A 55,987-nucleotide genomic window follows, 5' to 3' on the forward strand; every position below is an offset into this window, starting at 1 on the left:
GGCTGATCTACCGGGCGATGGGCTTCCCCACCCGCATGTTCACCGTGCTGTTCGCCCTGGGCCGGCTGCCCGGCTGGATCGCCCAGTGGCGGGAGCTGATGGACGACCCGGCCACCAAGATCGGCCGCCCCCGGCAGGTCTACACCGGCGCCACCGAACGGGCCTACACCCCCCTCGACCAGCGCTGACCGGGAGAGCGGCGCAGCACGTCACCACCCCCGACGACGGGACCCCGGTCCGCCCGGCAGCATGGGGCGGGCCGGATGCGACCGCCGCACCCCCCGGGAGGGAGTCCCATGGCCGAGCCACCCGTCGAGGACGACCTCGTGCTGCCCCCGCTGCCGCTCGCGACGGGCCGGACCGTCCGCCTCGGCGGGACCGGGCACCGGGTGTCCCGGGTGGAGCTGGTCGTCTCCACGGAGGACGGCGAGGAACTGCGCATCCCGCTGGAGCACCACCACGGCGGCTGGTGGCCCCCGCCCGCGCGCACCTCCGCGCCCGCCGGCGTCTCCGCCGATCGGGTGTCACCTGCCGATCACCTCCACCCGGAGGGGTGAGGTCGCCCCTCCCCGTCACACCCGCCACTTCAGCAACTCCTGCACCACGTCGTTAGCAGGTCCTGAGCGCACCGCGGACAGCGCGGAGCCGGCCACGCACGACGACACGCAGGGGGACCCGCAGTGCCCGCACCACGCACGCCGGCCCCCGCCCGGACCGCCGCCCGCGTCCCCGCAGCCCGCACCGCACCGGGCCGCGCGGCCGGCCGCCCCGCCGCTCCGCGTGCCACGGCTGTACGGACGACGGCCCGGACCTCACCCCGCACCGCCGCACCCCGCCCGGCGCTGACCGCCGAGGAGGCGCGCGCGCTGCGCGCCGCCCTGGCCGCGCGAGCCGCGACCGCCGACGGCGGTGCCGCGGGCACCACCCGCCGCCCCTCCCCCACCGGCCGCCCCGCGGCGCGCCGCACGCCGGCCGCCCGGAGGCGCCGGCGCCGCGCGGCCCGGGCGGCCGCCCGCCGTGCCGCCCTGCGCCGCTGGCTGCCCGCCGCCGGCGGCCGCCGCTGGCGGGTGCGGCTGTCGCTGGCCGCCCTCGGTCTGGCGCTGCCGGTCCTCGCCGGCCTGGTGCCCCCCGGCGCGCAGCCGGCCGGGACGGTCACCGGACCCACCGATGCCACCGGCCTGGCCCTGGCGGCCCAGGGCACCCTGCTCGACGCCGCGACCCGCTACCGCGGACTGCAGCAGGACCTCGCCGCCCGGGACGCCGAGCTGACGGCGGCGCGCACCGCCCAGCAGGTCGCCGAGCAGCAGCTCGCCGCCGCCCGCGCGACGGTCGGCACCGGGGCCGCCGCTCTGTACCGGTCGCCCGCCGAGGCACGCACCCCCGCGCTGGGCCTGGACCTGCGGGCCGCCTCGACCACCCCCGACGTCCTGCACCGGTCCGCGCTGGCCGAGCAGGTGGCGCGGGACCTCGCGGTCGACGTCGTCCGCGCCGAGCGGGCCGCGGCCGGCGTGGCGCGGGCCGCCCGGCGCGTGGCGGTCGCCGAGGCCGCCGCCGCGACCGTCGCCGAGCGGGCCGCTGCCGTCCTCGACGAGGTGCGCACCGAGGTCGGCGGGCTGCGCACCGACGTGGCCGCCCAGCTGGCCGCGCTCGGCACCGGCCGGGCCGCGGCGGCCCAGCAGGAGACCAACCAGCAGGCGCTGCGCCGCTGGCAGGACCACCTCGGCGCGCTGGCGCTCGCCGGCATCGTGTCACCGCCCGCGGCCGCCCTGGCCGACCCGGCCCGGCTGCCGGCCGGCCTGTCCCCCGCGCTCGACGGCGCCGGGCAGCCGGTCCCCGGCATCGCCCTGGGCGTCGCCGGCAACCGCCCGGTCACCGTGCTGCCCGCGGAGACGGTGGCCGCGGTGAGCTCCGCGCTGGCCCAGCTCGGCAAGCCCTACGCCCCGGGCGGGACCGGCCCGGACACCTACGACTGCGGCGGGCTGGCGGCCACCTCGTGGCTGCTCGCCGGCCACGCGATCCCGGCCACGCCGGGCGACCAGTGGGCGCGCGGCGCCGCCGTCCCCCTGGCCCAGCTGCAGGTCGGCGACCTGGTCTTCACCGACGGCGGCAGCGACGTGGGCCTCCACCTCGGCGAGGGGCAGGTGGTCGCCGCCTCGGCAGCGGGCTACCAGGTCGGCGTCCGGCCGCTCACCGGCGCGGCCGGCGCCGTGCGGGTCACCCTGCCCGCACCGGCGCAGGCCAACGCCGCGCTGCCGGCCGGCACCACCGGCCACGGGCCGTGCGGCGCGCCGCCCGCGCCGGCGGGCCCGGTCAGCCCCGCGTGGGGCGGCTGGTCCAACGGCGCCATCCCGGCGAGCGCGCTGTGCCCCGTCGCCCGGGGACACGCGCTGCGCTGCGACGCCGCCGCCGGCTACACGGCGATGGCCGACGCCTACCGGGCCGCGTTCGGCAGCCCGCTGTGCATCACCGACTCCTACCGCTCGCTGGCCGCGCAGGTCACCGCGTTCCGGACGAAGCCGCAGCTGGCCGCGGTGCCGGGGACGTCGAACCACGGGTGGGCGCTGGCCGTCGACCTTTGCGGGGGGATCCAGACCGGCGGCACCGCGCAGTGGGCCTGGATGGCGGCCAACGCGGGCCGCTTCGGGTTCGTGCAGCCGGACTGGGCCCGACCCGGCGGCGAGAAGCCCGAGCCCTGGCACTGGGAGTTCGGCCACCTCGCCTGAGCGCTTCCGGCTCGATGGCACGGGGGCACAGGAGGCTGTGCACCCGCTGGCGCCCCCTGGGACGGGGGCATCGCCTCCTGTGCCGGTGCAGCTAGGCCCAGCGCAGGCGGGCGAGCTGACGCCAGGGCATCCGCTGGCAGGCCTCACCGGTCTCCCCGGCGAGGCGGGCGGCCACCGCGGCGCCGGCGCAGGCCAGGGGCGAGGCGGGCGTCACGACGACGTGCGGGTCGCGCAGGTCCAGCCCAGCCGCGGCGATCCGGTCGAGCAGCACCTGCGGGGTCCTCAGCACGGCGGTGGCCAGCAGCGGCACCTCGGGGTGGGACCACAGCACCACCGGTCCCTCGACGCGCAGGCAGCCCCCGACGCCGGCGGCCCGGTCCCCCGCGGCCGACCGCACGCGGTCCACGACCTCGCGGTCCAGCCCGGCCGACGGCGACCAGCGCAGCGCGCGCTCCCCGCGGCGGACGACGACCCGCCAGCCGACCGAGGTCTCGGTGCGGTCGGTCCAGTCCAGGACCGCGATCCCGTCCTCGGCGGCCACCGCGTCGGGGACCGGCCGGCCGTCCACCCAGACCGCCAGCGCGGCCGCCAGCTCCTCCGGCGTCGACCCGACGCGGGCGTCGGTCATGTCCTCGGCCAGGTCGCGCAGCGGTGTGCGCACCCGCCGCTCGTCCTCCTCGAGCAGCACGACGGGACCGTCGGCCCGGTCGTCGACCAGCGAGAGCGCCAGCCGCCCGGCCGCCATCGCCGGCAGCACGTCCTCGGCCACCCGGCGCAGACCGTCCACCGACACGGGGACCGCGCGCAGCCGCGGCAGCAGTCCGGAGCCGCCGAACAGCCCGCCGCTCACGGGCGGTCCCGGCCCAGCGCGGCGCGCAGCGCGGGGGCCAGCCCGGCCAGCACCAACACGCTGCCGAGCTCGCGCACGGACAGCCGCACGGGCAGCACGTCGGCGCCCCAGCCGGTGACCCGGCGCACCCGGGCGGCGGAGGCCGGCCACACGGCGTCGCGGGCCGCGGCCACGTGCAGCTCGGTGAGCACGTCGGCCAGGTGGACGGCGGCCACCGGGTGCACCGCCGGGTCCTGCAGCTCGCGCCGCACCAGGGCCGCCAGCTCCTCCCGCTGGGCCGCGGTCAGCCAGTGCGGCACCAGGACGTCGGGCGCGGGCCCGCCCGCGGCGAGGGCGCTCACCGCGCGCCGCCCGCTGCCGGGCCGGGCCGGGCAGCGCTGCTGCGGCGGGCTCCCCTGCGCTCTGTCACGGAGGAGGTATCGGCAGGTCGACACGTCGATGGACCCGGGTTCGACTTGATGGCCGGCTCGCCGTCAGTCGGCGAGGTCGGCCAGCCGGGACCGCAGCGCCCGCTCGACGCGGTCGGCGTGCACGTTCATGTTGCGCACGGAGGTGCCCAGGTCCGCCGACAGCTGCGTCTTGGTCCGGCCGCCCCAGGTGGTCAGGTACCAGGTGGCCCAGCCCAGCACGTTGGGCTGACCGGCGCGCTGGTCGGGGCGGGCACCCGACTCGGGCGCGCACGCCGCGGTCAGCGCGTGCGACAGCAGCGTCTGGTCGGCCTCGCCCATGATCTCGTCGGGCGCCTCGGCGGTGTCGGGCAGCATGACCTCGGTGGCGTCCGGCCCGCCGTCCAGGGACTGCAGGTTGCGCAGCCCGTTGAGCGTGGCGACCGTCTGCGAGTTGCGCCGCAGCGTCGCGACGCTCTGCCCCATGTAGGCGGCCAGCTCCTTCTCGCTGGGCCGCCGCTGGTGCTCGACGAGGAAGGCCGCGACGGCCTTCTGCTGCCGGTGCTCGGTGTCGGCGGCGGTGCGGCCGTGGGCGTTGCGGCCCAGGTCGTGCACCCACTTGGACAGCTGGGTGGCCAGGAACGCCCCGAACGGGACGCCCTTGCCCTCGTCGAAGATCCCGACCGCCTTGAGGATCCACTCGCTGACCTGCTGGGTGAGGTCGTCGGGGTCGGGCACGTGCAGCCGCAGCGTGCTGGCGTTGCGCTGCAGCCGCTTGAGGCTCACCGGGAGGTAGTGCCGGCAGAGCTCGTCGAGGAACGCCGGCGGCAGGTCCCGCGGCGCGCGGCGGCGGACGTCGGTCTCCGCCCGGAGCCCGACGGTCCCGACGCCGTGCCCGGCGCACCAGGTGCGGACCCACTCGACGAGCACCTGCGCGGTGCCGGGGACCCCGTCGACGCGGTACAGGCCGTCGCCCTGGTCGTAGCTGACCGTCACGCCGTCGGGCAGGTCGCGGCGCAGCTCGCCGAGCGGCAGCTCGCGGTCGGTGCGGAAGTGCACCCGGTCCCGCGGCGTGATCGGCGCGAGAGCCCAGCCCTCGGCCTCGGGGATGCCGCCGAAGACCAGCGGGGCGCGGCCGCGCGGGTCGGTGGTGTCGTCGACAGGGGTGGCGGGACGGTGGTTCACCGGGGCTCCTCGGCGCTGTGGGGAAGACGGCGCGGCACGTGCGGTGGCGCAGTGGGGAGGGCGGGCGGCCTCAGGCGGGGACGGACTGGGTGGGCCGGCGGGGCGCCGGGACGCCGAGGTCGTCGGCCGGGCCGGACGCCAGGCGCGCCACCAGGTCGGCGGCCGCGGCGCGCTCGGCCGGGCCCGGCTCCACCGTGTAGACCGGCATGTGGTCGTACAGCGAGGTGAACAGCGAGCTGACGAACGCGTAGGCGGCCTGCGCCTGCGGCGAGAAGCGGGCCACGGCGGTGCGCGGGCCGAGCTCGACGCCGACGGTCACCCGCACGACCCGCTCGTCCTTGCCCAGGCCGGTGAGCGTGAAGGAGACCTCCGGGTGCGCGCCGCCGAGCTCGGCCAGCGCCGCCAGGCAGCGCCGCGCCGAGCCGCGGCGCGGCCGCAGCTGCACGTGCACGACGACGGTGTCGGAGTCCGTGGCGGGACCGACGGTCTCGGCGGCCTGGTTGCCGGACTCGGTGATAGCGGTGTGTTGCATCATGATCGCCCCCTGTTACGTGCTTGGGGCAACTCTGGCGCATCACCGACCGGGCGGCGGCCACAACTCTCGCTGTGCCATGCGCAACCTCAGGCCATCTCTTCGGCAGTTCTTGCCCGTGTCGATGCCCGGGATCGCGCCGGCCGTGCAGTGTTCGGCGGAAGTGCACAAGGGGCCGGGACGGTTCCCGGCCAGTGTGCTCACCCGGCGGAGCCGCCCGCGGCGCGTCGGCGGCCGGGCGGGCTGATGGACGCCGGCGCGGCAGCGGCCGGCGGCGCCGGGTCGGCCGCGGGCGCCGGCTCGCCGGCCGGTGCGGGGGCGAACGCCGCGAGCGCGCCCAGCGTGTCGGCGGTGACCTGCGCCGCGAGCAGGTTGGCCTCGGCGATCTGCCGGTAGACCTCCTCGCGGTGGATGGTCACCTCCCGGGGGGCGGTGAAGCCGAGCCGGACGGTGCCGCCGCGGACCTCGACGACGTGGACCTCGATGTCGTCGCCGATGCGGATGGTCTCGCCGACGTTGCGGGTGAGAGTGAGCACGTGGACCCCTCCGTGGGTGTGGTGTGGCCGTCCATGGCAGGTGGGCGGGGAACGGGGACGGCGCGCGGCCGTCCCGAGGGGGTTATCGGCGCAGGGGACGCCGGATCGGATGGGCGCCGTCGGGGAGGACGACCTGGGTGGCCCGCCAGGTGACCGGGTCGACCACCAGCGGGGCCCGCAGGTTCGCCGTGGCCGCGGCCGGGCCCTCCGCCGGCACCGTCACCAGGCAGTACAGCCGCGCCTGCGCGGGGTCCTCGAGGCCCAGGCCGGCGCACACCGGCGCGGGCAGCCGCGGGGCGTAGTCCGGGAAGTAGACCCCCGGGTCGACGGCGAGGAAGCGCGGGCCGTCCGGCGCCATCGACTGCAGCCAGAACAGCCGCCCGTCGCCGTCCGCGGTGACCAGCACGTAGTCGCGGTGGCCGGGGAACCCGGGCAGCGGCTCGGTCATCGACAGCAGGGGCAGGGTCGCCACGGCGGAGAGCGTCATCGCAGGAAGTCCACGAGCGTCGGCTGGATGACGTTGGCCGTGGCCTGCAGCGCGGCCTGGTAGCCCACCTGCCGCTGGTTGAGGTCCATGATCGTCTTCGCCAGGTCGATGTCCTCGACACCGGCGAGCTGGGAGCGCAGCGCCAGCTGCTGGTCGGCGTTGACCTGGCCGGCCGCCTCCAGGCGGGCCGAGCGGGCACCGACCGCGGTGCCGGCACCGAGCAGGCGGTCCAGCGCGGCGTCCAGGCCGGCGAGGTCGGCGGAGAGCTGGTCGGGGTCGGCGACCACGTCGTCGGCGATCTTGGCGACCAGGGCGAACAGGTCCTCGCCGTCCGGGTCCCCGAACGCCTCGGGACCGGTGACGTCGACCCGCGCGACCTCGTCCCGCGAGATCCGCCGGGTGGTCTCCACGACCTCACCACCGGCACCCCGGGCGCCGACGTAGTCGCCGGTCGCGGCGTCGTACGCCGTGGCGCCGGACGTCGGGCCGCCGAACAGCGGCCGGCCGTTGATGGACGAGTTGGCCATCGCCAGGAGGCTCTGCCGGAGGGCGCCGACCTCGATGCTGATCGCCTGCCGGGAGGTGGTGGACATGCTCCCGCTGTTGAGGCCCTGCACGGTGAGGTCGCGGACCCGGCGCACCTGGCCGGCCATGGTGGCCAGCGCGGTGTCGGCCGCGTCGAGCCGGCTCCGCCCGTCGGTGATGTTGCGGGCGTACTGCTGCGCGGCACTGCGGTCCTGGCGCACCTGCATCGCGCGGTTGGTGTCCGTCGGGGAGTCCGACGGCGCGCTGATCTGCTTGCCGGAGGTGAGCTGCTGCTGCAGCTTCGCGACGGCCGCGAGGTTGCCGTTGAGCCCGAGCAGCGCCGTCTGCGTCACGGCGCGGTGGGTGATCCGCATCAGGTCACCGCCCCACGAGGCCGGTGCGGGTGATCAGCGTGTCGATCGCCTCGTCGATCGCGGTCACCATGCGGGCGGCCGCGCCGTAGGCGTGCTGGAAGGACAGCATCGTCGTCATCTCCTCGTCCAGGTTCACACCCGACACGGACTCGCGGGCGGCGTCCACCTGGGTGGAGATCACCGTCTGCACCTCCAGGTCGCGCGAGGCCACGGCGGACTCCACGCCGAGCGCGACGACCAGCTGGCGGTACCCCGCGTCCACGCCGTCCGGCGCCAGGCTGAGCCGGAAGAAGGCGTCGGCGTTGTCGCCGTCGGCGGAGGGCTGCCCGCCCACCGCGGCCGGCGACGAGGCCGCGACGGCCAGCAGCGCGGGGTCGCTGACGCGCACCGTGATGTTGCCGGCGTGCACCGTCGCGGGGTCGACGGGCACGGTGCCCGACCCGTCATCGAGCAGCGGCTGGTCCGCGCCGGACGCCCCGGTGGCGTCGTAGCCCGCGGCCTGGACGGCGTTGAGCCGACCGACCAGGTCACGGGCCATCTGGTCGAGCCGACCGCGGTAGCCGGGGATGGTGTCCGTCAGGGCGGCCAGCTGCCCGCCGGCGGTGCCGCCGATCGCGATGGTCGTGCCGCCGGGGTCGGTGCGGACCCGCGGGTCGTCCCCGGTGCCCACCCCGTCGGGGGTGTCCGCGCCGGCGAGCTGCAGGCCCAGCGTTGCCCCGCCGGAGACCAGGGTGCTCCCGCCGACCAGGACGTCGACCATGCCATCGGCCGCCGGCCGGACCGTCGCACCGACCCGCTCGGCCAGCGACACCACCAGCAGGTCGCGGCGGTCGGCGAGCTCGTTGACCGGCAGGCCGGCCCGGCTGGCGGCCCCGATGGCCGTGTTGAGCTCGCCGATCGACGTCGCGGTGGCGTTGACGTCGGCCACGAGCGCCTGCAGGTCGTCCCGGGTCTGGGTCCACTGCTGGTCCAGCGTCGCCCGGGCGGTGTGCAGGCCGCCGGCCAGGATGTCCAGCCGCTCCAGCACCAGCCCGCGGGCCGCCGGCTCGGTGGGGTTGTTGGCCACCTCGCTGAAGCCGGTCCACACGTCGGCGAGCATGCTCTGCAGGCCGGTGTCACCGGGCTCGCGCAGGGCGGCCTCCACCCCGCCCAGCGCCTCGGCGGCGACGGTCAACTCGGCGGTCCGGGAGATCTCCGTGTGCGCCCGCTGCTCCAGGAAGACGTCCCGGATGCGGGTGACCCGGCCGGCGTCCACGCCCCCGCCCACGGGGCTGGACACCGAGTGCAGCGCCGGGACGGCGGTCCCGCCCACCGCCTGCAGGTCCACCCGCTGGCGCGAGTAGCCCTCGGTGTTGACGTTGGCGACGTTCTGGCCGGTGAGGTCCAGGCCCCGCTGGGCCGCCCAGAGCGCCGTCCGGGCCGTGTTGAGCCCGCCGAAGGTGGAGGTCACAGGGCGCCGTCCAGCGTCACGGCGCGGTGCGCGCCCTGGGTGCTGCGGCCGCTGGCCCCGTAGGTGCCGGCCGAGGGCGCCTGGGCCGACAGCAGCGCGTCGCCGATGGCGGTCAGGCCACCCTCGATCAGCCCGCGGTTGGCGTCGGAGAGCCCGCGCAGTTCCGTCACGAGCACCAACAGCGCCTCGTGGTGCTTGGCGTACAGGTCGTCCCACGGGGCCGGCGCGGCCTCCGCGAGCGTGCGCAGGGACGGGTTGCCCCCGACGCCCAGCCGGGTGGCGAGCACCTCGGTGACCGCCGCGCGTTCCACCTCGAGGCTGCGCAGCTGGTCGAGCACGACCTCGATCTCGTGCGCGATCCGCGCCAGCCAGCGGGTCTTGCCCGTGACGATCAGGTACTGCTTCTCCTCTGCCTTGAACAGCAGCAGGTCCAGCAGCTCCTGCTCGCGCCACAGCAACGTCGACAGGTGCTGGTGGTCCACGGCCCTCACCGTCCTCCCCTGTTCCCCGCGGCGGACGTCGGTGCTGCCGGCGGGTTCTCACGGGGAGCTTCGGCAGTCCGCAGGAGCCCTTGAGCCGAGGGCGCCACTGCGGGCGGCCCGCGGCCGGACCCGGCGGTGCCGTCCGGCCCGCACGCTGCCGAGAAGGAGCACGTGAGCCCATCGCGTGCCTCGGTGACCGTGCGGTCCGGTGTCCCTGCCCCGCGCTCCGCTCCTCCCGCACAGGGCGGCGCGGACGGCGCGCCCCGGGGGCAGGCGTCGCGCGACGTCGACGGCCTGGTGACCGACCACCTGCCGCTGGCCACCTTCGCCGTCAACGCGGTGGCCGCCCGCATCTCGCTGCCCTCACACGTCAGCCGGGAGGACCTGCTGTCCTGCGCGCGGGTGGCGCTGGTCGAGGTCGCGCGGCGGTTCGACCCGTCGGCGGGGGCGTCGTTCGCGACCTACGCCCTGCCCCGGCTGCAGGGCGCCGTCCTGGACGAGCTGCGCTCCGGCGACTGGGCCAGCCGGTCGGTGCGGGCGGCGGCCCGGCGCTCGGACGCGGCCGCCGACGCCCTCGCCATCCAGCTCGGGCGGCCGCCGACGCGGGGTGAGCTCGCCGCCAGCCTCGGCATGGCCACCAGCGACCTGGACTCCCTGCAGGTCGACGTCCACCGCGCCGTCATGGTGAGCATCGACGCCGAGACCGGTCCGGACGGCTCCTCCCTCGACCTGCCCGACACCGGGGAGTCGCCGGAGCGGGCGCTGCTGCGCACCGAGCGGTCCCGGTACCTGCACGAGGCGATCCGCCAGCTGCCCGACCGGCTCGACGAGGTCGTGGAGCGCAACTTCTTCGGGGGCGAGTCGCTGACCGACATCGCCGCCGACCTCGGCGTCACGCTGTCCCGGGTGTCCCAGATGCGCGCCCGGGCCCTGACGCTGCTGCACGCGGCGATGAGCGAGGTGTGGGAGGGCCGGGCGGTGCCGGCCGACGGCGGGGTGCGGGCGCGCAACCAGCAGCGCTCCTACGTCGACCGCGTGGCCGGGCGCAACGCGCCGCCGGCGGCGGCCCCCGCGCTGCCCCGCGCCGTGCCGGCCCAGCACCCCCACTCGGCGTGGGCGGCGGCCCGGCGGTACGGCGTCTCCCGACCCGCCTGAGTGAGGAATCGTCCAGAAGCGGTCCCGTTCGCCTCAAGTCCCCGGCAGGACCGGCCGAACCTCTCCACGCACCGCCCGCAGCACGGATGCAGCGGGAATCCCCCAAGTCCCGATTCCACGGAGGAACACCATGGGTCTCAGCGTCAACACCAACAGCGCGGCGATGAACGCCTACCGCAACCTGTCGGTGACCAACGACCAGATGAGCAAGTCGCTCGAGCGGCTCTCCTCCGGTTTCCGCATCAACCGTGCCGCCGACGACGCCGCGGGCCTGGCCATCTCCGAGGGCCTGCGCTCGCAGATCGGCGGCATGAAGCAGGCCGTCCGCAACACCCAGGACGGCATCAGCGTCGTCCAGGTCGCCGAGGGCGCCCTGGGCACGACCACCTCGATCCTGCAGCGCATGCGCGACCTGGGCGTCCAGGCGGGCAACGACTCCAACAACACCGAGGCCCGCGCGGCCATCGCCACCGAGGTCGAGGGCCTGCAGGCCGAGCTGGCCCGCATCGCCGAGTCCACCAACTTCAACGGCACCAAGCTGCTGAACGGCGACACCACGGTCCTGAACTTCCAGGTGGGTGCCAACGGTGACGCGGCCAGCCAGATCTCGGTGGACCTGACCGCGGCCAACGTCGAGGCGATCGCCGACGCGCTCGGCGTCAGCGGCGGCAGCCGGACGGCGTTCACGGTCGCCACGCCCACCGCCGTCACCGGGACGTACACCTTCAGCGACGGCCAGGGCGCCTCGGCCGCCGTCGACCTGGGCGCCGTCAACGACCACACCACGGTCGACTCGGTCGCGCTGAAGCTGAACCAGGACAGCAGCTTCGCGGCCAGCTTCCGCGCGACGGTGAACTCGGACAACGAGCTGGTCGTCAGCGCCAAGGACGGGGCGAGCACCGCGGTGACCGTGGCCGCCGGCGCCGGTGCCGCGGGCATCAACACCACCGGCACGGCGGTCACCGGCGGCATCAGCTTCGACACCGCCGCGGACGCCCAGAACGCCGTCGACGCCATCGACACCCAGCTCGCGCAGGTCTCGGAGGCCCGGGCCCAGCTCGGTGCCTACCAGAACCGGTTCGAGTACACGATCAACAACCTGAACGTGGCGATCGAGAACACGACGGCGTCGGAGTCGCGGATCCGCGACACCGACATGGCCCAGGAGATGACCAACTTCACCCGGACCCAGATCCTGACCCAGGCCGGCACCTCGATGCTGGCCCAGGCCAACCAGTCCTCGCAGGGCATCCTGCGGCTGCTGGGCTGACCCGTCCGCACCACCTGAGCACCACCCGGTGAGGGGGGAGGCCCGTCGGCCTCCCCCCTCACCGCTACCCCCCTGCTCCCGCCCCCGGAGGTCCGTCCATGGCAGGCATCAGCACCGGCATCGGCCTGGCTTCAGGCCTCGACTACACCTCGCTGGTCGGCCAGCTGATGCAGCTGGAGGCCAAGCCGCAGACGCTGCTGAAGGCACGCCTGTCGGAGACGCAGGTGGACGCCGCCGCCTACCGGGCCGTGAACACCTCCCTGTCGGCGCTCAAGTCGGCGGCCGACAAGCTGAGCGACACGGCGACGTGGACACCGGTCAAGGCCACCAGCTCCTCGGACGCGGTCACCGTCACCACGACCACCGGCGCGAAGCCGGGCTCGCTGACCTTCACCGTGGACTCCCTGGTCGCCACCCACTCGGTCGTCGCCAACGGCTCGTACGGAGCCGCCTCGGACCCCGCCGGCTTCACGCGGATCGATGTCACGGACTCCACCGGGACGGTGGTGGGCACCGTGAGCGTCGGAGGCAGCGGCACGCTCGCCGACGCGGTGTCGGCCATCACCGCCAGCCCCTACGGGTTGAGCGCCCGGACCGTCGATGTCGGCGGCGAGCTGCGGCTCGAGGTCAGCAGCACGGCTGCCGGCGCGGACGGGACCTTCTCGCTCACCGCCTACACCCCCTCGACCATCCCCCTGGGCAGCCCCACCCCGGGCCCGGCGTTCGCCGTGGTCACCCAGGGCACCGACGCGCAGCTGACCGTGGGCACCGGCCCGGGCAAGTACGCCGTGAGCGGCACCACCAACACCTTCAGCGACCTGCTGCCCGGCCTCACGCTCACCGCCACCCGGACCGGTGGACCGGTGACCGTCGACGTGGCCAGTGACCCCTCCGCCGTTGCCGCCGCCGTGCAGTCCCTGGTCACCGCGGCCAACAGTGCGCTGTCCACCGTCCGCGGCTACGGCTACAACGGCGCGGGCAGCACCGCCGCCCTCCGCGGGGACAGCACGCTGCGCCAGCTCGTGGGCGACGTCCTGGGCGCGGTGGCCTCGGCGGTCGGCACGGACGACTCACCCGCGGTGGCCGGGCTGCAACTCAACAGCAAGGGTGAGGTCGTCTTCGCGGCTGACGTCTTCACCGCGGCGCTGGCAGCCGACCCGGCGTCGGTCCGGGCGCTCGTCGACGGGTCCACGGTGGGCGGGTCCACCGTCCCCGGCGTGGCGCAGCGACTCGCGGCGGTGACCGCTGAGGCGACCGACGCGACCACGGGCACCCTGACCGTGCTGGCCCTCAACAAGGACCGTCAGGCGTCCGACCTGCAGGAGCGGATCGACGAGTGGGACCTGCGCCTGGAGCTCCGACAGCAGACCCTGACGCGACAGTTCAACGCCATGGAGACCGCTCTCGGCACGCTCAACAGCCAGGCCTCCTGGCTGTCGGCGCAACTCGGCCAGCTGCCGAGCTGGTCGTCGAGCAACTGACCAACCCGTACCCGGAGGAACCCTCGATGAGTGCTGCCACCCTGCGGACCCGATACCTCGGTGACACCGTCGCCACCGCCTCACCGCCGCAGCTGCTGGTGATGCTGTACGACCGCCTGGCCCTCGACCTGGACCGCGCGCACAGCGCCCTGACTGCCGGCGATCGTCAGGACGCCGGCCGCAACCTGCTGCACGCCCAGGACATCGTGGTCGAGTTGCGGGAGAGCCTCCGGGTGGACATGTGGGACGGCGGCCCTCGGCTGGCGGCCTTGTACAGCTGGCTGCTCGGCGAGTTGGTGCAGGCCAACGTCAAGGGCGACCGCAATCGTGTGGCGTCGTGCCAGCAGGTCGTCGAGCCGCTGCGCGATGCGTGGCGGCAGGCGGCCGCCACGCTCGCCGCCACACCCGCATGAGCCCCGGCCGGCCCGGGCCCGGGAACGGCGACCCCGCCCGCGAGTGGGCCACCGTGCTCGACGAGCTCGAGGGCGAGGTGCTCGCCGCGGAGGCGGTCCTGCGGGCCGACCGCGACGACGAGATCGCCGCCTGGGGCGGCCGCGCCGAGGACTGGATCCCGCCGGCCACCCTCGGCCCGGTCCCCGCGGACCTGCGCGAGCGCGCCGCCCACCTGCTGCAGCACCAGCTCGCCGTCGCCGAGGAGCTCGCCGAGCGGATCATCCGGTCCCGAAGGCAGCGCGACGTGGCCGCCCGGATGTCCTACGGCCCCACCCGGCCAGTTGCCTCGTTCGTCGACCGCAGTCTCTGACCCAGCGGCCCCCCGCGCGCGCGAACAGCCACTCCCCCGCCCCCCGTGGCGCCGACCCTCGGCGCTCCGGGGGGCGTCGTCGTCCCCGGGTCCGGCCGGGCCGGTCACGCACCGTGGGCCACAGCCGGCTCGTCCACCCCATCCGCGGACTCCGGCCACTCCCGTGGGCAGCACCCGTCCGGCGCGCACCACGGGGTGCCGATGACTGCAGAGCACGGACAGCGCACCCCTCGCCACGGATCGGCGGACCCCGCACTCGCTCGCGAGTGCCTCTCCTGCGTACCCGGAGGCCGATCGTGTCCCGCTGCCCCGCCCGAGGAACCGCCCCGTGATCGGCGACGTCACCTCGTCGGCCCTGCACACCGCGCTCAACGGGCTCGCCCAGCGGCAGCGGGTCACCGCCGACAACATCGCGAACCTGCAGACCCCGGGCTTCCTGGCCGGCCGGGTCGACTTCGAGGCCGGCCTGCGCGGCGCGCTGGCCGCCGGCGCGACGCCGACGGACTCCACCGGCACGGTCCGCCGCTCGGTGGAGCCCACCCGGCTGGACGGCAACAACGTCAACCTCGACGCCGAGACCGTCATCGCCACGGAGACCGGGCTGCGCTACCAGCTGGCTCTGGGCGCCCTGGACGGCAAGTACACCGTCATGCGCACCGCGCTGCGGACGCAGTGACATGAGCGAGCGCGCGAGCGGATCGATGGACGGAGCCACTGTGCGCATGCCTCTGACGAGCGCCGGCGAGGAGGAGGCATGAGCACGTTCGACTCGCTCGGCATCTCCGGGTCCGGGCTGCTGGTCCACCGCAGGTGGCTGGACGCCGTCTCGGACAACATCGCCAACATCAACAACGTCACCTCGACCGACGCCGACGCCTTCCAGGAGCGGCTGATCGTGGCGCAGGCCGTCGACTACGGCTCCGGCGAGGGCGGCGTCCGCGTGGCCAGGGCCGAGTACGGCAGCCCGGAGGGCCGGCTGGTGCACGAGCCGGACCACCCGCTGGCCGACGCCGACGGCTACGTCCGGTACCCCGACATCGACCTGGGTGACCAGATGACCCAGCTGATCATGGCCCAGCGCGGCTACCAGGCCAACCTGGCCGTGGTCGAGCGGGCCACCAGCGCGTACCAGGCCGCACTCCAGCTCGGGAAGGGCTGACCATGACCTCGCCCATCGGCGGCATCTCGTTCCCGTCCGCGGTCACCGGGCTCGCCGGTGTCACCGGGGCGGCACCGGCCCCCGACGCCGCCGCCGCGACCACCGCGGCCGGCGACGGCGGCTTCGCCTCCGTCCTCGCCTCGTCCCTGGACCGGCTGCAGGCCACCCAGTCGACGACCGACGGCCTGGCCGTGCAGGCCGCCACCGGCGACCTGCGTGACGTGCACGACTACATGATCGCGGCGAACGAGGCCAAGCTCGCCACCGAGATGGTCGTGACGCTCAAGAACAAGGCCGTCGAGGCCTTCACCGAGGTCATGAGGATGCCGGTCTGATGCCCACCGCCCTCGCCGGGCCGCTGGAGCGCGTGCGGTCCACGCTGTCCACGATCAGCCCCGGCCAGAAGGTCGTCATCGGCCTGCTCACCGCGGGGCTGGTCCTGGGCGGGTTCGTCTTCCTCCGCTGGATCACCGCGCCCACCTACGCGCCGCTGTTCTCGAACCTCGCCTCGGCCGACGCCTCGGCGATCGTCGACGAGCTCAACGCGACCGGCGTCGCCTACGAGCTGGCCGACGGCGGCGGCACGATCATGGTGCCGAACGAGCAGGTCTACGACCTGCGCCTGTCGATGAGCGGCAAGGGCCTGCCCGCCGGCGACGACACCGGCTACGCCCTGCTCGAGGAGCAGGGCATCACCACCAGCGAGTTCCAGCAGCAGAAGACCTACCAGCGGGCGCTGGAGGGCGAGCTCGCCGCGACGCTGGAGTCGCTGGAGGGCGTCCGGCAGGCCACCGTGCACCTGGCCCTGCCCGAGGAGGAGGTCTTCGCCTCCGACGAGGCCGAGCCCACCGCCTCGGTGCTGCTGGACCTGGCGGCGGGCACCTCGCTGGACAGCGGGCAGGTGCAGGCCGTCACCAACCTGGTCTCCTCCAGCATCGAGGGGATGGACGCCGAGCAGGTGACCGTCGCCGACTCCACCGGCGCGGTGCTCTCCGCACCCGGCCAGGGCGTCACGTCGGCCGCCGGCGACGCCCGCTCGCAGATGGAGCAGGACTACGAGGGCCGGCTGGCGTCCAACGCCCAGGCGATCCTCGACCGCGTGTTCGGCCCCGGCCGCGCGCAGGTCTCCGTCCGCGCCGACCTGGACCTCGACCAGCGCAGCACCACCTCGCGGACGCACACCTACGAGGAGGGCACGCCGCCGATCTCGGAGAGCACCACCACCGAGGACTACGCCGGCACCGGCGCCGCCGTCGGCGGGGTCCTCGGCCCGGAGAACCAGCCCGACGCGGGGGCCGGTGCCGGGGACTCCACGTACACCAAGGAGTCGACGACGGCGAACAACGCCGTCGGCGAGACGCTGGAGACCGTCGAGGCCGCGCCGGGCGCGGTCAACCGGCTGACCGTCTCCGTGGTCATGGACGAGGCCGTGGCCGGCAACGCCAACCAGGCGCAGATCCAGGACCTCATCGGCAACGCCGTCGGCCTGGACGTCGCCCGCGGCGACGACATCACCGTGGCCGCGATGGCCTTCGACACCACCGCCGCCGACCGCGCCGCCGAGGATCTCGCGGCGGCAGAGGAGGCCGAGCGGCAGGCGCAGCTGTGGTCGATGGTGCGCACCGGTGGCATCGCCCTCGGCATCGCGCTGCTCGTGCTCGTCGTCTGGCTGCGCAACCGCCGCCGGTCCGACGACGAGGTCGAGGAGGACTACGAGGCGATGGAGCTCACCGACGACGTGATGGCCGAGCTGGACCGCATCCGCGTCGCCAGCGCCCGGGCGGTGCCGGCGGTCGACGAGGCCGCCCTGGAGCTGGAGGCCGCCGAGCGGGCCCGGGTCCGCGGGGAGATCGCCACGATGGTCAGCGACAAGCCCGACGAGGTGGCCGCCATGCTGCGCGGCTGGCTCAACGAGAGTGGTGTGAAGTGACACTGGCATCCGTCGAGCAGATGGTCGGCGCGGCGCCGTCGCCCGCCGCACCGACCGCCGTCCTCCCGGTGGTCCGCCAGGGACAGCAGATGCCCGGCCTGCGCAAGGCCGCGGTCTTCATCGCCCAGCTGTCCAAGGAGGAGGCCGGCGCGCTGCTGTCGAAGATGCGCCCGCGCGAGGTCGAGGCGGTGACCCGCGAGCTGATGAAGCTCGGGACGGTCGAGTCCGACGACGTCGACGGCGTCCTCGAGGAGTTCCACCACCTCATGACCGCGCAGCGGTTCGTGGGCCGCGGCGGCGTGGAGTTCGCCCGCGAGATCCTGGCGGCCGGCCTCGGCGAGGACAAGGCCGACGGCATCCTGTCCCGGCTCAACGTCGTCTACACCGAGGTGCCCTTCGCCTCGCTGCGCAACGCCGACGTCCGCCAGCTGGTGACCTTCCTCAAGGAGGAGCACCCCCAGGTGATCGCCCTGGTGCTGGCGCACCTGACCGCCGCGCAGTCCGCCGAGGTGCTCTCCGGCTTCGCCCCCGAGCAGCAGGCCGCCGTCGCGCACCGCATCGCGACCATGGACCGCACCTCCCCGGAGATGGTCCGACTGGTCGAGGAGGAGCTCGGCCGGCGGATGGGCTCGCTGCTGGCGCACCAGGACATGAGCACCGTCGGCGGCGTGGAGACCCTCGTCGAGATCATCAACCGCTCCCCGCGGCCGACCGAGCGCTCCATCCTCGAGTGGCTGGACACCACCGACCCGGAGCTGGCCGACCAGGTGCGCGCCCAGATGTTCGTCTTCGAGGACATCGTCACGATCGACGACCGGTCGCTGCAGCTGGTGCTGCGGGAGGTGGAGGCCAACGACCTGGCGACGGCGCTCAAGGGGGTGCGCCCCGACGTCCGCGACAAGGTCGTCCGGAACCTGTCCGAGCGTGCCGCGGAGAACCTCGCCGAGGAGATCGAGCTGCTCGGCCCGGTCCGCAGCCGGACGGTCGAGGAGGCCCAGGCCAAGGTCGTCGGCGTCATCCGCACGCTCGAGGAGCAGGGCGTGCTGACCATCTCGCGGGGCGGTGAGGACGATTTCGTCGCCTGAGCGAGGACCCCTGGAGGGGCCCCCCGCCCCCCGGGCGCCGCGGGAGTCCGCGCTGCTGCGCGGCGGCACGGCGCAGGCCGCGCCGCGCGCGGCGTACACCCGCACGGTCCCGGTGCCGCCCCAGGCGACCGGCGAGCGGCGGACGACGGTGCGCCGCGCGGCCGACGCCCCGGTGCCCGGCGGCCGGCACGCCGTCCGGCTCGGCGACGTCTACGCCGAGGAGCTGGCCCGGCTGCGCGAGCACGCCCGCCAGGAGGGCTACGCCGCCGGCCACGCCGAGGGGGTGCTCGCCGCCGAGCCCGTGGTCGCGGAGGCCGAGCGGGCCGCGCAGGCCCGGCTCGCCGAGGTGCAGGCCCGCTGGGAGCGTCGGATGGTCTCGGCCACCGCCGCCCTCGGCGCCGCGGTGGCCCGGCTGGAGGCCGCCGCCGTGCCGGTCGCCGAGGACGTCCGGGACTCCGTCATCAGCGTCGTGCTGACCCTCGTCGAGGACCTGCTCTGCCGCGAACTCGCGCTCGCCGACGACCCGGTCATGGACGCCGTCCGCCGGGCGCTGACGCTGTGCCCGGCCGACGAGCCCACCGTCGTCCGGCTGCACCCCGACGACCTCGCCGAGCTGCCGGCCGAGGCGCTGGCCGAGCTGCCCGCCACGGTGCGGGTCGTCGGCGACCGCGCCGTCGAGCGCGCCGGCGCCGTCGCCGAGACCGGCCCCACCCGGGTCGACGCGCAGCTCGGCGCGGCGCTGGAGCGGGTCCGGGCGGTGCTCGCACCGTGAGCGCCGGCCTGCTCGACCGCGCCCGCGCGGCGGCCCGCCCCCAGCTCACCGGCTCGGTGGTCGGCGCGATGGGCCTGACCCTCACGGTCGAGGGCGTCGCGGCCGCAGTCGGCGACCTCGTCGAGATCGACCCGGCACCGGACGGCGGCCTGCTCGCCGAGGTGGTCGCCGTCGCCCGTGAGCGGCTGACCTGCATGCCGCTCGGCGAGCTGTCCGGCGTGCAGGCCGGTGCACGGGTGCGTGCCACCGGCATGCCGCTGCAGGTGCCGGTCGGCGAGGCGCTGCTCGGCCGGGTGCTCGACGGCCTGGGCCGGCCGGTGGACGGCGGCCCGCCGCTGGACGCCTCCGTGGAGTTCGTCGACCTGGCCAGCGAGACACCGCACGCCCTCACCCGCACCCGCGTCGAGGAGCCGCTGACCTCCGGCGTCCGGGTGCTGGACACCATGGTCCCGCTGGGCAGGGGCCAGCGGCTGGGCATCTTCGCCGGCTCCGGCGTCGGCAAGTCCACGCTGCTGGCGCAGATCACCCGCGGCACCGACGCCGACGTCCGCGTCATCGGGCTGATCGGCGAGCGTGGCCGCGAGGTGCGCGAGTTCCTCGAGGAGAACCTCGGCGCCGAGGGCATGGCGCGCACCGTCGTCGTCGTCGCCACCTCCGACGAGCCGCCGCTGGTGCGCCTCAAGGCCGCCTTCGTCGCCACCCGCATCGCCGAGGGCTTCCGCGACCAGGGCCGCGACGTGCTGCTGATGATGGACTCGATCACCCGCACCGCCATGGCCCAGCGCGAGGTCGGCCTGTCCGCCGGGGAGCCGCCGGCCACCCGCGGCTACCCGCCGAGCGTCTTCGCGATGATGCCCCGGCTGCTGGAGAAGGCCGGGACGGCGGCCGTCGGCTCGATCACCGGCCTCTACACCGTGCTGGTGGACGGCGACGACCACAACGAGCCGATCGCCGACACCGCCCGTTCCATCCTCGACGGGCACGTGGTGCTCACCCGCGCGCTGGCCACCCAGGGGCACTTCCCGGCCATCGACGTGCTGGAGTCGATCTCCCGGGTGGCCACCGCGGTCGTCGCGCCGCCGCAGATGGCCGACGCCCGTGAGGTGCGCCGGCTCCTGGGCGCGCTGCGCGACGTCAAGGAGCTCATCGAGATCGGCGCCTACTCCGCCGGCACGGACGCCCTCGTCGACCGCGCCCGGGCGCTGGCCCCGCAGATCGAGGCGTTCCTGCAGCAGCCGACCGGGGAGCTGACCCCCGCCGCTGAGTCGTGGGCGTGGCTCAACCGCATCGTGCGGTCGGCGTGAAGCGGGCCGCCTTCCGGCTGCAGTCGGTCCTGGAGGTCCGCCGCACCGAGGAGCGCGCGGCCGCGCTGGCCGCCGCCGACGCCGCCCGCGCCGCCGCCGAGGCCGACCGCCGCGCCACCGAGGCGGAGGCCGCCGCGTCCTCGGCCCTGCCCTCCGGCCCGCTCGACCCCGGTGCCTTCCGCGCGCGGATGGCACTGGGGCGGCTGGCCGCCGAGGACGCCGTCGCGGCCCGGTCGCTCGCGACCGCGTCGGCCGAGCAGGCCGACCTGGTGCGCGCCGCCTGGACCGCGGCCGCCCAGCGGGCCAAGGGGCTGGAGCGGCTGCGCGAACGTCACCTGCAGGCGGTGCGACTGGCCGAGCAGACTGCCGAGGAGAGGACCGTGGACGACCTCGTGACCGCCCGCTCCGGCCGCCGCGCCCGCACCGACGGGGAGGCGGCGTGGAGGGACTGACCGCGGTGCAGTCCCGGATCAGCGAGATCCAGGCCCGCTTCCTCACCGCGCCCCGCCCGGCCGCCGCCGGCTGGACCGCGGCCGCCGCCGCCGCCGGCCTCACCGGCACCGGCGCGACGCCCGCGGCCGGCGCCGGGGCGGCGGGCAGCGCGTCCGAGGGCGCCGTCGTCGCCGAGGCGCGCCGGTACCTCGGCGTCCCCTACCTGTGGGGCGGCACCGACCCGGCCAAGGGGCTGGACTGCTCGGGGTTCACCCAGCTGGTCTACGGCAACCTCGGCGTCGACCTGCCGCGCACCTCCTCCCAGCAGGCCACGGCCGGCCGGCCGGTGGCGGGCCTGGCCGACGCCCGCCCGGGCGACCTGGTCTTCTTCGACCACTCCTCCGGCCGCCCCGGCATCGACCACGTCGGCATCTACGTCGGTGACGGCAAGATGATCGCCGCCCCGCAGGCCGGTGAGGTCGTCGAGGTCCAGGACGTCGGGAGGCCCTCGGTCATCCGGCGGGTGCTGCCCGCGGAGCCGGCGGCCGCCGCGGCGGCGCCCGCCCCGGCCGCGTCGCTGTCCGGCGTCCCGTACGCCGACCTGTTCACCCGCGCCGCCGCCCGGCACGGCGTCGACCCCGCGCTGCTGGCCGCCGTCGCGCAGCAGGAGTCCGGCTTCGACGCCTCCGCGGTCTCCCCCGCCGGCGCCCAGGGCCTCATGCAGTTCATGCCCGCCACCGCCCGCGGCCTGGGCGTCGACCCGTTCGACCCGGCCTCGGCCGTCGACGGCGCGGCCCGCTACCTGGCCGACCTGACCGAGCAGTTCGGCTCCACCGAGCTCGGCCTGGCGGCCTACAACGCCGGGCCGGGCACCGTCCGCCGCCACGGCGGCATCCCGCCCTACGCCGAGACCCAGGCCTACGTCCGCGGCGTGCTGAGCAAGGCAGAGGCCCTCCGATGACCGCTCCCCTGGCACCGGCCGCGCCGGCGCCCGCCCCGGCCCTGTCCTCGCCCACCCACCCCGCGGCCACGGACTCCCCCGGCGGCGGCGAGCGCTTCGCCAGCGCCCTCGACGACGCCGTCGCCGGTCAGCAGGGTGCCCCCCGCGACGGCGAGCGCCCCGCCGACGGCGAGGACGCCGCGGCCGGGCCGACCGCCGAGGCCGTGCCCGCCGTCGCCGCACCCCCGGCCGTCCCCGGCGTCTCGCCGGCGGGCATGCCGCCGGCCCTGTGGGCGCTGCTCACCGGACTCGGGCCGGGCGCGGCCCCCGCCGCCGTGGTCCCGCCCGCCACCGGCGCGGTCCCGCCGTCCGTCCCGGCCGGTGCCCCCGCCGCCGTCCCCGCCGGCCCCGTCCCTGCCGGCCCCGTCCCGGCCGCGGTGCCGGCCGGCCTCCCCGTGACGGCCGCGGTCCCCGGCGCCCTCCCCGCCGGCGACGCGGCCACCGCCGTACCCGTGGCCACACCGGCGGCCGCGTCGACCGCGGCCACGCCGCCGGCCGCGCCGGTCCGCCCGGCCGGTGTCCCCGGCCCCGCCACCGCTGCGGCCGCCGGGCTGACCGTGGTGGTCGCCGGCCCGCAGGCCCCGGCCACCGCGGCCGCCGACGCCGCCCCGGCTGCGGGCGCACCGGCGCTGCCCCCCGCGGCCGCACCGGCACCCGGCGAGGGCACGGCCGCCGACACCGGCGCCGCCCCCGACCGGGAGCCCCCGGTGCCGGCCACCCCTGCGACCACCCCTGCGACCACCCCGGCCGCCGGGCCCGCCGCCCCGGCGGCGCCCGCGACGCCGGTGGCCGCCGCGGCGGCCGCGGCCGCTCCGGCCCCCCCGGTCTCCGGCCAGGTCGCCCAGCAGGTCGCCGTCCTGCGCACCGCCCCGGACGGCACGCACACGATGACCGTGGTGCTCACCCCGGAGACCCTCGGGCCGGTCGAGGTGCAGGTGACCCTGACCCAGGGCGCGGTCGACCTCAGCCTGCGCAGCGCCACCGAGGCCGGCCGGGCCGCGCTGACCGAGGCGCTGCCCGACCTGCGCCGCGACCTGGCCGGCGCCGGGCTGACCTGCACCAGCGCCTCGGTCGACCGCGAGACCGGCGGGTCCTGGTCCGCCGGCCAGCAGCAGCACGCGGCCGGCGACCGCCCCGGCCAGCACGGGCAGCCCGACGGCCGCGGCCGGCCGTGGCTGCGCGGCGGCGACGCCGACCCGGCCCGCACCACCCCGACCAGCACCGCCACCCCGTCGTCCGGCCTCGACGTCCGAGTCTGAGACGTCCGGGTCCGAGAGGAGGAACGCCCGATGCCCGATGCCGTCAGCGCCGTGGGGGGTACCGCCACCCCACCGGCCACCAGCACGGTCACCCGCAGCGACCAGATGGGCAAGGACGTGTTCCTCCAGCTGCTGGTCGCCCAGATGCGCTACCAGGACCCGAACAGCCCGACCAGCACCACCGAGTTCATGTCGCAGACCGCGACGTTCACCCAGGTGGAGAAGCTGGAGCAGATCGCCGCGCAGAACGCCTCCATGGTGGCCCTGCAGCGCTCGCTCGGCGCCGGCGCCCTCGTCGGCCGGACCGTCAGCTACACCGGCGACGACGGCGCGCCGGTCACCGGGACCGTCGGCTCGGTGAAGATCACCGGCGAGGAGCCCAGCGCCGTCGTGGACGGCGTGGACGTGCCGATCGGCCGGCTCACCGAGGTCTCGCTGCCCGCCTCGCGCTGAAGAAGGACCCCCTCGCCCCCCGCCGTTCGCACACTCACGGCGGGGCCCTGCGAGGAGGCCACCCCACCCACCCCGCACCCGATCCCGAGGAGCCCTCCCCGTGCTGCGTTCCATGAACTCCGCGATCTCCGGCCTGCGCGCCCACCAGACCAAGCTCGACGTCACCGGCAACAACATCGCCAACGTCAACACCGTCGGCTACAAGAGCAGCCAGACCGTCTTCCAGGACACGCTGTCCCAGATCGTCCGCAACGGCTCCGCCCCGCGGGCCGAGGCCGGTGGCACCAACCCGGCCCAGGTGGGCCTGGGCGTCAAGGTCGCCGGCATCACCACGAACTTCGAGCAGGGCTCGACCCAGAACACCGGCCGGGCGACCGACTTCATGATCAGCGGCGACGGGTTCTTCGTCACCCGCGCCGGCAACGAGCAGGTCTACACCCGCGCCGGCTCCTTCAGCTACGACGCCGTGGGCAACCTGGTGACCCCGGACGGCGCGCTGCTGCAGGGCTGGATGGCCGAGGACGGCGCCGTCGACACCAACGGCGCCATCGGCACGCTCACCGTGCCCTTCGGCTCGGTCATGCAGCCCACCGAGACCGACAACGGCGCGGTGGCCGGCAACCTGTCCAGCGCGTCGGCCGCCGGCGCCGGCGTGCAGACCCAGATGACCATGTACGACGCCCTCGGCGCGCCGCACCAGATCAGCCTGTCGTTCACGAAGTCGGCGACGGCGAACGAGTGGTCGGTCGTCGCCCGGGACGAGAACGGCACCACCCTGGCCAGCACCGCCGGCCCCCTGGCGTTCGACCCGGTGACCGGCGAGCTGCCGCCCGCGTCGCAGACCTTCCAGATCACGCCGGACGCCGCCATGTCCGGCAGCTGGCCGGGGCAGATCACCATCGACCTGGCCGAGCTGCGCCAGTTCGGCGGCCCGTCGTCGCTGGCACCCGCGCGGGTCGACGGCAACGCCATGGGCTCCCTGCAGTCGATCTCGCTCAGCGGCGACGGCACGGTCATGGGCGTCTACTCCAACAACCTGCGCGAGCCGATCGGCAAGCTGGCGCTGGCCACCTTCGCCAACCCCGGCGGCCTGGCCAAGGCCGGCAACAGCTCCTACCGGGTGGGCGACAACTCCGGCCAGCCGGCCATCGGCGAGCCCGGCGCGGGTGGGCGCGGCAGCCTCATCGCCGGCGCGCTGGAGATGTCCAACGTCGACCTGGCCGAGGAGTTCACCGGGCTGATCATCGCCCAGCGCGGGTTCCAGGCCAACAGCCGCGTCATCACCAGCTCCGACGAGGTGCTGCAGGACCTGGTCAACCTGAAGCGCTAGTCGACCCCCCGCCCCCAGGTCATCGCTCTTGCGGTCCTCCATGCGCTCTCGCGGTGCTGCGGGACCGCAAGAGCGCGGGAACGACCGCAGGAGCGCAGACGTCCGCGGGGCCGCCACGCCGGCGTCCGCGCAGGTCACGGGGCTTCCCCCGCACGGGTGAGGCGGCCCGTTCGGCTCAAGGCGCGCCCGCGCGGGGCCGATGACAACCGCAGACCGGCGGCCCCGCGCGGGTGCTGCCCCCCTCCCCGAGCGAGCGGAAGGACCGCCGTGATCCGTGTGACGCGCCTGAACGGAGAACGGTTCGCGCTGAACCCCGACCTCGTGGAACGCGTGGAGGGCCACCCCGACACCGTCGTGTTCCTCGTCGACGGCACCCGCTACATCGTCTCGGAGAGCGTGGAGGACGTGCTCGTGGAGATCCGCGAGTACCGCGCCAGCATCCTCGCCACCGCCTACGAGATGGACCGCGGCACCTACCGCTCGCCGTCCCGTGCCGACGGGGCCGACGCGAGCGCCTCCGTCGTCCCCTTCCCCGCTCGCGAGGAGCGCTGACCCGTGGACCCCGCCACCCTGATCGGCTTCGTCGTCTCGATGGTCGCCCTCCTGATCTTCATGGTCATGGAAGGGGCGGACCCGATGTCGCTGCTGTTCCTCCCGGCGATCATCCTCGTCCTCGTCGCCACCTTCGGCGCGGCCATGGCGCACCAGACCATGGACGACCTCAAGAAGATGCCCGGCTGGTTCACGATGGCCCTGATGCCGGCCAAGGTGCCGCCGGCCACCCAGCAGATCCAGACCCTGGTCAGCCTGGCGGAGAAGGCCCGCAAGGAGGGCCTGCTGGCGCTGGAGGCGCAGGTCAAGCAGATCGAGGACCCGTTCCTCAAGCGCGGCCTGCAGATGGGCATCGACGGCACCGACCCCGAGGAGCTGCGGGCGGTCCTGGAGAGCGAGATCGCCGCCCGCAAGGCCGAGGACAAGGTCGCCGCCAAGTTCATGACCGCGATGGGCGGCTACGCGCCCACCATCGGCATCGTCGGCTGCATCGTCGGCCTGATGAACGTGATGGCCAACCTCAGCAACCCCGAGTCGCTGGGCCCGATGATCGCCGCGGCGTTCGTCGCCACGCTGTGGGGCGTCATGGCCGCCAACTTCTGGTTCCTGCCCATGGGCGCCAAGATCCTGCGGGTCAGCGAGCTGCGGGCCGCCACCATGGAGCTGCTGGTCGAGGGCATCGCCGAGATCCAGGCCGGCACCAGCCCGCGCGCCGTCCGGCTGAAGCTGACCTCCCTCATCCCGCCCAGCGAGCTGGCCCGGGAGGCGGCGTGAGCCGGCCCGCCCGTCCACCCCGGGCGCAGCGGTGAGCGCCGGCCACGGCGGCCGGCGGCGCGGGAAGAAGCACGAGGAGGAGGAGCACGAGAACCACGAGCGGTGGCTGGTCTCCTACGCCGACATGGTGACCCTGCTGCTGGTGACCTTCGTGGTGCTCTACGCGATGAGCCAGGTGGACCAGTCGAAGTTCGCCGCGCTGGCCAAGGGCCTGTCCGCGAGCCTCGGCGGGCCGATCGCCGTGCAACCCGGCCCGGCGCCGGAGGGCTCGGTGCTCGACGGCCTGCCCGGCGCGATCGACATCGCCTCGGCCATCGCCCCGGAGGAGACCGTCGCCCAGGCGGAGGTGGACGCCGCCGCCGCGGCCGCTGCGCTCGCCGAGGCCCGGCAGGTCGCCGTCGAGGCCCAGGCCCAGTACGAGGACCTGGCCGCGATCCGCGACCGGATCGAGGCGTCGCTCGCCGCAGCCGGGTACGCCGGCGCCGCGCGCTACGAGATCGACGAGCGCGGCCTGGTGATGCACATCGTCGCCGACCAGGTGCTCTTCGACGCCGAGCAGGCCGTGCTGCGCCCCGAGGGCCGGGCCATCCTCGACGCCGTCGCCCCCATCCTGGGCGGGTTGCCCAACGCCCTGGGCGTCGAGGGCCACGCCAACCACCTGCCGGTCACCCCGGGCGGGATGTGGCCGTCCAACTGGGAGCTGTCGGCCTACCGGGCCACCACCGTCGTCCGCCACCTGACCGGGGTCGGCGTCGCCGGGACCCGGATGGTCGCCAACGGCTACTCCGACACCCGCCCGCTGGTGCCGGTCACCGACCCCGCGGCCGTCGGCACCAACCGCCGCGTCGACGTCGTCGTCCTGTCCACCGCCTCCGCCGAGGCCAACGAACTGCTCCCCGGCCTGGACGCCGGCCGAACCCAGGAAGGCACCGATGGCTGACAAGTCGCCCACCAAGGACGAGACCCCCGAGGACGGCGAGCCGACCGGCGGGAGGAAGAAGCTGCTGCTGATCGGCGTCGTGGCGCTGCTCGTGGTGGCCGGTGCGGCGTACTTCTTCCTGTTCGCCGGCAGCGGCGAGGCCGAGGCCGCCGAGCCCGAGCACGGCGGGTACGCCGCCCTCGAGCCGATCGCGGTCAACCTGGCCGGGGGCGGCTACCTCAAGATCGGCATCACCCTGGACTACACCGTCGCCGCCGCCGGCGACGGACACGGGGGTGGCGGCGTCGACGGCGCCAAGGCCCTCGACCTGGTGATCTCCACGTACTCCCAGGCCCAGCCCGCCGACGTGGTCGGCGCCCGGGACGCCCTCAAGGAGTCCCTGGAGAAGAAGATCGTCGAGGCCTACACCGAGGACGGCGTCCCTCACGTGAAGGGCATCTACCTCACCGAGTACGTCACCCAGTGAGCCGCCGGGGCGCCCCAGCGGCGCTCCCCCGCACCACCCGTCACACCCGCCCGCCCTGACCGGCAGCGCCCCGCGCGGCCGGTCAGGGCGGTCGCGTCCCCGGCCGATGTACCGCTCGTGACCCGCCCCGACAACGGACCCGCCCCCAGCGGGCGCAGCCGCCGCGGCGAACCCCGCACCTACGACTTCCGCCGCCCCACCAAGCTCTCCCGCGAGCACGTCCGGGTGCTGCAGATCGCCCAGGAGGCCTTCGCCCGGCAGGCGACGACGGTGCTGACGTCGATGCTGCGCGCCGGCGCGCGGCTGGAGCTGCTGGGCATCGAGCAGCACTCCTACGACGACTACGTCGCCGCCCTGCCCGACCCGTGCTTCATCGTGACCTTCACGATCGAGCCGCTGGCCGGCAAGGGCGTGCTGGCCTACCCGCTGGACGTGGCGATGGCCGCCGTCGACCACATGCTCGGCGGCTCCGGCGCCGCCGAGCAGCCCAGCCGGCCGATGACGGTGATGGAGACGTCGATCACCCGGCACCTGATCGGCCGGCTGCTGCAGGAGTTCACCGCCTCCTTCGCGCACATCCTCGAGCTGCAGCCCGAGCTCAGCGCGGTCGAGTACAACCCGCAGCTGGCCCAGGCCGCCTCCGGCTCGGACACCGTGATGGTGGCCTCGTTCACGATCGGCATCGGCCCCCGCAGCGGCGAGGCCACGCTGGTGCTGCCGTTCTCCTCCTTGCAGACCCCGCTGAACAACGCCGCCTCCCCGCAGCTGTCGGAGTCCGCGCAGGCCAAGCGGCGGCGTGCCCTCGAGGCGCTCACCGAGCGGCTCACCGCCGTGCCGGTGGACGTCGGCGTGCGGTTCGCCCCGCTGGAGGTGTCCTCGGAGGACCTGCTGTCCCTCGACGTGGGCGACGTGCTGCTGCTGCGTCACCCGCAGGACGCCCCGCTGGAGGTCACCACCAACGACGTGACCTTCGCCCACGCGATCGCCAGCAACCACCGCCGCCGGCTCGCCGCGGCCATCGTCCCCACGCCGGCCTCCGGCCAGCACCCTGCCCACGCCCCTGCCCAGAAGGACACCGCATGACCTCCGTGGAGCACTCGCAGGCCTCCGAGACCGTGATCGCCGTCGTGGCGTCGGCGGCCCGCGCCGCGGCCGCGCTGGTGCCGGCGCTGTCCGAGCTCGTCCCCGGCGCGCCGGTCAGCGACCCCGACGCCGTCCTCGCCCCCGCCACGGCCGCCACCGCGGTCGCGGCCCGGCTGTCCGGGGAGGTCAGCGGGGACGTCGTCCTGGTGGTGTCCGCAGAGGTCGTCGAGGCCCTGGCCAACTCCCCCGTCGGCCCGATGGACGTCGCCGCCGCGCTGCGCCCCGCCCTGGAGGCGGCCGCCGCCACGCTCGGCCGGGTCCGGGTGGACGCCGAGCGCACCGAGGAGCCCGACGCCGCGCTGGACGGCCTGCGGGACAAGGGCATGTTCGTCGCCGTCCCCCTGCTGGCCGGGGGGGCGACCGTCGAGGCGGTCCTCGCGCTGCAGGTGACGTTGCCCCGGCCGCGCGAGCAGCGCGGCAGCCTGGACCTGCTGCGGCACGTGGCCATGGAGGTCACCGTCGAGATCGGCCGCACCCGGATGACCGTCGGCGAGCTGCTGTCCCTCGCCCCCGGCGAGGTGGTCGAGCTGGACCGGGCCGCCAGCGCCCCGGCCGACCTGCTGGTCAACGGCACGCTCATCGCCCGCGGCGAGGTGGTCGTCGTCGACGAGGACTTCGGCCTGCGGATCAGCGAGATCGTCACCGACGCCGCCGCCTCCGAGATCGGGTCCCGGTCATGACGTGGATGGTGATCCGGCTGGTGCTCTCGCTGGCCCTCATCGCCGGCGTGCTGTGGTTCGCGGCCGGGATGGCGCGCAAGCGCGGCCTGGGCCAGGGCAACGGCCTGATCGAGGTGGTCGCCCGGCAGCGGATGGGCCGGGCCAGCACGGTCAGCGTCGTCCGCATCGCCGACCGCGTGCTGGTGGTCGGCGCCACCGAGGAGCAGGTCACCCTGCTGGCCGAGGTGGACGGCGACGTGGTGGCCGAGGCCGTCGCCGAGCGGCGGGCCGCGCTGCCGGCCGCGGCCGGGACGCCCGGCCCGCTGGCCGGCTCGGTGTTCGACCGCGACGGCTGGACGACGTTCGTCTCGCAGCTGCGGGAGCGGACGGTCCGCCGCTGATGGCCTCCTCCCCCGCCCCGGTCCGGGGCGTCCCGGTGGCCCGGCGCGTCGGGCTGGTCCTGCTGCTCGCGGCGCTGCTCGGCACCGTGCTCGCGCTGCTGGCCGGGCCGGCGTCCGCGGCCCCCACCGCGCCGGTCGCGCCGACGGCCCCGACCGCGCCCGTGGTCCCCGGCGTCGACGGCGGCGTGGACATCTCCATCGGCGGCGGCAGCCCCAGCACCTCGATCACGCTGATCCTGGCGATCACGGTGCTGTCGGTCGCCCCGGCGGTGCTGCTGCTCGCCACCTCGTTCACCAAGATCATCGTGGTGCTGTCGCTGACCCGGAACGCGCTGGGCATGCAGATGTCCCCGCCGAACACCGTGCTCACCGGCATCGCGCTGTTCCTGACCCTGTTCGTCATGGGCCCGGTGCTCACCGAGGTCAACGACACCGCCGTCCAGCCGTACCTCAACGGGCTGATGACGGTGTCGCAGGCCTACGACGTCGGCGTCGTCCCGCTGCGGGCCTTCCTGCTGGACAACACCCGCGAGGACGAGCTGGCTCTGATGGTCGGGCTGTCCGGCGAGGAGGCCCCGGCCGACGCCGCCGCGGTCAGCATGACCACCCTGGTGCCGGCGTTCGTGCTGTCGGAGCTCAAGAGCGCCTTCATCATCGGGCTGGTCGTGTTCATCCCGTTCCTGGTGCTGGACATGCTGGTCAGCGCCGCGCTGATGTCGATGGGCATGATGATGGTGCCGCCGGTGATCGTCTCCCTGCCGTTCAAGCTGCTGCTGTTCGTGGTGGTCGACGGCTGGGCGCTGATCACCACGGCGCTGGTGGGGAGCTACGGGTGAGCGCCACGAGGACGACGCGCGAGCGAGCATCGCTGCGTGCTGGGGGCACCTCCCGCGTGCGGGGGACAGCGATCGAGGAGCGGGACGAGCGCGGAGTCGAGTCATGAGCGACGCGGACGTCACCGAGATCGCCGTCGCGACGATGCTGGTGGGGGCCAAGGTCGCCGCCCCCGTGCTGCTGACCGCCCTGCTGGTCGGGTTCCTCATCTCGCTGTTCCAGGCGGCGACGCAGATCCAGGAGCCGACGCTGTCGTTCGTGCCGAAGATGATCGCGGTCGCCATCGCGCTGCTGGTCACGGGCAACTGGGTGCTCGCCGAGCTGGTCAGCTTCACCCAGAGCCTGTTCGACTCGCTGCCGCGCCTGCTCGACCGGACGTAGCGGCCGTGGACCTCGAGGTCCCCGCGGGCACCCTGGCGGCACTGCTGCTGGGGACCGCCCGCGCCACCGGCTTCGTGCTGCTGGCCCCGCCGTTCAACTCCAGGAGCATCCCGGCCCCGGTGAAGGGCGCGCTGGCGCTGGCCCTCTCGGTCGCGCTGATGACCCGCATCGCCACGGACCTGCCGGAGCCGACCACCGGCTTCCTGGTCGTCGGCGCGGTCACCGAGGTCGCCATCGGTGCGGCCCTGGGCCTCGTGGTGCACGTGCTGTTCGCCGCCGTCCAGTACGCCGGCGACCTCATCGACCTCACCGGCGGCTTCTCGCTGCAGCCGGCCTACGACCCGCTGTCGATGACGACCGCCTCCTCGGTCGGCCGGCTGCACCACATGCTGGCGACCACGCTGCTGTTCACCAGCGGCGGCCACCTGCTCGTCGTGCGCGGGTTCGCCACCTCCTACGAGGGGATGCCGGTCGGGGGGTCGGTGCCCACCGAGCAGCTGGCCCCGGTGCTCATCACCGCGCTGTCGCTGATGTTCCTCGCGGCCCTGCAGATCGCCGGGCCGATGGTGGCGGTGCTGCTGCTCGCCGACGTCGCGCTGGCGCTGCTGTCCCGCGCCGCGCCCGCGCTCAACATCTTCGCCTTCGGGTTCCCGGTCAAGATCATGCTGACGCTGACCCTGCTGGGTCTGACCTTCCCGCTGCTGCCCCCGGCCCTCGACGCGCTGCTCGAGCACGCGGTCCGGGCCATGGTCTCCCTGCGGAGCGGGTGAGCCGTGGCCAAGGACGGGCCGGGCGGGGAGAAGACCGAGGACCCGACTCCGCAGCGCCTCAAGAAGGCGCGCAGGGAAGGGCAGATCCCGCGGACGCAGGAGCTCGGCACCTGGGCCGGCGCGGCGGCGGCCAGCTACCTGCTGCCGATGCTGGTCCGGAACGCCTACGACGAGGTCGGCCGGATGTTCGTGGCGATCGACGTGGTGGTCGACGAGCCCGAGGTCGAGACGGTCACGGCCCTGCTGGGTCAGGCCCTGAGCGCCTTCGTCACCGTCATGCTGCCGATGGCGGTGGCCCTCGTGGTCGTGGGCGTCGTCGCCTCCGCCGCCCAGGGCGGCGTGTCGGTCAGCGGCACGCCGCTCAAGCCGACGCTGCAGAAGCTCAACCCCTTCCCTGGCATCAAGCGGATGTTCGGCGGCCACGGGCTGTGGGAGGCCACCAAGGCGATCATCAAGACCGCCGCGCTGGCCACCGTCGTCGTCGTGACCAGCGATCGGGCCCAGGAGCTGGTGTCGGCGGCCGGGTCGCTGCCGCTGTCGGCGGTGGTCGCCACCTTCACCGACTCCGCCGTCCTCATGTTCCGCGTCGTGGCGGTCACCGGCCTGGCCATCGCGATCGCCGACTACGTCATCGTGCGCCGGCAGACCATGGCCAAGCTGAAGATGAGCAGGTACGAGATCCAGCAGGAGCACAAGCAGTCCGAGGGCGACCCGCACGTCAAGGCCCAGCGCCGGGCCACCCAGCTGGCGATGTCCCGCAACCGGATGATGGCCGAGGTCGCCGACGCCGACGTGCTGCTGGTCAACCCCACCCACGTCGCCGTCGCACTGCGCTACCAGGCCGACCGCGGCGCCCCCCGGGTCGTGGCCAAGGGCGCCGACGAGGTCGCCGCCCGGCTGCGCGAGCGGGCGGCCGAGGCGCGGGTGCCGATGGTCCAGGACATCCCGCTGGCCCGCGCGCTGCACGCCTCCTGCGACATCGGCCAGGAGGTGCCGGCCCAGCTGTTCACCGCGGTGGCCCGGGTGCTGGCGTTCGTCATGCAGCTGTCGGCCAAGGGCGTGCGCGGCGGGGTGCACCGGCCCGGCTTCGCCGCCCCGGACGTCGAGGGGCTGCCGCGCGCCGGGCGCCGACGCTGACGGGACGGGTGGGGCGGGCGGGACGGCCGGGGCGGACTGCGGTGCCCCGCCCCCGGGGTGCTGCCGATGAGTCCCCCGTGCGAGGGATCTCGAAGGCCGCCGTCCCGATCGGCGTGGTGGCCATCGTCCTCATGCTGGTCGTGCCCCTGCCCGCCGCGGTGCTGGACCTGCTGCTGGGCCTGAACATCACCGCGTCGCTGCTGGTCCTGCTGGTCGCCATGCAGATCCGGCGGCCGCTGGACTTCGCCGTCTTCCCGTCGCTGATCCTCATCGCGACGCTGTTCCGGCTGGCCCTCAACGTCTCCTCGACGCGGCTGGTGCTGACCGACGGCTACGCCGGCAAGGTGATCGAGGCGTTCGGGCACTTCGTCATCGGCGGCTCGCTGATCGTCGGCCTGGTGATCTTCGTGATCCTCACGATCATCCAGTTCGTCGTCATCACCAACGGCGCCGGCCGCGTCGCCGAGGTCGGCGCCCGCTTCACCCTCGACGCGATGCCCGGCAAGCAGATGGCCATCGACGCCGACCTGAACGCCGGGCTGATCAACGAGAAGCAGGCCCGCCGGCGGCGCACCGAGGTCACCGCCGAGGCCGACTTCTACGGCTCGATGGACGGCGCCTCGAAGTTCGTCAAGGGCGACGCCATCGCGGCCATCATCATCACGTTGATCAACCTGATCGGCGGCATGGCGATCGGCGTCATGCAGCTGGGCATGGCCCCCGGCGACGCCGTCTCCACCTACTCGCTGCTGACCGTCGGCGACGGCCTGGTCTCCCAGATCCCCGCGCTGCTGCTGTCCACCGCGACCGGCATCATCGTCACCCGCTCGGCCTCCGACGGGGACATGGGCAGCGACCTGCTGGCCCAGCTCGGCCGGTTCAAGTCCCCGGTGCGGATCGCCGGCGGCGCGTCCCTGGCGCTGTGCCTCATCCCCGGCCTGCCCAAGCTGCCGTTCCTGCTCATCGGTGGCCTCTTCCTGCTCGCCGCCTCCCGCATGCAGGAGACGGCGGACGACGACGAGGACGCCGGCCTGCAGGCCGCCGCGGACGAGGAGCCCACGCCGGACTCCCCCGAGTCGATCGCCGAGAAGATGCGGGTCGACCCGCTGGAGCTCGAGGTGGCCTACGACCTGGTGGACCTGGTCGACGCCGCCCGCGGCGGTGACCTGCTGGACCGGGTCAAGGCGCTGCGCCGGAAGGTCGCCATGGAGACGGGCCTGGTCATCCCGCTGGTGCGCACCCGCGACAACCTGGACCTGCCCTCGTCGCAGTACGTCATCTGGCTCAACGGCGTCCCCGCGGCCAAGGGCACCTCGCCGGCCGGCACCGTGCTGGCCATCGGCGACATGCTCGACGGGCTGCCCGGCCGGGCCACCCGCGAGCCGGTGTTCGGGCTGCCCGCCAAGTGGGTGCCGGTCGAGCTGCAGCGGCAGGCGGAGATGGCCGGCGCCACCGTCGTCGACCGCTCCTCGGTCATCACCACGCACCTGGCCGAGGTCGTCCGGCAGAACGCCGCCGACCTGCTCGGCCGGGAGGACGTGCGGCTGCTGGTCGAGATGGTCAAGCGCACCCACCCGGTCGTCGTCGACGAGCTCACCCCGGCGCTGCTCACGCTGGGCGAGGTGCAGCGGGTGCTGCACGGGCTGCTCGCGGAGAGCGTGTCCATCCGCGACCTGGTGCGCATCTTCGAGGCGCTCTCGGTGCGGGCGAAGACGTCCACCGACGTCGACGGCCTGGTCGAGGCCGCCCGGACCGCGCTCGGCGCCGCGATCAGCCACCCCTACGTCACGCCCGACGAGCGGCTGCACGTGCTGACCCTCGACCCGGCCTTCGAGCAGCGCCTGCTGGAGGCCGTGCGGCAGAGCGAGGCCGGGCAGGTCCTGGCCCTGGACGCCGGCACGGTCGACGCGCTGGTCAACGGCTGCACCGGCCTGCTGACCGAGGCCGAGCGGCTGGGCCAGGCCCCGGTGCTCGTGTGCTCGCCGCAGGTCCGCGCCGCGCTGTCCCGCCTGATGCGTCAGATCCTCCCCCGCCTGCCGGTGATCTCCTACACGGAGGTCTCCCGCACGGCCCAGATCGAGTCCCTGGGAGTGGTGAACGGTGCCTTTGCCGTCCGTTGAGGCCGCCTCGCGCGAGGGCGCCATCGCCGCCGCGCGGGAGCGGTACGGGTCCTCCGTCCGCATCGTGGGCATCCGCCGGGTGCGCACCGGCGGGGTCATGGGCTTCTTCAGCACCGAGCGCTTCGTCGCCGAGGTGGAGGAGCCCCCGCCGGCCCCCGTCGAGCGGCGCCCGGCGTCCCGCGCGGAGTCGATGGCCCGCATCGAGGCCGCGCTGCGCCGCGACCCGGTGCTGCCCGACCCGGTCGACGAGGTCGCCGACCTGCTCGGCGGCGGCGCCGGGCGGCCCGCGGCCGGGTTGTACTCGCGCGCGTCCGCCGCGCGGTCCCCGCGCCCGGCCGCCGGCCGGGGCCACCGCCCCGCGGCGCAGCCGGCCGCGGCGCCCGCCCCGGCCCCCGCGCCGGTCGCCGTCGCCGACCCGGCCCCGGCGGCCGCCCCGGCGCCGGAGGCCCCGCTGCCGCCGTCGCCGTTCACCGCCGCGCTGGCCCAGATGGTCGCCGGGGACGTCGACGTGCGCGAGGCCGTGGACGAGGCGATCGCCGCCGTCGCGGCGTCCACCCCGGCGCCGGTCGCCGCCGTCGTCCCGCCCGCCCCGGCCCCCGTCGTCGAGGAGCCGGCACCCGCCGCCCCGGCGCCGGCGCCGGTCGCTGCCGTCGCCCCGCCCGCGCCGGCCCCCCGCCCGGCCACCGCGCCGCCGGCTCCCCCGGGGGAACCGGTGCCGGTGCCCGAGTGGGTGCACGAGCCGGACTTCGCCACCGGGCCGATCACCTCCCGGGAGGAGGCGATCGCCGAGGTGCTGCGCGCGGCCCTGGCCCACGACACGTCCGAGGCGGCGCTCACCCAGCTGCTGCGCGGCGTGCTCGCCGGCTCCCCGCCGGCCGCGGACACCGACGACGCGTGGGACGACGCGCACACCGCCGAGATCCCGGTGTGGGTCGACGCGACCGCGGAGGCCGACGAGTGGGAGGTGGCCGCCGAGGTGCTGGCCCCGACCGCGAGCGACCCCGCACCGCTGCCCGCCGACGCCACCACGGTCCTGCCGCCGCTGTCGCTGCTGCCGCCGCCGGCGCCGGGCACCGCCCTGGCCGTGCCGCCGCTGCTGGGCCGCCCGCCGGTGCCGCCGTCGACCGGCCACGCCCCGGGGCAGTCGGTCGCCCGGCTGGCCCCGCCGACCGCGCAGGGCCGGCTGGCCACCGTGACCCGGCTGCCGGTGGACAAGCGCGCCGCCGCCTCCCGCCGCTCGGCGCCGATGGTGGTGCCCTCGGTGCGCGGGCGGTCGACCTCCGGCGGCGGCTCCGGCCCGCTGCCCGGCGCCGCCGAGGAGTCGCTGATCGGCCGGCTGCTCGAGCTCGGCGTCCCCGAGGCGCTGCTCGGCGAGGAGTTCGCCGTCGAGGTCGCCCGCCGGGGCGCCTACGCCGCGCTGACCCGTGCCCTGGCCGCCGGCCTCCCGGCCGCCCCCGCGGTGCCCACCGGCGCCGGCGAGGTGCTGCTCGTCGTCGGGCCCGGAGTGGAGACCCTCGCCGCCGCCCGCGCGCTGGCCGCCTCGCTGCGGCTGGACGGCGAGCAGCTGCAGTGGGCCTCCCGCGGCGACCTGGCCGCCCTGGCCCCGCGCGGGAACCGGATCACCAGCATCGACACCGCGCTGGAGCGCCGGCAGGAGGCCGACCGGTCCAGCGCGCTGACCATCGTCGCCGTCGACGTCCCGCTGCGCGCCGGTGGCGGGGCCTGGCTGGAGCAGATGGTCGCGGTGTTCGCGCCGGTCGGGGTGTGGGCGGTCGTCGAGGCCACCCGCAAGCCGGAGGACGTCGGCCCGTGGCTGGACGCGCTGCCCCGCGTGGACGCGCTGATGGTCCAGGACACCGACCTGACCGCCGACCCGGCCGCCGTCCTCGGCCGCACCACCACCCCCGTGGCCCTCCTCGACGGCGCGCGGGCCACCGCGCACCGCTGGGCCTCGCTGCTGTGCGAGCGGCTGGAGGGCGCCGGGGCATGAGCCCGCTGCGCTGGGACGTGCTGGCGGTGTCGCTGCTCCTGGCGCTGCCCGTGCTCGTCCTGGGCCTGCGCGGCGACCTCGGCACCGCGGACGTCGTCGCCCGGATGCCGTGGTGCCTGGCCGCCGGCTGGGGTGCGGTGGCGCTGCTGCGCTGGGCCGCCACCCCGCCGCCGCCGGCCCGCCGCAGGTCGCCGGAGGACCCGCCCCCACCCGCCCCCTGACCGCCGCAGGGCCCCCGACGGTTCTTGCGGTGCTGCTTCCGCTCCTGCGCCACTGCAGGACCGCCGGAACGCGTGGTGCACAGCAAGAGCGGCTGTCCACAGATCCGCCGGGAGCGTCGTCGAGGCCGTTCTGCGCCCCCACGCTCGCGGGCATGAGCACCCGACCGTGGCCCGAGTACGTGCTCCGTCGCGCCGACGCCCTCGCCGACGGCGTGTCCGACGACGAACTGGCGCGCATGGTGCGGCGGGGAGAGCTCACCCGACTGCAACGGGGCACCTACCTGCAGGACGCCTCGACACTCTCGGGCGCGGTGCGGCACGCGGCAGTGGTGGCCGCGACGGTCGCCGATCTCCGCGTGCCCGCTGTCGTCAGCCACGTCTCCGCGGCCGTCCTGCACGGCCTACCGCTCTGGAACGTCCGCCTCGACCGGGTACACGTCCTCCGCCGTCCCCCGGCGAACGGCAGCGGCACCAGACGGGTACACCTGCACGTGGCCCGACTGGCCGACGCCGAGGTGGCCGCGGTGGCCGGGGTCGCGGTCACCGACCTCACCCGCACCCTGGTGGACGTGGCACGCACCCTGCCGTTCGAGCCGGCCGTGGTCATCGCGGACGCCGCCCTGGCCACCCGCAAGACGACCCGAGGCCGGCTGACCGAGTGCCTGGCCGGCATGGGTGGTGTCCCCGGTGTCCGCCGCGCCGCTCGCGTCATCACGTTCGCGGACGGGCGCAGCGAGAGCGTCGGGGAGAGCCGGAGCCGCGTGCTGCTCAAGCGGCTGGGCCTGCCGACACCCGAGCTGCAGCTCCGCCTGCGTCGCCCGGACGGCACCGAGATCGCACGGTGCGACTTCGGCTGGCGCCAGCACCGCACCGTCGCGGAGTTCGACGGGCGCATCGAGTACGGGCGACTGCTGCGCCCGGGACAGGCGCCGGGGACGCCGTCTTCGATGAGAAGGTGCGCGAGGATGCCATCCGCGACGGTGCCTGGCAGGTGGCGCGGTGGACGTGGCGAGACATCGACACGCCGCGGGTCGTCGGCGACCGACTGCGGCGGGCCTTCGCCCGGTCCTGAGCACTCTTGCGGTGTTTCCCCGGCTCTTGCGGCGGTGCAGGACCGCCGGAGCAGGAGGAACACCGCAAGAGCGGCCCGCCCCCGGCAACGTGGGCGGGGGTCAGCGCGGCAGGTCCTCCAGCATCTCGGTGACCAGCGCGGCGATCGGCGAGCGCTCCGAGCGGGTCAGGGTCACGTGCGCGAACAGCGGGTGCCCTTTCAGCTGCTCGACCACCGCCGCGACGCCGTCGTGCCGGCCGACCCGCAGGTTGTCCCGCTGGGCGACGTCGTGGGTGAGCACCACCCGCGACCCCGAGCCCAGCCGGGACAGCACGGTCAGCAGCACCCCGCGCTCCAGCGACTGCGCCTCGTCGACGATCACGAACGAGTCGTGCAGCGACCGCCCGCGGATGTGGGTCAGCGGCAGCACCTCGATCAGGTCGCGGCCGGCGACCTCGTCGAGCACGTCCTTGGACACCAGCGCGCCCAGGGTGTCGTAGACCGCCTGCGCCCAGGGCGACATCTTCTCGCCCTCGCTGCCCGGCAGGTACCCGAGCTCCTGGCCGCCGACGGCGTACAGCGGCCGGAAGACGACGACCTTCGCGTGCGCCCGCCGCTCCATCACCGACTCCAGCCCCGCGCACAGCGCCAGCGCCGACTTGCCGGTGCCGGCCCGCCCGCCGAGCGACACGATGCCGATGTCGGGGTCCAGCAGCAGGTCCAGGGCGATGCGCTGCTCGGCGGAGCGGCCGTGCAGCCCGAAGGCCTCCCGGTCGCCGCGCACCAGCCGCACCTGCTTGTCCGGCGTCACCCGCCCCAGCGCCGACCCGCGCGAGGAGTGCAGCACCAGGCCGGTGTGCGCGGGCAGCTCGGCGGCGGCCGGCGCATAGGCCTCCCCCGTCTCGTAGAGGGCGGCCAGCTCGGCGTCGTCGAGGGCGACCTCGGCCATCCCGGTCCAGCCGGCGTCGACGGCGTCCAGGGCCCGGTAGTCGTCGGTGTCCAGGCCCACGGCCGCGGCCTTGACCCGCAGCGGCACGTCCTTGGTGATCAGCGCGACGTCGGCGCCCTCGGCGCGCAGGTTGAGCGCGACCACCATGATCCGGCTGTCGTTGCTGTCGTTGCGGAAGCCGGCCGGCAGCACCGACGGGTCGCTGTGGTTGAGCTCCACGTGCAGCGTGCCGCCGTCCTCGCCCACCGGCACCGGGGCGTCCAGCCGGCCGTGCTGCACCCGCAGGTCGTCGAGCAGCCGCAGCGCCTGGCGGGCGAACCAGCCCAGCTCCGGGTGGTTGCGCTTGTCCTCGAGCTCCCCGATCACGACCAGCGGGAGGACCACGTCGTGGGCACCCATGCGCACCAGCGCGCCGGGGTCGGAGAGCAGGACGGAGGTGTCGAGGACGAACGTGCGGCGAGGGTTCACGAGTCGACTCCCGTGGGGCGCGACCCTGCTGGCAGGGCGCACCCCGGCTCGAAGGTGGCCGGGCCCCGGCCGGGGGGCCGGGCGCCGGCCCCCCTGGTCGACGAGATCGTCTGACACCTTCCGGGCCTCCCGTGGACGACGGGGTGAGCCCGGCGTCCACCGCGGACGGTAGGCCCGGGAGGTGACGGGAGGGTGTCGGTGGGGCAGCGTGTCCCCCCTTCGGGGCACCAGCCGCACCAGCGGTCTCAGCGGCGCCGGGGCCGGACGGCGACCAGCACCCACACCAGCGGCACGAGCAGCACCGGCCACTGCAGCCTCAGGTCGCCGAGCCACCACAGCCCGCCGACCAGCAGCACGGCCAGCCAACCCGCCGTCCACAGGCCGAGGTCGCGCGCCTCCTCGGGACTGCGCCGCCCCATGCCTCAGGCGGTCCGCAGCTCGCCGGCGACCGCCGCCGGGGTGAGGGGCTCGTCGAGCAGCCGCACGAAGCGGTCGGCGACGCCCTGGCCGGCCGGGCGGGCGTCCAGCCACCGCGCCAGCAACGCGTACCCCTCGACGTAGGTGGTGGTGTAGGCGCGCCACAACGGGTGGGTGAGGAACCGCAGCTGCTGGCGGGCCCGGTCGGGGTTGACCAGCGACCACTGCTGGATGAACGCGGCCACCTCGTCGTCCGCGGCTCCCCGGTCGTGCAGCAGGACGGCGGCGTCCTGGCGCACCCGGTTCAGCGGCGCGGCCGCCGCGGCGACCCGCTCGGCCAGGTGCCCGTCCAGGTGCAGCCCGAGGTCGCCGAGCACCTCGGCCGCCCACGGGCCCCAGCCGTCGCCGATCGCGGCGTGCACGCCGAGGTCGGCCAGCCCCTCGGCCACGAGGCACTCGGGGGTGTTGACCAGGAAGACGGTGTGCTCCAGCCGGGAGCCCCGCTCCACCAGGCCGAGCTCCTTGCGGCAGTGCTCGGTGTGGTGCCCGGGGTAGGACTCGTGGGCGACCAGGTGCGGCAGCTGGCCCAGCCGGTGCGGCAGGTCGGCGTTGATGGCGACGCGCGAGCGGTAGTCGCCCTCGTAGTAGTTGAACCCCGACCACGGCTGGTCGGTGACCACCTCGTAGCGGACCATCTCCACGTCCGGCAGCCCGTACTCGGTGCGCACCCGGTCGCGCAGCGCGCTGGACAGCGCCTGCACGGCCTCGGCCAGCCGCTGCGGCGGGCACTCCTCGCGCCGCCGGTGCGCGGCGTACCGCTCGGCGAGCGGCCCGCTGCCCGGCAGCAGCGCGTCCAGCTCGGCGTGCGCGGCGGCGTAGGCGGCCGGGTCGCCGAGGGCGAGGTCGACCTGGAAGTAGCTGCGCACCTCGTCGAGGAAGGGCACCGGCTCGCCGGCCATCTTCCGGGCGCTGCACTCCAGCGCGGTCAGCTGGCCGCCGATGAAGTCGGCCCGGTCGGCCGGCAGGTCGGACGCGGCCAGCTCGCCGAGCAGCGCCCGGGCCTGGTCGCGCAGCCCCCGCGGGGTGGGTGCCGGCTCGTCGGTCACCGCGGCCCGGATGCGCCGGTCACCGGTGTAGGCGTCGACGAAGCCCGGCTCCAGCCGGTCGAAGCGCAACCCGAGGCGCACGTACTCCAGGGGGACGTCGGGTGAGCGGGCCATGGACCGGAGTTTCTCAGCCCCCGAAGCGACGGTGGCGGGCGGCGTAGGCACGCAGCGCCCGGAGGAAGTCGACCCGGCGGAACTCGGGCCAGTAGACGTCGGTGAAGTGGAACTCCGAGTGGGCGGTCTGCCACAGGAGGAAACCGGAGAGCCGCTGCTCGCCGCTGGTGCGGATGACCAGGTCCGGGTCGGGCTGCCCGCGGGTGTAGAGGTGCTCGGAGATGTGCTCGATCTCCAGCACGGCGGCCAGCTCGTCGAGCGTCGTCCCGCGCTCGGCGTGCTCGGCCAGCAGCGACCGGACGGCGTCCGCGATCTCCCGCCGCCCGCCGTAGCCGACGGCCAGGTTGACCTGCGCCCCCGGCCGGCCCCGGGTGGTCTCCGCGGCCTCCTTGAGGACGGCGACCGTCTCCGCCGGCAGCAGCTCCAGGGCGCCCATCGGGCGCAGCTGCCAGCGCCGGCCCGGGGCGGCGAGGTCCTCGGCGACGCCCTCGATGATGCGCAGCAGCGGCACCAGCTCCGGCTCCGGGCGGGACAGGTTGTCGGTGGAGAGCAGGAACAGGGTGACCACCTCGACGCCGGCCTCGTCGCACCAGCCGAGGAAGTCCGCGATCTTGTCCGCACCGTGCCGGTGGCCGGCGTTGGGGTCCTCCAGGCCGATGGCGCGGGCCCACCGGCGGTTGCCGTCGACGATCACCCCGACGTGCCGGGGGATGTCCGCGCCGTCCAGCGCGCGGGCGAGCCGGCGCTCGTACACCTGGGTGAGGACGCCACGCAACCAGTGCCGCACCCCCACGGGGGTCACCCTAGAAGGACCCCCCGCGCCCCGCCCCTCGCGGGCCCGCAGCCCGGCGCGGCGGGGCCCGCCGCGCCGCCGGAGTCACACCCGGCTCCCGTCGCTGCCGCTCCTGCTCCTGCGTAGCCTCGCGGTCATGACCGTCCCCCCGGCAGAGGGCCACGGCCAGGGCGACGCCGTCCGCGTCGAGGCCGACGGTGCCCAGATCGAGGCGCCGTCCGGGCCCGCGGTGGCCGCCGTCCTCGAGGAGGGCGAGCAGGTCGAGCGGACCTGGACCGCCGCGGACTTCAACGACCGCGACTGGGACCACCCCGACACCCGGCCGCGGATGCGCGGCTGGCTGCACCTGTTCTCCTTCTTCGGCGCGATCGTCGCCGGTGCCGTGCTCGTCCCGCTCGGGTCGGTGCTCGGCGCGCGCGCCGGCTGGTCGGTCGCCGTCTACTGCGTGACGATCTGCGGCCTGTTCGGCGTCAGCGCGCTGTACCACCGGCGCCGCTGGTCACCGCGCGCCTGGAAGACCATGAAGCGACTCGACCACTCGATGATCTTCCTGTTCATCGCCGGCACGTACACGCCGTTCACCCTGCTGGCCGTCGAGGAGCCCACCGGGTACTGGGTGCTGCTCGGCGTCTGGGCCGGCGCGCTGGCCGGCGTCACGCTCAAGCTCACCTGGCCCACCGCGCCCCGCTGGGTGGGCGTCCCGCTCTACATCGGGCTCGGCTGGGTCGCGGTGTTCCTGCTCACCGACATCCTGTCCATCGCCGGCGTGACCGCGCTGGTGCTGCTGGCCGTGGGCGGCCTGCTGTACACCCTCGGCGGCGTGGCGTACGCGCTGAAGTGGCCCAACCCGTGGCCGGGCACCTTCGGTTACCACGAGGTGTTCCACGCGATGACCGTCGTGGCCGCCGTCTGCCACTACATCGCGGTGTACTTCGCGATGTACTCGAGCCCCTTCGTGTGAGCCCCCAGGCACAGGAGGCACTGCACACGTCCGGAGCCGTCGGGCGAATGCACTGCCTCCTGTGCACCCGGTGTCGAGGGTGCCCAGCGGTCAGCCGAAGGGCGCGCGGTCGTCGAACCTCGTCGACAGGCGGCCGGCGGTGCGCCAGGCGCGGGCGACGAGGTCGCGGTCCTCGTCGGTGACCAGGTTGCCCATCACCCGGAGCGCGACGGTCATCAGCGGGCGCGAGCGCATGCCGACCGGGCCGGCGGCGGGCAGGAAGCGCGGCACGGTGAGCAGCCCGGCCAGCCGGCGGGCGATGGAGAACGCCTCGCCGTAGTGCCGGCGCAGGGTCGCGGGCCAGGCCGACGTCCAGTCGTCGTCGGCCAGGAGCCCCACGACCTCCCGGCCGGTCTCCAGCCCGTAGTCGATGCCCTCGCCGTTGAGCGGGTTGACGCAGCCGGCCGCGTCGCCGACCAGCGCCCAGTTGCGGCCGGCCACGCCGGACACCGCCCCGCCCATCGGCAGCAGCGCCGACGCCGGGGCCTCCACCGGCCCGTGCAGCCGCCAGTCCTCCCGGCGCGCGTCGGCGTAGAGCTCGATCAGCGCCTTGAGCTGCACCCCGGCCGGACGGCGGGCGGTGGCCAGGGTCCCGACGCCGACGTTGACCTGCCCGGACGCCGCGCCCAGCGGGAACACCCAGCCGTAGCCGGACAGCAGCTCGCCCTCGGCGCCGCGCAGCTCCAGGTGCGAGGAGATCCACTCGTCGTCCGCCCGCCCGGAGCGCACGTAGCCGCGGGCGGCGACGCCGTAGGCGGTGTCCCGGTGCCACTCGCGGCCGAGCACCCGGCCCAGCGGGGAGCGCACGCCGTCGGCCACGACCAGCCGCCGGCAGCCGACGGTGACGGTCTCCTCGCCGGCCAGCTCGAACACCACGCCGGTCACCCGGTCGCCGTCCCGCTCGACGTCGACCGCGCGGGCCCCCTCCACCGGGGCGGCGCCTGCGCCGAGCGCCACGTCGCGGATCCGGGCGTCCAGCTCGGTGCGCGGCACCGCGCTGCCGTGGTCGGGGAACGCGCCGCCCGGCCAGGGCAGCTCCCACGTGCGCCCGAAGCCCGCGGCGCGCAGACCGCGGTTGCGGGCCCGCGAGCGGGCCCACCCGCCCAGGCCGAGGAGGTCCAGCTCGGCGATCGCCCGCGGGGTCAGCCCGTCGCCGCAGGCCTTGTCCCGGGGGAAGACCGCGGCGTCGGCGAGGACGACGTCGTGCCCCGCCCGGGCCGCCCACGCGGCGGCGGCTGCACCCGCCGGGCCGGCGCCCACCACGAGGACGTCGGTGGCGGCGGGGACGGCGGCGCTGGCTGGCACGACTCCAGTGTCCCCGTCCTCAGCCGAACGGCGGGAACCGCCCGGCGGCCGGCCCCAGAGCGACGCTGGCGCGGACGCGCATGGGCCAGGCGACGTCCTCGTCCTGCGCCGCGGCCGGCTGCCAGGCCCGCCGGTGGGCGTCGGCACCCGGCCGACCTGGCAGAGGCTCAGTCGACCTGGGGGCCGCGCGTCCGGACCTCCTCGACCGACGCCATCGCCGCGCGCAGCTCCCCGAGCCAGTCCTCGGTGTGCTGGGCGACCAGCCGGACGGCCCAGGCCAGCGCCTCGGACCGGGACCGGGCGACGCCGGCGTCCACGAGGGTGTCCAGGACCAGCCGCTCGCCCTGGCGCAGCCGGGTCATCACCGGCACGGAGAGGTTGGTGAACACCTCCCGGACGTCGCCGCAGGCCGCGCCCCACGCGACCGAGCGGCCGTAGCGGGCCTGCGCGGCGTCGGCGACGGCCATGCGCTGCTCGCGGGTCTCCTCGCGGAACCGCGCGATCCGGCCGGCCCGCGCGGCCGCCGGGTCCCCCTCGCCGACCTCGGGCTCGGCCAGGGTGCCGACGACGGTGATCTCGTCGCGGTCGACGACCAGCTCGGCCGGGCCGGTGAACCAGCCGTCGGGCAGCCGCCCGGCGAACCAGCCGGCGACCTCGGCGCGGTCGACCGGCGGCGGCGCGTCGGCGCCCCGGCCGCGGCCGCCCGGACCGCGACCGCGGCCCCCCGGGCCGCGCCACCCGCCGCGCATGCCGCCGAACGGGGTGTCAGAGGAACGATGGTGGTGTGCGTGCACGACGACCTCCTGGGTAGGTGATTACACGCTTACACAGTAAGTCGCGGCAGCGCCGTCTGACAGGGGCGGCGTTGCGCCGGCAGCGGACGGCGGCCGCCTGGCGAGGGCTGCCTCGACGGGGCCGCTGACCTGGCGTGCGGTGAGCAACTCCTGCCACGGCGTGCGGTTCAGGTTCGTCAGGTGCACACGTCGACACCCCTGGCTACGCCAGGCGTGTCGGGCAGATCCTGCCGTCGTCACCGCACCCTGGGAGGTCTGCCGTGAACCGCACCCGCGTCCTCGTCGTCTCCGTCCTCGCCGCGCTGGGGGTGGTCGTGCCCGCTCCGGCGGGTGCGGCACCCGCCTGCGCCACCGCCTGGGGGTCGCTCCCCGAGGTCGTCGGGCAGGCCGGACCCGGGGACGACCGGGTCTACGACGTCCGGGCGGGGCAGCACGCCTGCTTCGACCGGGTGGTGGTCGACGTCGCCGAGGTGTCCGGCCTGGACTCCTGGTCGGTCCGCTACGTGCCGGTGGCCCGTGAGGACGGCAGCGGGGCGGCCGTGCCGCTGCGCGGCGGTGCCGTGCTGCAGGTGACCCTGGGCGCGGTCGCCCACGACGCCGAGGGCCGGGCCACCTACGCGCCGGCGGACCGGCGGGAGGTCGTCGACGTGCGCGGGTGGTCCACGCTGCGCCAGGTGGCCTGGCTCGGCTCCTTCGAGGGCCGGTCGGACATCGGGATCGGCACCCGCGCGCGGCTGCCGTTCCGGGTCTGGGTGCTCGAGGGCCGCTCCGGCTCCGGCCACGACGTCCGCCTGGTCATCGACGTGGCGCACCGCTGGTGACCGGCACCGGCGGGGGCCGGCCGGTCAGCCGCGCGCGGCGTCCGGCCGGCCGTCGTCGGGACGGGGCCCCTCGATGGCGCGGGGGGCCCGCCGGAGGGTGTCCAGCAGGTCCTGCCCGGGCCGGGGTGGGCCGTCGATCAGCTCGGCGGGCGTGTCGGGCACGACGACCACCGGCCCGTCGTCGGGGTCGTCGAAGCTGCGCGGCACCCGCTTGAGGTGCGTGGTCATCGACCGCACCAGCAGCAGGATGGCGATGAAGATCAGCACGGTCAGCAGCGCGCCGATGGGGCCGGCCTTGCCGACGTCCTCGGGGAGCTGCTGCTGTTCCGCGGCGAGCAGCACCAGACCGGTCATCGCACCCCCACCTCGCTCCGGACGCCGGTGAACAGGTCGTCCTCCGGGACGGCCGAGTCGACGACCGACCGGGCCAGCTCGTAGTCCTCGGTCGGCCAGACCCGCTGCTGGACCTCCAGCGGGCAGGCGAACCACCGGCCGGTCGGGTCGATCTGGGTGGCGTGCGCGATCAGCGCGGCGTCCCGGACGGCGAAGTACTCCGCGCAGGGCACCTTCGTGGTGACCCGGTGGGACATGTCCCGCTCCGGGTCCCAGCTCTCCAGCCACTCGGTGTAGGGCGACTCCGCGCCGGAGGCGAGGATCGCCCCGTGCAGCGCCTGCAACCGGGGCAGCGAGAAGCTCATGTGGTAGTAGAGCTTCAGCGGCTGCCACGGCTGCCCCAGCCCGGGGTAGCGGTCGGGGTCGCCGGCGGCGTCGAAGGCGTGCACCGACACCTCGTGGGTCTTGATGTGGTCCGGGTGCGGGTAGCCGCCGCGCTCGTCGTAGGTCGTGATCACGTGCGGCCGGAACCGGCGGATCAGCTCGACCAGCGGCGCAGCCGCCTCCTCGGTCGGGACCAGCGCGAAGCAGCCCTCGGGCAGCGGCGGCAGCGGGTCGCCCTCGGGCAGCCCGGAGTCGACGAAGCCGAGGAACTCCTGCTCGACGCCGAGGATCTCCCGGGCCCGGGCCATCTCGTCACGGCGGATCTCCGGCAGCCGCTCCCAGACCTCGGGCCGGTCCAGCGCCGGGTTGAGCACCGAGCCGCGCTCCCCGCCGGTGCAGGTCGCCACCAGGACGCGGACACCCTCGGCGACGTACTTGGCCATGGTCGCGGCGCCCTTGCTCGACTCGTCGTCGGGGTGGGCGTGCACGGCGAGCAGGCGCAGCGGGTCCGCTTCGGTCACCGGCCCATCATCCACCGGCGGTGCGGGGTGCCGCTGCACCCGCCGGCCACGGGTCCGTGGCGCTCGTCACGTGACCCCGGCCGGGGCGCACGCCGCCCCGGCCGGGTGAGGACGGGGCCCCTGACCGGCCGGCGGTGTTACGTTAGGCCTTCTGAACGCGGCCGTCCCCCACCCGGGGGGCGGCCACCGACTTTTCAGGAGCACTGCCGTGTCCACCCCGACCGACGAGCAGCAGCAGGGCGTCTGGCTGACCCAGGAGGCCCACGACCGGCTGAGGGCCGAGCTCGACCAGCTGGTGGCCGGCCGCCCGGCCATGGCCGCGGAGATCAACGCCCGCCGCGAGGAGGGCGACCTCCGCGAGAACGGCGGCTACCACGCCGCCAAGGACGAGCAGGGCAAGCAGGAGGCGCGCATCCGCCAGCTGGAGGACCTGCTGCGCAAGGCCCGGGTCGGCAACGCGCCCACCACGGCGACGCACGCCGCCACCGGCACCGTGATCACCATCCGCTTCCAGGGCGAGGAGGAGACCGAGAAGTTCCTCCTCGGCTCCCGGGAGATCGCCGGGACGACGGGGCTGCAGGTGTACTCGCCGGAGTCGGCGCTGGGCTCGGCCATCCTCGGTGCCGCGCCGGGCTCCACGGTCACCTACCAGGCGCCGAACGGCCGCGACATCACCGTCGACGTCGTCGCCGTCGAGCCGTTCGTCCCCTGAGCCGGTGATCCGCGCCGCGCGCTCCCGGCGGGCGGAGAACACCGGGTTCGCCTGCGTGCACTGCGGGTCGGCGGTGCCGGCGAACACCGACGGGCACTACCGCAACCACTGCCCGGTGTGTCTGTGGTCGCTGCACGTCGACGACCTGCCCGGCGACCGCGCCAGCGACTGCCGCGCGCCGATGCAGCCGGTCGGGCTGGTGGAGAAGTCCGGCAAGGGCTGGCAGGTGGTGCACCGCTGCACGGCGTGCGGCCACCGCCAGCCCAACCGGCTGGTCCGCGACGGCGACGCCCCCGACGACCTCGACGTCGTGCTGGGCCTGCCCTGGCTCTGACATCGTCGGCGTACCGGCCGACACCGCGGCCACGTGCCGTCCCCCTGTCACACCGAGCCCACCCGCGGCTCACCGTCCGGAGGCCTCCGGCCGCCACCCGGTGACCGCATCAGCTGACTCTGATCAACCCGCGGCGCTTGAGCAGGGGCGTCGGGTCGGCGTCGCGGCCGCGGACGGCGCGGAAGGCGGCCAGCGGGTCCACCGAGCCGCCGACGGCGAGCAGCCGCTCCCGGAAGACGTCGCCGTTCTCCCGCCGCAGGCCCCCGTTCTCCCGGAACCACTCCACGGTGTCGGCGTCGAGCACCTCCGACCAGATGTAGGAGTAGTAGCCGGCCGCGTAGCCCCCGGCGAAGACGTGCTGGAAGTACGTCGTCCGGTAGCGCGGCGGCACCAGGTCGTGGGCGACGCCGGCGGCCTCGAGCGCGGCCCGCTCGAACTCCTGCGGGTCCCCGACCTCGGTCTCCGGCGTGATCCGGTGCCAGGCCTGGTCGAGCAGGGTGGCCGCCAGGTACTCCAGCGTGGCGAACCCCTCGCCCCACAGCTGCGCGCCCTCGATCGCCTCGACCACGGACGCCGGCAGCGGCTCGCCGGTGTCGACGTGCCGCGCGTAGCCGGACAGCACCTCCGGCCACAGCGCCCACATCTCGTTGACCTGGCTGGGGAACTCCACGAAGTCCCGCGGCACGCTGGTGCCGGCGAACCGCGGGTAGGTGACCGCGGAGCTCAGCCCGTGCAGGGTGTGGCCGAACTCGTGGAACAGCGTGTTGACCTCGTCGAGGGTCAGCAGCGTCGGCTGCCCGTCGGCGCCGCGGGTGACGTTGAGGTTGTTGACCACCACCGGCCGGGTGTCCAGCAGCCGCGACTGGGTGACGAACGAGCTCATCCACGCCCCGCCGCGCTTGCCCTCCCGGGCGTAGAAGTCGCCGAGGTAGAGGCCGACCGTCGCGCCGGCGGCGTCGGTGACCTCCCAGACGCGGACGTCGGGGTGGTAGCCGGCCAGGTCCGGGCGCGCCGCGAACCGGTAGCCGTAGAGCCGCTCGGCGGCGGCGAAGACGCCGTCGACGAGGACCCGGTCCAGCTCGAACCACGGCCGCAGCGCCGCGGTGTCGACGGAGTACCGCTCGGCACGCACCCGCTCGCTGTAGAAGGCCCAGTCCCAGGGGGCGAGCTCGTCGACGCCGTCCCGCGCGGCGACCTCGCCGAGCGCCACGGCCTCGGCCTGCGCGTTGGCCACCGACGGCCCCACCATCCGGGCCAGCATCGCGTCGACGGCCTGCGTGCTGCCGGCGGTCTGGTCGGCGAGCACCAGGTCGGCGTGGGTGGCGAAGCCCAGCAGCCGAGCGCGCTCGGCGCGGACCCGGGCGATGCGCACCGCGACCGGGCCGTTGTCGTGCGCGCCGCCGGACGCCCGGCCCACCGAGGCCTCGAACACCCGCCGGCGCAGCTGCCGGTCGCGCAGCTTGGCCAGCACCGGCTGCCCGGTGGGCAGCAGCAGCGGGAGCAGGAGACCGTCCACGCCGCGGTCGGCAGCGGCGCGGGCCGCCGCGGCGACCTCCGCCCCGCCGAGGCCGTCGAGCGCGGCGGCGTCGTCGACCACCACGGCCGCGGCCTCGGTGGCCAGCTGCAGGTTCTGCCCGAACGTCGTCGACAGCTCCGACAGCTCCCGGTTCAGCGCGGTGAGCCGGGCGCGCCCGTCGGCGTCCAGCCGCGCACCGGAGAGCACGAAGTCCAGGTGGTAGCGCTCCACCAGCCGGACGGCCTCGGCGTCCAGGCCGAGATCGTGCCGCCGGGCGTGGACGGCGTCGATGCGGGCGAACAGCTCCGGGTCCAGGCGCAGCGCGTCCGCGTGCGCCGACTCCAGCGGCGCGAGCTCGCGCTCGATCTCCCGGAGCCGGTCGGTGGCCACCGACGAGGCCAGGTTGTGGAACACCGCGCCGGCGCGGCGGTACAGCCGGCCGGAGAGCTCCAGCGCCACGACGGTGTTCTCGAACGTGGGCAGCTCGGGTGCGGCGACGATCGCCGCGACCTCGGCCCGCTGCTCGGCCATCCCGGCCAGCACGGCCTCGCGGCAGTGCTCGAGGGTCAGGTCGGCGAACGGCGGTAGCTGCAGCGGCAGCGGGGACGGCGCGGACAGCGGGTTGTCGGCGGACAGGGCGGCGGAGGCGGGGACGGCGCTCATCGCCGCCCATCCTGCGCCCGCTCGCAAGCGTGCACCCTGGTGGCCCGGGACTCGTCCGGTTCCGGGCCACCCGCGTTCAGGCGTCCGACCCCGCGGTCACCGCGTCGAGGTCCGCTGGTGGAGGCGCACCGACAGCGGCACGAACGTGTGGGCCACGAAGCCGAGCGGGAGGATCACGATGAAGCCGGCGTCGTCGACCACCTCCGGCGTCCGGACGAGCAGCCCGACCACCGCCATCGGCCAGGACACCGCGCAGGCGAACACCGGGAGCACCAGGAACCCGCCGACCGCCTCGCCGAACGACAGCTCCCGCCGCTGGCCGCCCACCTGGTCCTCGAGCTCGTCGGCGGTGCCGCGGGCGGTCACCCGACCCCGGTCGAGGACGACCATCCGGTCGGCCTCCTCCAGGTACTGGGTGGTGAGCAGGATCGTCGTCACATGCCCAGCCGGCTGCGCGGGTCCAGGCCGGTCGTCGGCTCGTCGAGGAAGAGGACGCGCGGCCGGGCGACCAGCGACGCGGCGATGTCCGGCCGCCGGCGCATGCCGCCGGAGTAGGTCTGGGCCGGCCGGTCGGCCGCCCCGGTGAGGTCGGAGCGCTCCAGCAGCTCACCGGCCCGCGTCCGGGCCTCGCGCCGGCCCAGCCGGTGGAGGCGGCCCACCATCTCCAGGTCCTCGAACCCGGCGAGGTACTCGTCGACCGCGGCGTACTGGCCGGTCAGCCCGAGGACGGAGCCCTCGGCCACGGTCAGGTCCACCCCGTCGAGGGCCGTGGTCGCACCGAGGCGCTCCGCCAGGCCCTCGACGGCTGTCGCGTCGTCCATGCGCGGCGGACCACGTGCGGCGGCCGACACCTCCCGCCCACCCGCCGCAAGCGGGGAGGGTCCTCCGTCAGCCGGCGCTGACCGCGTAGCCGGCGCGGTCCAGCCGGGCGAGCAGCTCCTCGGCGTGCTGCGGCCCGCGGGTCTCCAGGACGACGAAGACCTCCACCTCGCCCAGGCCCAGGCGGGTCCCGGTGCGCTCGTGCTCGACCTCCAGCACGTTGGCCCCCGCCGCGGCCAGCTCGGCCAGCACCGCGGCCAGCGACCCGGGCCGGTCGGGCACCCGCAGCCGCAGCGACAGGTAGCGCCCGGCGGCGGCCATGCCGTGCTGGACCACCTTGAGCAGCAGCACCGGGTCGATGTTGCCGCCGGACACCACCGCCACCACGGGCGGCGCGAAGGCGGCGGGGTCGGCGAGCACGGCGGCGACCGCCGCCACCCCGGCCGGCTCGACCACCAGCTTGGCCCGCTCCAGGCAGAACAGCAGCGCCCGGGAGAGGTCCTCCTCGCTCACCGTGCGCACCTCGTCGACCAGGTCGCGGACGTGGCTGAGGGTCAGCTCCCCCGGCGCCCCGACGGCGATCCCGTCGGCCATCGTCGTCATCCCCGACAGCGGCACGGGCCGCCCGGCGGCCAGCGACCCGGGGAAGGCCGCGGCCGCGGCGGCCTGCACGGCGACCACCCGGGCGTGCGGACGGCGGGCCTTGACCGCCGCCGCGACTCCGGACACCAGCCCGCCGCCGCCGGTGCACACGACCACGGTGGCCAGGTCGGGGCACTGGTCGACGACCTCCAGCCCGACCGTCCCCTGCCCGGCGATGACGTCCGGGTGCTCGAACGGGTGGATGAACACCGCGCCGGTGCGCTGCGCGTGCTCGGCGGCCGAGGCGAGTGCGTCGGTGAGCGAGTCGCCGCCGAGCAGGGCCTCCGCGCCGTAGCCGCGGGTGGCGGCCACCTTGGGCAGCGGCGCGTTCTCCGGCATGAACACCGTCGCCCGGATGCCCAACAGCTGCGCGGCCAGGGCGACCCCCTGCGCGTGGTTGCCGGCGCTGGCCGCGACCACGCCCCGCGCCCGCTCGTCGGCCGACAGCCGCGCCAGCCGGGTGTAGGCGCCGCGGATCTTGAACGAGCCGGTGCGCTGCAGGTTCTCGCACTTGAGCCACACCGGGCCGCCGACCCGGTCGGCCAGCGCGCGGGAGTGCTCCAGCGGCGTGCGGCGGACGACGCCGTCCAGCAGCGCCGCCGCGGCCTCGACGTCGCGACCGCCCACCAGCCCGACGCCGTCGCGCTGCACCTCGCCAGCCACCATGCGCCGATCCTCCCAGCACCCGGCCCGGGTGGCAGCGACGGACGGGTGCCCGCGCGGCCGGTGGCGTCGTACCGTGGCGGGGGTGACGGACCCCGGCGTTCCCGCCTCCGCTCCCCCCGCACCCACGACACTGGGCGCGCTCCGCGACAGCGGGGCCACTCCCCGGCCGGTCAAGGCCGAGATCCGCGCCAACCTGCTCGCCCGCCTGGCCGCCGGCGAGCCCACCCTCCCCGGCATCGTCGGCTTCGAGGACACCGTCGTCCCGGAGGTCGAGCGGGCCCTCATCGCCGGGCACGACCTGGTCCTGCTCGGCGAGCGCGGCCAGGGCAAGACCCGGCTGATCCGCACCCTGGTCGGCCTGCTCGACGAGTGGACCCCGGTCCTGGTCGGCAGCGAGCTCAACGAGCACCCGCTGGCCCCGATCAGCGTGTGGGCGCACCGGCAGATCGCCGAGCACGGCGACGCCACCCCGGTCGGCTGGCTGCACCGCAGCGAGCGCTTCGGCGAGAAGCTGGCCACCCCGGACACCAGCGTCGGCGACCTGATCGGTGACGTCGACCCGATCAAGGTCGCCGAGGGCCGCACCCTCGGCGACCCGGAGACGGTGCACTACGGCCTGGTGCCGCGCACCAACCGCGGCATCTTCAGCGTCAACGAGCTGCCCGACCTCGCCGAGCGCATCCAGGTGGCGCTGCTCAACGTGCTCGAGGAGCGGGACATCCAGATCCGCGGCTACCGGGTACGGCTGCCCCTGGACCTGCTGCTGGTCGCCAGCGCCAACCCCGAGGACTACACCAACCGCGGCCGGATCATCACCCCGCTCAAGGACCGCTTCGGCGCCGAGGTGCGCACCCACTACCCGATCGAGCTCGTCGACGAGGTGCGCCTGCTCAACCAGGAGGCCGACACGAGCTGGCTCGGTGACGGGATGGTGGAGCAGCCGCTGGTCCCCGAGCACCTGGTGGAGATCGTCGCCCGGTTCACCCGGCTGGTCCGCGACTCCAGCCAGGTCGACCAGCGCTCCGGCGTCAGCGCCCGGTTCGCCATCGCCGGGCTGGAGACGGTGGCCGCCTCCGCCGTCCGCCGGGCCGCCGTGGCCGGGGAGACCCGCCCGGTCGCCCGCGTCGTCGACCTGCCCGGCATCGTCCCGGCCAGCCGCGGCAAGGTGGAGTTCGCCGACTCCGGCTCCGACCCGGACGACGAGCGCGAGACCGAGGTGCTGGAGCACCTGCTCCGCCAGGCGACCGCGCAGACCTTCCGCGCCCGCTGCGCCGGGCTGGACCTGACCGGCCTGCAGGAGCACTTCACCGGCGGGGAGACCGTCGAGTCCGGCGAGCTGGTGCCCGCCGCCGCGCTGCTCGGCCAGCTGGGCACCATCCCGAAGCTGGCCGAGCTGCTGGGCCGCCTGGGCGTGCCCGAGGGCGAGCAGTCGGCCGAGCAGGCCGCCGCCGCGGTGGAGTTCGCCCTCGAGGGGCTCTACCTCACCCGCCGGCTGGCCAAGGACACCGACGGCCCGCGCACCGTGTACGGGGCCTGACGTGGTGAGGCGGCCGGGCAGGGGCCACCGGTACGGGCGCTGGCGGGGCGGGCCGGACCCGCTCGCCCCGCCCTACGACCTGGGCAGCGCCGTCGACGAGATCGGCGACTCGGTGCTGGGCGGCAGCGGCGTGCGCGAGGCGCTGCGCGAGCTGCTGCGCCGCGGCATGGACGGCCGCCGCGGCCTGGACGAGCTGCGCCGCTCGGTGCGCGAGCGGCTGCGCCAGGCGCGCAACGCCGGGCGGATGGACGGCACGCTGGAGGAGGTCCGCGAGCTGCTCGACCGGGCCGTGGAGGCCGAGCGGCGGGCGCTGTTCCCCGACCCGGATGACATGGCCCGGCTCAAGGAGGCCGAGCTCGACGCGCTGCCCGAGGACACCGCGGGCGCCGTCCGGGCCCTGAAGGAGTACGACTGGCGGTCGCCCGAGGCCCGCCAGGCCTACGAGCAGATCCAGGACCTGCTGCGCCGGGAGGTGCTCGACAGCTCCTTCGCCTCGATGAAGCAGGCACTGCAGAACGCCGGTGCCGGCGACATGCAGGCCGTCAAGGACATGGTCGCCGACCTGTCCGCGCTCGTGGACGCGCACAACCGCGGCGAGGACACCGACGAGCGGTTCCGCGACTTCATGGACGAGCACGGGCAGTTCTTCCCGGACGACCCGCAGTCGGTCGAGGAGCTGATCGACTCCCTCGCCCGCCGGGCCGCCGCGCAGGAGCGGATGATGGCCGGCCTGTCGCCCGACCAGCGGGCCGAGCTGGCCGACCTGATGGCCCAGACCATGCAGGACATGGGGCTGGCCAGCGAGATGGCGCACCTGCAGGACGCCCTGCGCCAGGCCCGCCCGGACCTGCCCTGGGGCCAGCGCGGGCAGGTGCCCGACGGCGAGCAGTCCCTCGGGCTGGGCGACGCCACGAGCGCGGTCGCGGAGCTGGCCGACCTGGAGGCGCTGTCCAACCAGCTCTCCCAGGGCTACGCCGGCGCCTCGCTGGCCGACGTCGACGAGGAGCTGCTGGAGCGGGCGCTGGGCCGGCCGGCGGTCGACGACCTGGCCGCGCTGCGCCAGATGGAGCGCGAGCTGGAGCGGCAGGGCTACCTCAACCGCTCCGACGGCCGGCTGGAGCTCTCCCCCAAGGCGGTCCGCCGGCTGGGGGCGACCGCGCTGCGCCGGGTGTTCGCCCAGCTGGACGCCACCGGCCGCGGCGAGCACGACGTCGCCGACGCCGGCGCGGCCGGAGAGCTCACCGGCAGCTCGCGGGAATGGCGGTTCGGCGACGAGCAGCCGCTGGACGTCGTCCGGACGGTGAAGAACGCCGTCCTGCGCACCGCGCACGAGCCGAGTCGTCGGGCCCACCCCACCACCCCGGGCACGACCGCCGCCCGCCGGGTGCGCATCGCCGTCGAGGACTTCGAGGTCGTGGAGACCGAGCGGCGCACCGGCGCCGCCGTCGCGCTGCTGGTCGACCTGTCCTACTCGATGGCGCTGCGCGGCACGTGGGGCGCGGCCAAGTCGACGGCGATGGCGCTGCACTCCCTGGTCACCACCCGCTTCCCGCAGGACGCCATCCAGATCATCGGCTTCTCCTCCACCGCCCAGGTGCTGCGCCCGGAGACCCTCGCGGAGCTCTCCGTGGACACGCTGCAGGGCACCAACCTGCAGCACGGGCTGATCCTGGCCCGCCGGTTCCTCGCCCGACACCACGACGCCGAGCCGGTGGTGCTGGTGGTCACCGA

General features: G+C 75.4%; 61 protein-coding genes and 1 pseudogene (1 of these 62 cut by a window edge). 41 read left to right on the forward strand and 21 right to left on the reverse strand.

What is annotated here, in order from left to right:
• The 3 genes from CHB98_RS14335 to CHB98_RS14345 form a co-directional block, all read left to right on the forward strand.
• A partial coding sequence (locus CHB98_RS14335; protein WP_281251868.1) for a citrate/2-methylcitrate synthase occupies window positions 1–188 on the forward strand: 188 nt, incomplete at its 5' end.
• A gap of 108 nt (window positions 189–296) precedes the next feature.
• A complete protein-coding gene (locus tag CHB98_RS14340) occupies window positions 297–557 on the forward strand; it encodes a hypothetical protein (protein ID WP_089306287.1) in 261 nt (86 codons plus the stop codon).
• A gap of 123 nt (window positions 558–680) precedes the next feature.
• Window positions 681–2,723 carry an NlpC/P60 family protein gene (locus CHB98_RS14345; protein WP_089306288.1) on the forward strand — a complete coding sequence of 681 codons (2,043 nt, stop codon included), beginning with the start codon at window positions 681–683 and terminating at the stop codon, window positions 2,721–2,723.
• A 91-nt stretch (window positions 2,724–2,814) separates the two neighbouring features.
• Here the strand turns inward: CHB98_RS14345 and CHB98_RS14350 are convergent, their stop codons facing one another.
• The 9 genes from CHB98_RS14350 to CHB98_RS14390 form a co-directional block, all read right to left on the reverse strand.
• Window positions 2,815–3,573, reverse strand: a complete 759-nt coding sequence (locus CHB98_RS14350; RefSeq protein WP_089306289.1) for a hypothetical protein — start codon at window positions 3,571–3,573, stop codon at window positions 2,815–2,817.
• Window positions 3,570–3,914, reverse strand: a complete 345-nt coding sequence (locus CHB98_RS14355) for a hypothetical protein (RefSeq protein WP_089306290.1) — start codon at window positions 3,912–3,914, stop codon at window positions 3,570–3,572. The genes CHB98_RS14350 and CHB98_RS14355 overlap by 4 nt, the downstream gene beginning before the upstream one ends.
• Window positions 3,915–4,046: 132 nt before the next feature.
• Window positions 4,047–5,144 carry a sigma-70 family RNA polymerase sigma factor gene (locus CHB98_RS14360; RefSeq protein WP_089306291.1) on the reverse strand — a complete coding sequence of 366 codons (1,098 nt, stop codon included), beginning with the start codon at window positions 5,142–5,144 and terminating at the stop codon, window positions 4,047–4,049.
• Between the two features lie 70 nt (window positions 5,145–5,214).
• Entirely contained in the window at window positions 5,215–5,676 is a 462-nt protein-coding gene (locus CHB98_RS14365) for a hypothetical protein (protein WP_089306501.1), read from the reverse strand.
• Window positions 5,677–5,876: 200 nt separating this feature from the next.
• A complete protein-coding gene (gene csrA, locus CHB98_RS23075) occupies window positions 5,877–6,212 on the reverse strand; it encodes a carbon storage regulator CsrA (protein ID WP_281251869.1) in 336 nt (111 codons plus the stop codon).
• An 82-nt stretch (window positions 6,213–6,294) separates the two neighbouring features.
• Window positions 6,295–6,684, reverse strand: coding sequence for a flagellar assembly protein FliW (gene fliW, locus CHB98_RS14375; protein ID WP_245821167.1), 390 nt, complete (start codon window positions 6,682–6,684; stop codon window positions 6,295–6,297).
• An 11-nt stretch (window positions 6,685–6,695) separates the two neighbouring features.
• Window positions 6,696–7,598: a flagellin N-terminal helical domain-containing protein gene (locus tag CHB98_RS14380; RefSeq protein ID WP_089306293.1), complete on the reverse strand. Its 903-nt coding sequence runs from the start codon at window positions 7,596–7,598 to the stop codon at window positions 6,696–6,698.
• A 4-nt stretch (window positions 7,599–7,602) separates the two neighbouring features.
• Entirely contained in the window at window positions 7,603–9,048 is a 1,446-nt protein-coding gene (gene flgK / locus CHB98_RS14385) for a flagellar hook-associated protein FlgK (RefSeq protein ID WP_089306294.1), read from the reverse strand.
• Entirely contained in the window at window positions 9,045–9,530 is a 486-nt protein-coding gene (locus CHB98_RS14390; protein WP_089306295.1) for a flagellar protein FlgN, read from the reverse strand. Before CHB98_RS14390 ends, flgK begins: the two co-directional genes overlap by 4 nt.
• 171 nt (window positions 9,531–9,701) lie before the next feature.
• On the opposite strand from CHB98_RS14390, the gene CHB98_RS14395 reads away from it, so the two are divergent.
• The 32 genes and pseudogenes from CHB98_RS14395 to CHB98_RS23080 form a co-directional block, all read left to right on the forward strand.
• Window positions 9,702–10,685: a sigma-70 family RNA polymerase sigma factor gene (locus CHB98_RS14395; RefSeq protein ID WP_245821168.1), complete on the forward strand. Its 984-nt coding sequence runs from the start codon at window positions 9,702–9,704 to the stop codon at window positions 10,683–10,685.
• A gap of 130 nt (window positions 10,686–10,815) precedes the next feature.
• Entirely contained in the window at window positions 10,816–11,955 is a 1,140-nt protein-coding gene (locus CHB98_RS14400) for a flagellin N-terminal helical domain-containing protein (protein ID WP_089306296.1), read from the forward strand.
• Window positions 11,956–12,053: 98 nt separating this feature from the next.
• Window positions 12,054–13,436, forward strand: a complete 1,383-nt coding sequence (gene fliD / locus CHB98_RS14405; protein WP_089306297.1) for a flagellar filament capping protein FliD — start codon at window positions 12,054–12,056, stop codon at window positions 13,434–13,436.
• A gap of 26 nt (window positions 13,437–13,462) precedes the next feature.
• On the forward strand, window positions 13,463–13,849 hold the full coding sequence (gene fliS / locus CHB98_RS14410; RefSeq protein ID WP_089306298.1) for a flagellar export chaperone FliS: 387 nt from the start codon (window positions 13,463–13,465) through the stop codon (window positions 13,847–13,849).
• On the forward strand, window positions 13,846–14,199 hold the full coding sequence (locus tag CHB98_RS14415; protein ID WP_089306502.1) for a hypothetical protein: 354 nt from the start codon (window positions 13,846–13,848) through the stop codon (window positions 14,197–14,199). Before fliS ends, CHB98_RS14415 begins: the two co-directional genes overlap by 4 nt.
• Window positions 14,200–14,527: 328 nt before the next feature.
• A complete protein-coding gene (flgB, locus tag CHB98_RS14420; protein ID WP_089306299.1) occupies window positions 14,528–14,875 on the forward strand; it encodes a flagellar basal body rod protein FlgB in 348 nt (115 codons plus the stop codon).
• A 78-nt stretch (window positions 14,876–14,953) separates the two neighbouring features.
• Complete coding sequence (locus tag CHB98_RS14425; RefSeq protein WP_089306300.1) at window positions 14,954–15,358, forward strand: flagellar basal body rod protein FlgC; 405 nt, start codon at window positions 14,954–14,956, stop codon at window positions 15,356–15,358.
• Between the two features lie 2 nt (window positions 15,359–15,360).
• A complete protein-coding gene (fliE, locus tag CHB98_RS14430; RefSeq protein WP_089306301.1) occupies window positions 15,361–15,693 on the forward strand; it encodes a flagellar hook-basal body complex protein FliE in 333 nt (110 codons plus the stop codon).
• Window positions 15,693–17,288, forward strand: coding sequence for a flagellar basal-body MS-ring/collar protein FliF (gene fliF, locus CHB98_RS14435; protein WP_089306302.1), 1,596 nt, complete (start codon window positions 15,693–15,695; stop codon window positions 17,286–17,288). Before fliE ends, fliF begins: the two co-directional genes overlap by 1 nt.
• On the forward strand, window positions 17,285–18,373 hold the full coding sequence (gene fliG / locus CHB98_RS14440; RefSeq protein WP_089306303.1) for a flagellar motor switch protein FliG: 1,089 nt from the start codon (window positions 17,285–17,287) through the stop codon (window positions 18,371–18,373). The genes fliF and fliG overlap by 4 nt, the downstream gene beginning before the upstream one ends.
• A gap of 112 nt (window positions 18,374–18,485) precedes the next feature.
• Complete coding sequence (locus CHB98_RS14445) at window positions 18,486–19,145, forward strand: FliH/SctL family protein (RefSeq protein WP_245821169.1); 660 nt, start codon at window positions 18,486–18,488, stop codon at window positions 19,143–19,145.
• Complete coding sequence (locus CHB98_RS14450) at window positions 19,142–20,449, forward strand: FliI/YscN family ATPase (protein ID WP_089306304.1); 1,308 nt, start codon at window positions 19,142–19,144, stop codon at window positions 20,447–20,449. The genes CHB98_RS14445 and CHB98_RS14450 overlap by 4 nt, the downstream gene beginning before the upstream one ends.
• The gene (locus CHB98_RS14455; RefSeq protein WP_089306305.1) at window positions 20,446–20,901 is read left to right on the forward strand and encodes a flagellar export protein FliJ; all 456 of its coding nucleotides are present in this window, start codon (window positions 20,446–20,448) and stop codon (window positions 20,899–20,901) included. Before CHB98_RS14450 ends, CHB98_RS14455 begins: the two co-directional genes overlap by 4 nt.
• Entirely contained in the window at window positions 20,889–21,842 is a 954-nt protein-coding gene (locus CHB98_RS14460) for a transglycosylase SLT domain-containing protein (RefSeq protein ID WP_089306306.1), read from the forward strand. Before CHB98_RS14455 ends, CHB98_RS14460 begins: the two co-directional genes overlap by 13 nt.
• Window positions 21,839–23,140, forward strand: a complete 1,302-nt coding sequence (locus CHB98_RS21705) for a flagellar hook-length control protein FliK (protein WP_089306307.1) — start codon at window positions 21,839–21,841, stop codon at window positions 23,138–23,140. The genes CHB98_RS14460 and CHB98_RS21705 overlap by 4 nt, the downstream gene beginning before the upstream one ends.
• Window positions 23,141–23,170: 30 nt before the next feature.
• Entirely contained in the window at window positions 23,171–23,593 is a 423-nt protein-coding gene (locus CHB98_RS14470) for a flagellar hook assembly protein FlgD (protein WP_089306308.1), read from the forward strand.
• Window positions 23,594–23,693: 100 nt separating this feature from the next.
• Complete coding sequence (locus CHB98_RS14475) at window positions 23,694–24,923, forward strand: flagellar hook protein FlgE (RefSeq protein ID WP_089306309.1); 1,230 nt, start codon at window positions 23,694–23,696, stop codon at window positions 24,921–24,923.
• A gap of 267 nt (window positions 24,924–25,190) precedes the next feature.
• Window positions 25,191–25,475 (forward strand): flagellar FlbD family protein, encoded by a 285-nt coding sequence (locus tag CHB98_RS14480; RefSeq protein WP_089306310.1) that lies wholly within the window; start codon window positions 25,191–25,193, stop codon window positions 25,473–25,475.
• 3 nt (window positions 25,476–25,478) lie between these two features.
• Window positions 25,479–26,249: a motility protein A gene (locus CHB98_RS14485; RefSeq protein ID WP_089306311.1), complete on the forward strand. Its 771-nt coding sequence runs from the start codon at window positions 25,479–25,481 to the stop codon at window positions 26,247–26,249.
• A gap of 31 nt (window positions 26,250–26,280) precedes the next feature.
• Complete coding sequence (locus tag CHB98_RS14490) at window positions 26,281–27,189, forward strand: OmpA/MotB family protein (protein WP_089306312.1); 909 nt, start codon at window positions 26,281–26,283, stop codon at window positions 27,187–27,189.
• Window positions 27,182–27,655, forward strand: coding sequence for a flagellar basal body-associated FliL family protein (locus CHB98_RS14495; protein ID WP_089306313.1), 474 nt, complete (start codon window positions 27,182–27,184; stop codon window positions 27,653–27,655). Before CHB98_RS14490 ends, CHB98_RS14495 begins: the two co-directional genes overlap by 8 nt.
• A 117-nt stretch (window positions 27,656–27,772) precedes the next feature.
• Window positions 27,773–28,738 carry a flagellar motor switch protein FliM gene (locus tag CHB98_RS14500; protein ID WP_089306314.1) on the forward strand — a complete coding sequence of 322 codons (966 nt, stop codon included), beginning with the start codon at window positions 27,773–27,775 and terminating at the stop codon, window positions 28,736–28,738.
• Complete coding sequence (gene fliN / locus CHB98_RS14505) at window positions 28,735–29,478, forward strand: flagellar motor switch protein FliN (RefSeq protein WP_089306315.1); 744 nt, start codon at window positions 28,735–28,737, stop codon at window positions 29,476–29,478. The genes CHB98_RS14500 and fliN overlap by 4 nt, the downstream gene beginning before the upstream one ends.
• The gene (locus CHB98_RS14510) at window positions 29,475–29,858 is read left to right on the forward strand and encodes a FliO/MopB family protein (RefSeq protein WP_089306316.1); all 384 of its coding nucleotides are present in this window, start codon (window positions 29,475–29,477) and stop codon (window positions 29,856–29,858) included. The genes fliN and CHB98_RS14510 overlap by 4 nt, the downstream gene beginning before the upstream one ends.
• Window positions 29,858–30,694, forward strand: a complete 837-nt coding sequence (fliP, locus tag CHB98_RS14515) for a flagellar type III secretion system pore protein FliP (RefSeq protein WP_089306317.1) — start codon at window positions 29,858–29,860, stop codon at window positions 30,692–30,694. The genes CHB98_RS14510 and fliP overlap by 1 nt, the downstream gene beginning before the upstream one ends.
• Window positions 30,695–30,797: 103 nt before the next feature.
• Window positions 30,798–31,073 (forward strand): flagellar biosynthesis protein FliQ, encoded by a 276-nt coding sequence (gene fliQ / locus CHB98_RS14520; RefSeq protein ID WP_089306318.1) that lies wholly within the window; start codon window positions 30,798–30,800, stop codon window positions 31,071–31,073.
• A gap of 5 nt (window positions 31,074–31,078) precedes the next feature.
• Window positions 31,079–31,843: a flagellar biosynthetic protein FliR gene (fliR, locus tag CHB98_RS14525; protein ID WP_089306319.1), complete on the forward strand. Its 765-nt coding sequence runs from the start codon at window positions 31,079–31,081 to the stop codon at window positions 31,841–31,843.
• A 3-nt stretch (window positions 31,844–31,846) separates the two neighbouring features.
• Entirely contained in the window at window positions 31,847–32,980 is a 1,134-nt protein-coding gene (locus CHB98_RS14530) for an EscU/YscU/HrcU family type III secretion system export apparatus switch protein (RefSeq protein WP_089306320.1), read from the forward strand.
• A 77-nt stretch (window positions 32,981–33,057) separates the two neighbouring features.
• Window positions 33,058–35,100 carry a flagellar biosynthesis protein FlhA gene (flhA, locus tag CHB98_RS14535; RefSeq protein ID WP_089306321.1) on the forward strand — a complete coding sequence of 681 codons (2,043 nt, stop codon included), beginning with the start codon at window positions 33,058–33,060 and terminating at the stop codon, window positions 35,098–35,100.
• Window positions 35,081–37,090, forward strand: coding sequence for a hypothetical protein (locus tag CHB98_RS14540; protein ID WP_143425094.1), 2,010 nt, complete (start codon window positions 35,081–35,083; stop codon window positions 37,088–37,090). Before flhA ends, CHB98_RS14540 begins: the two co-directional genes overlap by 20 nt.
• Window positions 37,087–37,311: a hypothetical protein gene (locus CHB98_RS14545; RefSeq protein ID WP_089306323.1), complete on the forward strand. Its 225-nt coding sequence runs from the start codon at window positions 37,087–37,089 to the stop codon at window positions 37,309–37,311. The genes CHB98_RS14540 and CHB98_RS14545 overlap by 4 nt, the downstream gene beginning before the upstream one ends.
• A gap of 152 nt (window positions 37,312–37,463) precedes the next feature.
• A pseudogene (locus tag CHB98_RS23080) lies at window positions 37,464–37,583 on the forward strand (type IV toxin-antitoxin system AbiEi family antitoxin domain-containing protein); the annotation flags it as partial.
• 900 nt (window positions 37,584–38,483) lie between these two features.
• On the opposite strand, the gene phoH2 reads toward CHB98_RS23080, so the two are convergent.
• The 4 genes from phoH2 to CHB98_RS14570 form a co-directional block, all read right to left on the reverse strand.
• Window positions 38,484–39,779 (reverse strand): RNA 5'-3' helicase PhoH2, encoded by a 1,296-nt coding sequence (phoH2, locus tag CHB98_RS14560; RefSeq protein ID WP_089306325.1) that lies wholly within the window; start codon window positions 39,777–39,779, stop codon window positions 38,484–38,486.
• Between the two features lie 245 nt (window positions 39,780–40,024).
• Entirely contained in the window at window positions 40,025–40,198 is a 174-nt protein-coding gene (locus tag CHB98_RS21710; RefSeq protein ID WP_179224519.1) for a hypothetical protein, read from the reverse strand.
• Between the two features lie 3 nt (window positions 40,199–40,201).
• Entirely contained in the window at window positions 40,202–41,416 is a 1,215-nt protein-coding gene (locus CHB98_RS14565) for a DUF885 domain-containing protein (RefSeq protein ID WP_089306326.1), read from the reverse strand.
• Window positions 41,417–41,429: 13 nt separating this feature from the next.
• Window positions 41,430–42,209 (reverse strand): isoprenyl transferase, encoded by a 780-nt coding sequence (locus tag CHB98_RS14570; protein ID WP_089306504.1) that lies wholly within the window; start codon window positions 42,207–42,209, stop codon window positions 41,430–41,432.
• A gap of 136 nt (window positions 42,210–42,345) precedes the next feature.
• On the opposite strand from CHB98_RS14570, the gene trhA reads away from it, so the two are divergent.
• Entirely contained in the window at window positions 42,346–43,170 is an 825-nt protein-coding gene (trhA, locus tag CHB98_RS14575) for a PAQR family membrane homeostasis protein TrhA (RefSeq protein ID WP_089306327.1), read from the forward strand.
• 90 nt (window positions 43,171–43,260) lie between these two features.
• On the opposite strand, the gene CHB98_RS14580 is transcribed toward trhA, so the two are convergent.
• Complete coding sequence (locus tag CHB98_RS14580) at window positions 43,261–44,514, reverse strand: geranylgeranyl reductase family protein (protein ID WP_089306328.1); 1,254 nt, start codon at window positions 44,512–44,514, stop codon at window positions 43,261–43,263.
• A gap of 167 nt (window positions 44,515–44,681) precedes the next feature.
• A complete protein-coding gene (locus tag CHB98_RS14585) occupies window positions 44,682–45,308 on the reverse strand; it encodes a hypothetical protein (protein ID WP_089306329.1) in 627 nt (208 codons plus the stop codon).
• A 260-nt stretch (window positions 45,309–45,568) separates the two neighbouring features.
• Between CHB98_RS14585 and CHB98_RS14590 the strand changes: the two genes are divergently transcribed.
• Window positions 45,569–46,129: an AMIN-like domain-containing (lipo)protein gene (locus tag CHB98_RS14590; protein ID WP_089306330.1), complete on the forward strand. Its 561-nt coding sequence runs from the start codon at window positions 45,569–45,571 to the stop codon at window positions 46,127–46,129.
• Window positions 46,130–46,153: 24 nt separating this feature from the next.
• Here CHB98_RS14590 and CHB98_RS14595 read toward each other — a convergent pair whose 3' ends face one another.
• Window positions 46,154–46,483 (reverse strand): hypothetical protein, encoded by a 330-nt coding sequence (locus CHB98_RS14595; RefSeq protein ID WP_089306331.1) that lies wholly within the window; start codon window positions 46,481–46,483, stop codon window positions 46,154–46,156.
• Window positions 46,480–47,367: a mycothiol conjugate amidase Mca gene (gene mca / locus CHB98_RS14600; protein WP_089306332.1), complete on the reverse strand. Its 888-nt coding sequence runs from the start codon at window positions 47,365–47,367 to the stop codon at window positions 46,480–46,482. Before mca ends, CHB98_RS14595 begins: the two co-directional genes overlap by 4 nt.
• Window positions 47,368–47,575: 208 nt before the next feature.
• Here mca and greA point away from each other — a divergent pair, with 208 nt between their 5' ends.
• Window positions 47,576–48,079, forward strand: coding sequence for a transcription elongation factor GreA (greA, locus tag CHB98_RS14605; protein WP_089306333.1), 504 nt, complete (start codon window positions 47,576–47,578; stop codon window positions 48,077–48,079).
• 4 nt (window positions 48,080–48,083) lie between these two features.
• A complete protein-coding gene (locus CHB98_RS14610) occupies window positions 48,084–48,413 on the forward strand; it encodes an RNHCP domain-containing protein (protein WP_089306334.1) in 330 nt (109 codons plus the stop codon).
• Window positions 48,414–48,522: 109 nt separating this feature from the next.
• Here CHB98_RS14610 and CHB98_RS14615 read toward each other — a convergent pair whose 3' ends face one another.
• From CHB98_RS14615 to ilvA, 4 genes are all read right to left on the reverse strand, one after another.
• Window positions 48,523–50,592, reverse strand: coding sequence for a M3 family metallopeptidase (locus CHB98_RS14615; protein WP_089306335.1), 2,070 nt, complete (start codon window positions 50,590–50,592; stop codon window positions 48,523–48,525).
• A 96-nt stretch (window positions 50,593–50,688) separates the two neighbouring features.
• The gene (locus CHB98_RS22915) at window positions 50,689–51,030 is read right to left on the reverse strand and encodes a hypothetical protein (RefSeq protein ID WP_342744036.1); all 342 of its coding nucleotides are present in this window, start codon (window positions 51,028–51,030) and stop codon (window positions 50,689–50,691) included.
• Complete coding sequence (locus tag CHB98_RS14620; protein ID WP_342744037.1) at window positions 51,027–51,413, reverse strand: ATP-binding cassette domain-containing protein; 387 nt, start codon at window positions 51,411–51,413, stop codon at window positions 51,027–51,029. Before CHB98_RS14620 ends, CHB98_RS22915 begins: the two co-directional genes overlap by 4 nt.
• A 67-nt stretch (window positions 51,414–51,480) precedes the next feature.
• Window positions 51,481–52,719, reverse strand: coding sequence for a threonine ammonia-lyase (ilvA, locus tag CHB98_RS14625; protein WP_218822373.1), 1,239 nt, complete (start codon window positions 52,717–52,719; stop codon window positions 51,481–51,483).
• Window positions 52,720–52,801: 82 nt separating this feature from the next.
• On the opposite strand from ilvA, the gene CHB98_RS14630 reads away from it, so the two are divergent.
• Both CHB98_RS14630 and CHB98_RS14635 read left to right on the forward strand, forming a co-directional pair.
• The gene (locus tag CHB98_RS14630; RefSeq protein ID WP_245821170.1) at window positions 52,802–54,256 is read left to right on the forward strand and encodes a sigma 54-interacting transcriptional regulator; all 1,455 of its coding nucleotides are present in this window, start codon (window positions 52,802–52,804) and stop codon (window positions 54,254–54,256) included.
• A 1-nt stretch (window position 54,257) separates the two neighbouring features.
• On the forward strand, window positions 54,258–55,987 hold the 5' portion of the coding sequence (locus CHB98_RS14635; RefSeq protein ID WP_089306337.1) for a vWA domain-containing protein. It continues 283 nt past the right edge of the window; only the first 1,730 of its 2,013 coding nucleotides appear in the window; its start codon is at window positions 54,258–54,260; its stop codon lies beyond the right edge, outside the window.

The sequence above is a fragment of the Geodermatophilus pulveris genome, from assembly GCF_900188375.1.
GTDB lineage: Bacteria > Actinomycetota > Actinomycetes > Mycobacteriales > Geodermatophilaceae > Geodermatophilus > Geodermatophilus pulveris.

What these genes read in the sequence shown, in the direction of transcription:
- CHB98_RS14340 (WP_089306287.1), top strand. Translation starts at nt 297, where the DNA reads ATGGCCGAGCCACCCGTCGAGGACGACCTCGTGCTGCCCCCGCTGCCG.
- CHB98_RS14365 (WP_089306501.1), bottom strand. Translation starts at nt 5,676, where the DNA reads ATGCAACACACCGCTATCACCGAGTCCGGCAACCAGGCCGCCGAGACC.
- CHB98_RS14380 (WP_089306293.1), bottom strand. Translation starts at nt 7,598, where the DNA reads ATGCGGATCACCCACCGCGCCGTGACGCAGACGGCGCTGCTCGGGCTC.
- CHB98_RS14400 (WP_089306296.1), top strand. Translation starts at nt 10,816, where the DNA reads ATGGGTCTCAGCGTCAACACCAACAGCGCGGCGATGAACGCCTACCGC.
- fliD (WP_089306297.1), top strand. Translation starts at nt 12,054, where the DNA reads ATGGCAGGCATCAGCACCGGCATCGGCCTGGCTTCAGGCCTCGACTAC.
- fliS (WP_089306298.1), top strand. Translation starts at nt 13,463, where the DNA reads ATGAGTGCTGCCACCCTGCGGACCCGATACCTCGGTGACACCGTCGCC.
- CHB98_RS14415 (WP_089306502.1), top strand. Translation starts at nt 13,846, where the DNA reads ATGAGCCCCGGCCGGCCCGGGCCCGGGAACGGCGACCCCGCCCGCGAG.
- CHB98_RS14425 (WP_089306300.1), top strand. Translation starts at nt 14,954, where the DNA reads ATGAGCACGTTCGACTCGCTCGGCATCTCCGGGTCCGGGCTGCTGGTC.
- fliE (WP_089306301.1), top strand. Translation starts at nt 15,361, where the DNA reads ATGACCTCGCCCATCGGCGGCATCTCGTTCCCGTCCGCGGTCACCGGG.
- fliF (WP_089306302.1), top strand. Translation starts at nt 15,693, where the DNA reads ATGCCCACCGCCCTCGCCGGGCCGCTGGAGCGCGTGCGGTCCACGCTG.
- CHB98_RS21705 (WP_089306307.1), top strand. Translation starts at nt 21,839, where the DNA reads ATGACCGCTCCCCTGGCACCGGCCGCGCCGGCGCCCGCCCCGGCCCTG.
- CHB98_RS14470 (WP_089306308.1), top strand. Translation starts at nt 23,171, where the DNA reads ATGCCCGATGCCGTCAGCGCCGTGGGGGGTACCGCCACCCCACCGGCC.
- CHB98_RS14495 (WP_089306313.1), top strand. Translation starts at nt 27,182, where the DNA reads ATGGCTGACAAGTCGCCCACCAAGGACGAGACCCCCGAGGACGGCGAG.
- fliN (WP_089306315.1), top strand. Translation starts at nt 28,735, where the DNA reads ATGACCTCCGTGGAGCACTCGCAGGCCTCCGAGACCGTGATCGCCGTC.
- CHB98_RS14510 (WP_089306316.1), top strand. Translation starts at nt 29,475, where the DNA reads ATGACGTGGATGGTGATCCGGCTGGTGCTCTCGCTGGCCCTCATCGCC.
- fliP (WP_089306317.1), top strand. Translation starts at nt 29,858, where the DNA reads ATGGCCTCCTCCCCCGCCCCGGTCCGGGGCGTCCCGGTGGCCCGGCGC.
- fliQ (WP_089306318.1), top strand. Translation starts at nt 30,798, where the DNA reads ATGAGCGACGCGGACGTCACCGAGATCGCCGTCGCGACGATGCTGGTG.
- CHB98_RS14545 (WP_089306323.1), top strand. Translation starts at nt 37,087, where the DNA reads ATGAGCCCGCTGCGCTGGGACGTGCTGGCGGTGTCGCTGCTCCTGGCG.
- CHB98_RS21710 (WP_179224519.1), bottom strand. Translation starts at nt 40,198, where the DNA reads ATGGGGCGGCGCAGTCCCGAGGAGGCGCGCGACCTCGGCCTGTGGACG.
- CHB98_RS14565 (WP_089306326.1), bottom strand. Translation starts at nt 41,416, where the DNA reads ATGGCCCGCTCACCCGACGTCCCCCTGGAGTACGTGCGCCTCGGGTTG.
- trhA (WP_089306327.1), top strand. Translation starts at nt 42,346, where the DNA reads ATGACCGTCCCCCCGGCAGAGGGCCACGGCCAGGGCGACGCCGTCCGC.
- CHB98_RS14595 (WP_089306331.1), bottom strand. Translation starts at nt 46,483, where the DNA reads ATGACCGGTCTGGTGCTGCTCGCCGCGGAACAGCAGCAGCTCCCCGAG.
- CHB98_RS14615 (WP_089306335.1), bottom strand. Translation starts at nt 50,592, where the DNA reads ATGAGCGCCGTCCCCGCCTCCGCCGCCCTGTCCGCCGACAACCCGCTG.
- CHB98_RS14620 (WP_342744037.1), bottom strand. Translation starts at nt 51,413, where the DNA reads ATGGACGACGCGACAGCCGTCGAGGGCCTGGCGGAGCGCCTCGGTGCG.
- ilvA (WP_218822373.1), bottom strand. Translation starts at nt 52,719, where the DNA reads ATGGTGGCTGGCGAGGTGCAGCGCGACGGCGTCGGGCTGGTGGGCGGT.